We start from the raw sequence: 55,591 nt of genomic DNA on the forward strand, positions 1-55,591 counted from the left end.
TCCAGGCCGGCTTCCAGCGGGTCGTCGCTTTCGGTCAGGCGCAGCTCGGCATGGCCGCCCTCGAACAGGGTGGAGAAGAGATTGCGGAAATGCCCGTCGACAATATCGAAGGCTTCCAGCAGGCGCGCGCGGCCCTCGCGGGACAGCTCGTCCACCGCCTTGCGCAGGCGCGCGATGGCCTCGATCAGATCGTCCCGCTCCCGCGTCATCTCTTCCATGCGCGTGGCGAGTTCCTCGGCTTCCTCGTCGGCGCGCAGATTGACGGCGCCCAGCCGCTCGCGGCCCTGACGGGCCTCGTCCAGACGGCGCTCCAGCTCGGCCGGCGTCAGTTCGGAAATCTCGTCCTCATCGACCCGTTTGGACAGCGTGCCCGGTGCCTCGCCGGTCGCGTCCTGCAGGCGCTCCGTCGTCTCGTTCAGGCGTTCCTTCGCACCGCTGAGGCGGGCCTCGGCGGCGGCGCGGCCTTCGCGTGCCGCGGATGCGGCGGCCTCGGCCTGGCGGGCGGCACTGTCGGCTTCCTTCACCTGGCCTTCGGTGGTCGAGGCGGCCTCGCGGGCTTCTTCCGCGGCACGCTCGGCGGCCTGCACCTTGCCGGTCAGGGCGAGGATCTTTTCCTGCAGCACTTCGGGTTTTGCCCGCGCCTCGTCCAGCGCCTTGCCGGCGTCTGCCGACTGGCTTTCGATATCGGTGATACGGGCTTCGGCCGCCTTGCAGCGCTCAGCCCAGGCATCATGATCGCGCTTGAAGCCCATGCGGCGCTGACGGCGCAGCTCACCTTCGCGGCGCACGCCGTCCAGCCGGGCCCGGGCATCGGCTGCCGCCTGACGGGCTTCGTCAGCGGCTTCGCGGGCTGCATCCAGGGCCTCGGTATCGCCATCGCTGGCCTCGGCCTCTTCCAGAAGGGCCTGCGCGGCCTTGCGGCCGGACTGGGTCTCGGCCTGTTCGGCAGTCAGCCGCTCGATCCGTTCCTTCAGCGCCGTGGCCCGGGCTGCATCCTGCGCGCTCTTTTCGCGCAGGGACGAGACGCGGGCGAGGGCATCGCGCGCCGCCCGGTCGGCCGGACCGATTGCGGCGCGGGCCGATTGTTCGCCGGCACGGGCGGTTTCCGCGGCGGTGCGTGCGGCGGCCTCGGCCGTGCGGGCTGATTCGTGCGCTTCGGCCGTCTCCTCCAGCTCGGTGCGGACGGCATCCAGGCGATTGCGGTTTTCCAGACGGGCAACGGCGGCGGAAGGCGCGTCGGCGCGCGCGACCAGCCCGTCCCAGCGCCACAGATCGCCGTCACGCGTGACCAGGCGCTGGCCCGGTTTCAGCTTCGCGGCCGCCTCGGCGGCCTTCTCCGGCCTGATCACGCCGATCGCGTCCAGCCGCGCCTTCAGTGCCTTGGGCGCTTCGACGTGGTCGGACAGGGGCACGCAACCTCCCGGCAGCATCTCGGCCTTCACGCCGGCTTCCGACCAGTGGCGCGATGCCGACGGATCCAGCGAAGCTTCCAGATCGTCACCCAGTGCGGCCGCCAGCGCCTGCTCATAGCCCGGCCGGGCGCGCACGGCGTCCAGCGCCGGCGAGACGGTTTCCTGCATCGACGCGGCGAGCAGGCGTTCCAGAGCCTGCGCCTCCCGCTCGAGCCCGTCGCGGGCGGACGCCATCTCGCGCCAGGTTTCGGCAGCAGTCTCCAGCGCAGCATCGGCTGTCTGGCGCTCGGCTTCGGCACTCTCCAGCCGGGCACGCGCCTCGGTGAGGGCGATCTCGGCCTGTTCGGCATCGATTTGCGCGGTCTCAAGCTCGTGCAGGGCGGGCGAGGCTTCCAGCCGTTCGCGCTCGTCATTCGCACCGTGGATTTCGCGCGCGATTTGTTCCAGCCGCGTCTCGAACCGGCCCAGATCACGGCGCGCTGTCTCGATGGCGGCCCGCTTGTCGGCGGCTTCGCGGGCGCGTTCGTCCAGTTCGGCCTCGGCGGCCAGGCGCTGTTCTTCCGTCGCCTCTGCGGCCGACCGGGCCGCGTCCAGATTGGCGCTCTCGCGCTCGATTTCAGCGTCGAGGCCGGCGATGGCCTTCACGGCCTCGTTGCGGCTGGCCTGAGCGTCCTCGACAATCTGCCGCTCGCGGCCGGTGGCCGAGGCGAGTTCCTCCAGCCGCGCCTCCAGGCGTTCGATGGTGCGCTCGATCTCGGCGGCATCGCGCTCAAGCAGATCGCGTTCGCGCTCCAGACGGCGCAGGGCCGCTGCCGCTTCGGCCTCAGCTTGGCGCGCCGGCTCGCGGGCCGCTGCCAGGATTTCCGCCTGGGTACGGGCTTCAGCCGCGGCGCGCGTCGCGGTCTCGGCAGCGTCGCGCTTGTCGGCCAGTTCCGCTTCGGCGGTGTCGACGGCGGTCGCCGCCTCGCGCCAGCGATTGAGCCAGACAGCGGCTTCCAGGGCGCGGATCGACGCAGACAGCTGGCGATAACGCGAGGCCTGGCGGGCTTGGCGTTGCAGCGAGCCGTGGCGGGAAGAAATGTCGTCGATCACCTCCTGCAGCCGGTCGAGATTGGCTTCGGCGCCTTTCAGGCGCAGTTCGGCCTCGTGGCGGCGTGCGCGCAGGCCGGACACGCCGGCCGCCTCTTCCAGGATGCGGCGGCGGTTCTGCGGCTTGGCGGCAATGAGTTCGGAGATCTGGCCCTGGCGCACAAGGGCGGGCGAATTGGCGCCGGTGCCCGCATCCATGAAGAGGAGCTGGACGTCCTTGGCGCGCACTTCCTCGCCATTGATCTTGTAGGCCGAGCCGGCCCCGCGCGTGATGCGGCGGGTGATCTCGAGGCTGTCGGCATCGTTGAAGCGCGCCGGGGCAAGCTTGTCCTCATTGTCGACGGTCAGCACGACTTCGGCATGGTTGCGCGAGGGGCGGGCATCGGTGCCCGCGAAGATCACGTCTTCCATGCCGTCGCCGCGCAGCGACTTGGCCGAGGTCGCGCCCATCACCCAGCGCAGGGCTTCAAGCAGGTTGGATTTACCGCAACCGTTGGGTCCGATCACGCCTGTAAGGCCCGGATCGATCCGCAAGTCGGTGGGATCGACGAAGGATTTGAATCCGGCCAGCCTCAGCTGTGTGAACTTCACCCGACCTCCATTGCGCCGCCTGCCCACTCTTGTAGCGGAGGATTGCGGCGCTTTCCTGCTGCGATTCTAGTTTTGCGAATCGGACTCGTTCAGGAAGTGAAGGATGATTCGGCGGAAAGAGTCTTCGTTCAAGTGGCCGGGAACCCTTTCCCCATTAAGAATAAGGGGTTCGTCGCCATAGTAGAAGAGCGGGCCGGCGCCGCGATTGGTAGCGATGAGCACGTCACCGCCGATCAGGAAGGCCGGCGTGCCGGGAATCTCGTACTCGACCGATTGCTGGGCCGCCGCGTTGAGAGCCTCATTCATGGCCGGGTCCTGCAGGCAGCCCATGAGCTGTTCCGGTGTCAGGCCGACGGCACCGCCGATCCGGTTATAGACCCCCAGGACATCGCCGCCGGCGCGCGCCGTTTCGAACAGGCTCTGCTGTTCGGCGAACAGCAGGTCGACGGCATCGAAGAAACGATCTTCCGGTGCGCATTCGGCAAGAATGGTGCTGGCCGCAGCAAGCTGCACCGGATTGGTCAGCATGGGACGATAGACCCAGCGCACCCGTCCGGTGTCGACGAACTCCTCCTTCACCATCGGCCACACAGTGTTCTGGAAATGGGCGCAGTGCGGGCAGGCAAAGGAGGCGTATTCCACGATCACCAGCGGCGCATCGGGATCGCCCAGGGCATGGTCGTCCGCGGTCTCGGCCTGGCCGGGGTGCTGGCCCAGTGCCGCCGGAACGGCGAGCAGAAGCAGGGCCAGTGCGCCGGCGATGCGGTTGAGAAACCCGGTCATTCGGCGGTCTCGCCGGCTTGCGCCAGAAGGTGGTCGATCAGGCGGGTGAAGGTTTCCGCATCGGCCAGGCCCGGCAGAGGCTCGCCATCGATCATCACCTGCTCGCCGTCGAGGAAATAGGTGTATTCCGTCGCACCCGGCGCGCGGCGCGCTTCCAGCATGCGGCCGTTGAAGATGAAGCGCGGCGTACCGTCCACACCGTCAGCAATCGCACGGTCGTGCGCGGCGACGATGGACTGGTTGATCTCCTCATTGTTGAGGCAGGCGATGAAGTCCTGCTCGCTAAGCCCCATCGACCGCGCGATGGCGAGATACTGGCCGCGGGCGCTGCCCTGGGTCTGGGCGGCCTGGAAGATCGCGCGCTGTTGCTGGAACAACAGGTTGACCATGTCGAAATAACGCTCTTCCGGCACGCAATGGGCGAGCGAGAAGCCGGCGATGGCGAATTGCGGCGAGCCGGTGATCATCTCGCGCAGCACATAACGCATGCGGCCGGTTTCGATGTAGTTCTCCTCGATCGTCGGGAAGACTTCCTCGTGGAAGGCCGCGCAGTGCGGACAGGCGACCGAGGAATACTCGATCATCGTCAAGGCCGCGTCGGCATTGCCCATGCCGCGATCGCTGGCGCGCTCATAGCGGGACTGGCCCTCGCCGGGCGCGTCGCCGCCACCGCAGGCACCCAGAACAAGGCTCGCCGTCAGGGCGGCTGCGGAAAACACACGTCGTGTCAGGTTCATCGAAGGGCTCTCCCCGAGAAATTGCCAGTTGCCGGCACGGCCCCGTCCCGTGCGGTCTCGCCGCAGCTTAACCGCTCAGGCGGGGCTGTTGCCACCACCTCGCTCAGATTTGATCAGCGCTTTTTGCGATCAGCCGCCGGCGGACTGCGCCAGAAGATGGTCGATCAGGCGCGCAAACGTCTCCCCGTCCTGGCGGGCGGGCAGCGGTTCGCCATCGATCACCACCTGTTCGCCGCCGAGGAAATAGGTCGGCTGGGATGCCCCCGGCGCGGTGCGTGCCTCCAGAAGCTCGCCATTGAAGGCGAAATTCGGTGTCAGGCTGACGCCGCTGGCCATCGCGGCCTCGTGCGAGGCGACAATGGCGCTATTGATGTCCGTATCGTTGAGGCAGGCGTCGAACTGCGCTTCGCTCAGCCCCATCGAGCGGGCGATCGTCACATAGCGGGCACGGACATTGCCGCCGCTGCGGGCGGTGTCGAAGATCGCCTGCTGCTGTTCGAACAGCACGTCGATCGTGTCGAAATAGCGTTCTTCGGGAACACAATGCGCCAGCGAAAAGCCGGCGACGGCGAATTGCGGCGGACCGTTCAGCATCTCGTGCAGCACCACGCGCATCTGGCCGGCTTCGATATAGGGCTCCAGTGCCGGATACACTTCGTCGTGGAAGCGGGCGCAATGGACGCAGGCGACCGAGGAATACTCCGTCATCGTCACCGGCGCATCCGCTGCACCGAGACTGCGGCCGGTTTCGGCCACCGTGCCGCCGCCCGGATTGTCCGAAGAATTGCCGCAGGCGGCCAGCGCCGTGGCGGCCGCCAGGGCCGTGGCGGTGAAGAAGCGTCGTGTCAGTGTCATGTGTCCCCCGGGAAACGCCTGGATGCTACGGCTCGTCCCGGCGGTGAATCGCGCGGGAAAACCGGTCGAGCGCCGACAATAGCCGCGCTTCCGGCGTTGTCGCCTCTGTCTCGCCGGTGTGTGATGAAGATTGCAGCTTTTTCACGCCGGCCGCGGGCGCGTCGGCGGGCTTGCTCGCCTGTCCCTGCACGATGCGCAGGCGGGTCGGGGCCCGGTCGCCGGAATGGGTGCGGATCCGCTCGAGAATCCGGCGGCTCTCTGCCTGCAGGATGGCCCCCGCGGGGCCGCGCGCCTCGATCACCAGCGTACTGATACCGCCGCTGCGCTGGACGGTTTTCGGCGTGCTCCAGTCGGCCAGGCGCTTGCCGACGATTTCCGGCCAGTGTTCGCGCAATTGCTCAACCCCGATGCCGAACTGCCGGGTCAGCGGCTTCAGCACCCGTTCGGCGGCCCGCCCGGCGGAGGGCGCGGGCTGGATGGCCCGCCGGCCGCGGCGGCTGCCGATATAGGCGCTGGCTGCGGCTTCCAGTGTTGACGAGGGCGGTTTGCGCTTCATGCTGCGCACTCTCGCTGCGAAGCGGCCTGCCTGCAAGTCCTGCCTGCAAGTCCAGCCTGCAAACCCGGAAGGTTTCGATGAGCGCATCCCTTTCCCCGCGTCAGGATATCGCCCGCCTGCGGGCGGCATTGCTGGACTGGTATGACCGGGAAGGCCGGACGCTGCCCTGGCGGATCCGTCCGGAGGACCGCGCGGCCGGCCGCGTCGCCGATCCCTATGCGATCTGGCTGTCGGAAATCATGCTGCAGCAGACCACGGTGCCGCACGCCACGCCCTACTGGTTCCGCTTTCTCGACCTCTGGCCGCGCGTGGAAGATCTGGCGGCCGCAGCGCGCGAGGATGTGATGCGGGAATGGGCGGGCCTGGGTTATTACGCCCGGGCGCGAAACCTCCATGCCTGCGCCATCCACGTCGCCGAGGGACTGGGCGGCGTGTTCCCCGGCACGCTGGACGGGCTGAAAGCCCTGCCCGGGGTGGGCGAGTACACGGCGAATGCCATTCTGGCCGCCGCTTTCGACCATCCGGCCAGCGTGGTCGACGGCAATGTCGAACGTGTGATCACGCGGCTCCATCGGGTCCAGACACCGCTGCCCAAGGCCAAGCCGGAAATACGCCGCCTGGCCGCAGCCATCGCCTCGCCGGACCGGCCGGGCGACTATGCCCAGGCCATCATGGATCTCGGCGCCACCGTCTGTACACCCCGCACGCCGGACTGTGCCGCCTGTCCCTGGGCCTTCGCCTGTGCGGCCCGCGCGGAAGGCGACATGACGCGCTATCCGCTGAAGGAAAAGAAAAAGCCCAAACCGGTGCGCCTCGGTACGGCCTGGCTGGTCAGGGGCGAGCAGGGACTCTGGCTGCGCCGGCGGCCCGACAAGGGCCTGCTCGGCGGCATGGTCGAAGTGCCCTCGACGTCCTGGGCGGAGGGGCCGCCGGATGAAGCCCCACCCTTCAAGGCAGACTGGGTCTCGCGCGGCGAGGTGCGCCACGTCTTCACCCATTTCGAACTCCGGCTCGACGTGCGCGAAACCACCCCCGCCCCGGACTGGCAACCGGAAGACGGCTACTGGGCCGCCGAAGACCAGCTCGACAACCAGGCCCTGCCCAGCGTCATGCGCAAGGTGGTCAAGCTGAGGCGATAAGACGAGCGCCGACCGGGGGGCTGAAGTGGCGACCATCCCCCAAACATCCCGCCTTCTCCCGGCCGGACGCCCGGCGAAGGCCGGGCGGAGTGCCGGGATCTACGGGAAACGCATCGCTTGAAATGACCTTCGGTCGGTCCCGGATCTGCGGCCTGCCTGCGCAGGCCTCCGTCCGGGAAAAATAAGGCGGTTGGAAGAGAGAGTGAGAGTGCCGCACCAAGCACCGTCACCCTGACACCCGCTTTCGCGGGCGCAGGCTTCAGTCAGGGCCCAGTTCATAGGGCGCGGTGGCCGCGAGCTCGCACTTATCCCGCACATCGCCGCCGCTCGGACTGAGCCCGCCTCGCCCAAATCTCCCTTTACGATCTGGGTCCTGACTTTCGTCAGGATGACGGTTTGTGGGGCGGATATCGGAAACTTATCCCCGCCCGCTCAACTGCGCGTATGCTCGCAGACGGTTTCCGGGATGGGAGGCATGAGCTCAGTCCCTTGTGCCCGGGAGCGAGCGGAGCCTGTCCGCGCTGCGGTGTGACACCCGTGGTTCCGGCAGGGCCTCCCCGACGGGTCCGACGGCACTAAACGCCCGACCGGAGTACCTGTGGGGATTGGAAACGGGGCGGAGACGGTCCGGGAAAACTCCGCGTGCGGGATGCCGGACGGTGTCACCCACACTCACATATGCGCACCCGATGCCCGACGGCATCCCGCACCCCTCTCATCGCTCCAGGGTTCTGCCCGTGGAGGGTTTCGTGCTGACACGCCTTTCCTCCCCATTCCATGGGGAGGTGGATCGCCGCAAGGCGGCGAGACGGAGGGGCGCCGCGTAGCGGCGATGTGTTTGAGACACGCTCCACCACCCTCCGGCGCACACGCGCCGGCCCCTTCGACCCGCGGCTGACGCCGCGGCCCACTTCCCCACGAGGTGGGGAAGAAAGAGCGCTACCGCTTTCCCCGGACTTGTCCGGGGTCTGGCGGCGTTTCAGATGCAGGCTCAGCCGGGCCCCGGCACAAGGCCGGGGGAAGTGGAGCGGACCGGGAAAAGGAGCGCTGTGGCGAGAACTCAGCTGTCCAGCGTGGCGCGGACTTCGGCGCGCAGGATGTCGATCGGGGCCAGGCCCTGCTCGGTGCGGACGTGCCAGTAGGTCCAGCCATTGCAGGACGGGGCGCTTTGTAGCTGGGCGCCGACCTGGTGGATGGAACCGGCGCGGTCGCCGGCGATCAGCGTGCCGTCGGCCCGCACACGCGCCGAATGGCGGCCCTTGGGACAGTAGAGCGTGTCGCCGGGCTTCACGAGACCGCGCTCGACCAGGGCGCCGAACGGGATACGCGGCTGGGCGCGTTTGGACTGTGTGACGTTCAGCGCTTCGGTCGAGGCCGGCGTGATGGCGGCCAGGCGGGCACGGGCGACGTCCAGATAGTCCGGATCGCGCTCGATGCCGATGAAGTGGCGGCCGAGGTGTTTGGCGGCGGCGCCGGTCGTGCCGGTACCGAAGAAGGGGTCGAGCACGACATCGCCGGGATTGGTGGTCGACAGCAGGACCCGGTGCAGCAGGGCTTCGGGCTTTTGCGTCGGGTGCGCCTTCTTGCCGTCCGCGCCTTTCAGGCGTTCGCCGCCCGAACAGATCGGCAGCGTCCAGTCCGAGCGCATCTGCACGCCGTCATTCAGGGCCTTCATGGCGGCATAGTTGAAGGTCGGGCGGGCCTCCTTCGACTTGGCGGCCCAGATCAGGGTCTCGTGCGCATTGGTGAAGCGCGTGCCCTTGAAGTTCGGCATCGGGTTGGACTTGCGCCAGATGATGTCGTTGAGCACCCAGAAGCCGGCATCCTGGAGAATGCCGCCGACGCGGAAGATGTTGTGATAGCTGCCGATCACCCAGATCGCGCCGTTCGGCTTGAGCACGCGGCGCGCTTCTTCCATCCAGCCCCAGGTGAACAGGTCGTACTCGTCGAACCCGCCGATCTGGTCCCAGTCATTATCGACTGCGGAGACCTTGGAATTGTCAGGGCGGTGAAGGTCGCCGCCGAGCTGGAGATTGTAGGGCGGGTCGGCGAACACCAGGTCGACGCTCGCATCGGGAAGCGACTTCATCACTTCCACGCATTCTCCCTCGAGAATCTGGTCGATCCGGGACTCTGCCATGACACGCCACTCCACTCGTTCTTGCGAGGGGAAGTTTTCCCGCGTCTATGGCTAACGGGCCGTTAAGCATCAATCAAGTTTTCCACAGTCGGGCGCATCTGGGGATAACTCGGCGATTCGCAGGGCTTCGCGTACCGGCGCATAACTTGTTCTGTGGATCGGACAGGGGCCGAGGGCCATCAGGGCCTCGCGGTGGGCCTTGCTGGGATAGCCCTTGTGGCCTTCGAACCCGTAGCCGGCAAAGCGCCGGGCGGCTTCTTCCATCAGGGCATCACGCAGCGTTTTCGCGATGATCGACGCCGCGCCGATCGCCGGCTCACGGGCATCGCCCTTCACGATTGCCTCGGCCGGGCAGGGCAGGCCTTCGGGCACGCGATTGCCGTCGATCAGCACACGCTCGGGCCGCACGGGCAGTCGGGCGACAGCGCGGGCCATCGCCGTCATCGTGGCGTGAAGGATGTTCAGCCGGTCGATCTCGGCCGGCTCGGCAATGCCGATGCCCACCCAGGCCTTCTCGCGGATCTCGCGGGCCAGCGCCTCGCGACGCCGCGCCGTCAACGTTTTGGAATCGCCCAGTCCGGCGATCGGCCGGGTGGGGTCGAGGATGACGGCGGCGGTCACAACCGGCCCCGCAAGCGGCCCCCGGCCGGCCTCGTCAACGCCGGCGACGCGCATGTCTGCAGCGTTTTCCACAGCGTTAAGGCAATCCTTGTCTTTTGCTGAGAGGGTCATGGCCAAGCAGATCCTTCGAGGCGCCGAGTGTATCGCGTTTTCTATTGCGTGACGGTCGAACACGACCTTCGGCTCGTCGCGGTTGCCGCCCTTTTGTGCGCCTTGTCGGCCTTTGCGGCCGTCGGGATGGCGCGCCGCGGGCAGTCGGCACCGGACGACCGGCAGTCCTTGTGGCTGATCGTGACCGGATTCGTCACGGGCGTCGGCATCTGGGGCACACACTTCGTCTCCATGCTGGCCTATGAAGCGCCGGTGCCGGTCGAGTACGGCCTGTTCGGCACGGTTGGCTCGCTCCTGCTCGCCATCTTCGTGACCAGTTGCGGCTGGACCTATGCCGTGCGCATGCCGCAGGCCTATGGCGCCCCGCTGGGCGGGGCTGTCGTCGGCGCCGGGATCGCGACCATGCACTTCATGGGCATCGACGCGATGAATGTCGGTGCAAACATCGTCTGGGACGCACCGCTGGTACTGGCTTCCATCGGGGCGGGCATGCTGTTTGCGGCGTCGAGCGCAACGGTTCTGGTCCGCGTGCGCAGCCTGGCAGGGCTGGCCGGCGCGGGTGCACTGCTCGTCCTGGGCGTGGTGAGCCTGCACTTCACGGCCATGACGGCGATGCAGCTGGTGCCGTCCGTTCCCGGCGTGCTCTACGACGCCGCGGTCTCTTCCAAACTGCTGGCCATTACCGTGGCGCTGGCCGTGGTCTTCGTGATCAGTGTCGGTCTGGCTGCAGCGGCGCTGGATGTCATTCTGGGCGCGCGCCGCCAGGCCGAGGCCATGCGTCTGCAGGCACTGGCCGATGCGACCTTCGAAGGCATTGCCGTCGTCCGCGAGGGCCTGGTGCGCGAGGTCAACGAGCCGCTGTGTGAAATGCTCAGCCTGCGGCGCACCGATCTCCTCGACATGCCGGTCAGCAAGCTGGCGCTCGACGCGGCGGCGATTTCAGCCCTGGCGGATATCGATGACACGCGGCCGGTGACCTGCCGTCTGCGCGGCCGCAATGGCGGGGGGCTGACGGTGCAGGTGCGGGCCCGCAAGATCGATTTCAGCGGCGAGGCGTCGGACGTGCTGGTTTTCCGGGATGTCTCCGCAGAGGAGCGGGTGCGGGCACGGATGACCCATCTGGCCCACCACGACGCCCTGACGGGGCTGCCCAACCGGTTGCGTTTCCGCGAAGCCCTCGACGACGCCATCGAGGAGGCCTGGCAGAACGACACCATGGTCGCAGTGGTGATTTTCGATCTCGACCGGTTCAAGGAAGTCAATGACGTCCATGGCCATGCGACCGGGGACGCGCTGCTGAAAACGGTCGCCGAACGCATGCTCGATACGCTGCCGGACAAGGCGATCCCGGCGCGCCTGAGCGGCGATGAATTTGCTGTCCTGCTGCCGGACGTGTCCGGGCATGACGAGGTGCTCGGCACCGCACAGCGCGTGGTCGACCACATCGGCGTGCCGGTGGTCATCGACCAGTTGACGCTGAATGTCAGTGCGTCCGGCGGGGCGACGGTTTTCCCGCTCGATGGCGAGGATCCGGACAGGCTGATGAACCAGGCGGATCTGGCCCTCTATCATGCCAAGGGGCAGGGCCGGAACCAGGTGCGCGGCTTCGATCCCCAGCTTGGCCGGATGCTGCAGGAACGCCGCCTGCTGGAAGCCGACCTGGCCATGGCGATCGAGGACGAACTTCTGGAACTCCACTTCCAGCCCCAGGTGCGTCTCGGCGATGGCGCTATCGTCGGTTACGAGGCGCTGGTGCGCTGGAATGACGAGAAGCGGGGCTATGTCTCGCCGGCCGAATTCGTGCAGATCGCCGAGGAAACCGGCCAGATCCTGAAAATGGGCGAATGGGTGATGCGCGCGGCTTGCCGGGAGGCGGTCAACTGGCCCGAAAGCCGCCGCGTTTCCGTCAATGTCAGCCCGGCGCAGTTCCGCCAGGGCAATCTCGTGCTCAGTGTCCAGCAGGCGCTGCGGGCGTCCGGTCTCGAACCGGGGCGCCTGGTGGTCGAGATCACAGAGGGTGTTCTCATCGACGACGAGGCCCGGGCGCTGGAAGTCATGCAGGCGCTGAAGGATCTCGGCGTGCGTCTGGCGATCGACGATTTCGGGACGGGCTATTCCTCGCTGGCCTATCTGCGCACCTTCCCCTTCGACAAGATCAAGATCGACCGCTCCTTCATCACAGGGATCGAGGATGATCGCGAAGCACAGATCATCGTCCAGGCGACGATCGATCTGGCACGGGCGCTGGGTATCAGCGTCGTGGTGGAAGGCGTCGAGACGTTCGGTGAGCTCGCCGCGCTGGGCTGCCAGCCCGACCTCGTGCTGCAGGGCTTCCTGGTCTCGCGTCCGGTTTCACGCGGGCATGTGCCCGGTTTCGACAGCTTCTCGGCCGAACAGCGCCAGGCCATTGCCGACCAGGTCAATGGCGGCAGCGGCGACCTGCTGCGCGACCGCGCCTGATCTAGCGCGGCACTTTCTCAGCCTTGCGCGTCGGACCGCCGCGCATCACACGGTACCAGAACAGGATTGCGCCGATCGGTACGCCAAGCTCCAGTATGACGGGCTCGACCGGGGAGGCATCGACAAAACTGGCGCCGAAGAAGGCGATCTCCAGAAACCGGAAGTAGACGCCGGCTTCCGATGAGGAAATGCCGGGTGCTACCAGATACCAGGCCTCGCTGGTCCAGTTGAAGCCGAACACCGGGAAGCCGGCGATGATGAAGAGCGGCCACAGGATACGCCGCTTGATCCGCCGGAAGCGGAAGGTTGCAATCAGCGTGATTACAATAAAGACGAAATTTGCCAGTACGGCTGCCAGGGAAGCCAGGCGGACCGGCGTCATCGTCCCGTCCGTGAAGGAAATGCCCGGGTTGGGCTGGAACGCATAGGCGTTGACGTGATGCAACGCCCAGGGCTGTTCGCCGGTTCGGGTAAAGGTCAGATCGATCCTCACATGCTCGGCTCCGGTCCGCGTGATGTAGACGAGCGATTGGTTGTCGAGTGACTGGCCCCCGACAACCTGCGAACGCGAGCGATGGGCGCCTGCCAGTTCCGGCGTATCGAGCCATTCACCGGCCGGCATCCCGGCGAGGAACGCGTCAAGCCTGCCCCGGAATTCCTCCGTGTCTGCCCAGTCCCCGAAATGCGTGATCAGGGCTTCGGTATCCCGACCTTCCATGGCCTCGAGCACGCTCGTGCGCGTCTCGCGCAGGTCTTCGGCGACGAAGTTTTCATACAGATCCGACTTGCGGCAGCTGGCCAGACCAGCTGCCAGTACGAGCACCAGGCACACGAACAGGCGCATTCCATATCCCCCAGACTTGGACGAACAAGGAGCGTGTTTTGCGGCTTGTTTGCAAGCTTTGGTTTTCGTCAGGCTCAGAAAAGACTTGGTTGACCGGCTGAGCCGAGAGGGCGTTCGAATTTGGAAAAGTCGAGTTCGGTGCGCGGTGCGGTCAGGCGGTATCGGCGTATGGCAGCGCGCACGCGGTTGACGATCAGCTCGGCGAGCGGGCCCTGGCCGCGGCCGCGCGTGCCCCATTGCGGATCGTAGTCACGCCCGCCGCGCATCTGGCGGATCAGCGACATGACGCGTCCGGCCGCATCGGGCCGGGCCGTCTGCAGCCATTCGCGGAACAGGTCCTTGATCTCGAGCGGCAGGCGCAGCAGCACGTAGGACGCGTTCACCGCGCCGGCCTCGGCGCCGGCCTTGAAGACCGCCTCGATCTCGTTGTCGTTGAGGGCGGGAATAATCGGCGCCATCATCAGCGTGACCGGCAGGCCGGCCTCCGAGAGACCCCGGATGGCGTCGAGCCGGCGGTGCGGCGCTGCCGCACGCGGCTCCATGTCCCGGGCCAGACGCCGGTCGAGCGTGGTGACGGAAATCGCACCCTTTGCGAGGCCGTCGGCGGCCATCGGTCCGAGAATGTCCAGATCGCGCAGGACAAGCGCCGACTTGGTGATGAAGCTGACCGGGTGCCGGTAGCGGGCGAAGACTTTCAGGATTTCCCGCGTGTGCTGCAGGCGGCGCTCGACCGGCTGCCAGGCGTCGGTATTGGCACCGATCACGATCGGTTTGGGCCGATAGCCCGGCCGGTTGAAGAAGGCCTCCAGCAAGGCCGGCCCGTCGGGTTTGGCGAAGATCACGCTTTCGAAGTCGAGGCCCGGTGAATAGCCCCAATAGGCATGGCTGGGCCGGGCATAGCAGTAGATGCAACCATGCTCGCAGCCGCGATAGGGGTTGATCGACTGGTCGAAGGAGATGTCGGGTGAGCTGTTGGTCGCGACGATGGACCGCGACGCATCCTTCAGGATGGTCGTTCCAAGGCGCGGCGCCGGCGCATCCGCCTCGGTCCATCCGTCATCGAAGGCTTCGCGGGCAAAGGCCTCGTACCGGCCCGATGCGTTAGACCGAGCGCCCCGGCCCCGGACGCCGGCCCCCGGGGCGGTGGGGGATCCGGCAGAGGGGGCCGCCTGAGGGGCGTTTAGGGCGTAGCCACCTGGGCGCTCGGTCATGAGCGCACTATGACTCATAACGAGAACAAATCAAGAACAAATTTCGGGCCGAACCCGAAAAAAGTGGAAGGCGGGCCGGGTCAGCCCACCTTCCGCAGGTCAACCAGGAAGCTGGAGATATTGTCTCGCAGCGTGTTCAGGCTGCGTTCCTGGCGCAGGAGGATGTCGGTCGAGCTGATCACCGTTTCGACCGAGGCCTGGGTGGACTCGGTGGCGGAGTGAACCACACCGATACCGCTGGAAACCTCGCCGGTTCCGGTGGCGGCCTCGTTGACATTGCGGGCGATCTCGCTGGTCGCGGCGCTTTGCTCGGTGACGGCGGCGGCGATGGCATTGCACGCCGTATTGATGTCCTCGATCGCCGAGGAGATCACGGAATTGGCCGACACCGCGCCGGTCATGGTGCGCTGCAGGTCCTGGATCTGGTGGCCGATATCGTCCGTCGCCTGGGCGGTCTGGCCGGCCAGCGTCTTTACTTCCTGGGCGACGATGGCGAAGCCCTTGCCGGCCTCGCCCGCCCGGGCCGCTTCGATGGTCGCGTTCAGCGCGAGCAGGTTGGTCTGGTCGGCAATGGCCTCGATCAGGCGAACGACATCGCCGATCTTGCCGGTCACGCCGGTCAGGCCCTCGATCGTCGCATTCATCGCCCGCGACTTCTCGACAGCACCCGCGGCAAGGTCAGCCGAGCTGACCACCTGGCGATTGATCTCGGAGATCGAGGAGGTGAGCTCTTCTGCCGAAGCCGCGATGCTTTGCATGTTCGTGGATGCCTGTTCGGCGCCGGCCGCGGCGCTGGTGCAGCGCTCGGAGGCATCGCTGGAGCGGGCATAGAGCTGGTCTGCAGTCTCGCGCAGGGAGCCGATCGTGTCCGACACCTTGTCCATGACATCTGCCAGTTGCGCTTCCAGGCCACCGGCCAGTTCGATGAAACTCTCATGGCGGGATTTGATACCGAAGAGCGTCGTGTTCACGGCCTGCGCGGCATTGCGGAAGGAGCCGACCATGCCGGTTTCCGGGATCAGGCGGAAGTGCTTGTTCTTGCGGACATACTCGACGCAGGTCTGGCTTTCGCGCAGATAGGCGTCGGTGCGGTCGATCAGAAGATTGATGGCCAGTTCCAGCTCCGCGATCTCGGCATCGTCGGACACGCCGATGATACGCTTCTCGAAATCGCCTTCGGCGACGGCACGGACAATGGCGGCAGCGCGGCGGATGGCCTTGCGTTCCTTGGTGACGAACATTGAACGGGCTCCTAGCGATCACCGCGACGCTGGCCCTGGCCGAGCGTGCAGATGAATTCGTCGTATTCGAGGCCAAGGTCGGCCAGGTGGCGGGTCAGCTTGTCGGTGGAGGCGGCGAGACCCTGTTTGGCATTCTCGTGCCGGGCCTCTTCCTCGCGCAGGGCGGCGTAGAGCGGGATCACCTCTTCATTGAGGATGCGCTCTTCCGGTTTGCGGCGGTTGGAGTGGTATCCGACAATCTCGCCGGCATCGTTGAAGCTGGGCGTGACGTGGGCATAGACCCAGTAGTGATCGCCATTGGTGGCGCGATTGATCACATAGGCGAAAATCTCGTTTCCGCCCTGGATCGTCTCCCAGAACATCTTGAAGATGCAGCGCGGCATGTCCGGGTGCCGGATAAAACTGTGCGGCTGACCGAGGGACTGTTTCTCGGTGACGTTCGACAATTGCTGGAAGATGTCGTTGGCGTAGGTGATGCGGCCTTTCAGGTCCGTCTTCGTGACGATGACCTGGTCCTTGTCGAACCGGCGCTCGACGCCTGTGAGATGCGTGTCCCGGGGCATGAGGAAAGAGCCTTCCTGCTCAAGAGTACGGCCGGGCCCGGCAAGCCGGATTGGGGCCAGATTTCGCGGAAGACCGTCGCGCTTTTAGGGTTAATCAACGGTTGCGGATCGGAGGTCATAATAGTTTATTACAAGCGTGGGCTGCATCACAAATCCATCCCTTTTCTCTTGCTTTTCAAATCGTTGAAGGGGCCGCACACGGAATGCGTGCTGCATCTAGCCCGCGAGCCGGCCTTCCAGGGCCAGCATGTCCTGCCACGCTAGACGCTTCTCCGGTGGCCGCCGGAGCAGGTAGGAGGGATGGAAGACGGGCAGGACCGGAATGGTTCGGCCTGCCGGCTCGCCTGCCGCATCCCGCACGGCATACTCGCCCCACTGGCCGCGCAGCCGGGTGATCCCGGTTGATGTCCGCATCAGGGACTGGGCGGAGATACCGCCGGCGACGACGAGAATGTCTGGTGCCTTGAGAGCGATGTGCCGTTCGATGAAGGGCAGGCACATCGTGATCTCTTCCTGGGTCGGCGTGCGATTACCGGGCGGCCGCCAGTTCAGGATGTTGGAAATATACAGATCGTCCGGCCCCAGACCGATCGATGCGAACATGCGGTCCAGCAATTGCCCGGACCGGCCGACAAAGGGCAGGCCCTGTTCGTCCTCTTCCTTGCCGGGCGCTTCTCCGACCACCATGATCCGTGCTTCGCGATTGCCGCGGGCGAAAACCGTGTTGCGGGCGGTGCGCTTGAGCGGGCAGCCCTCGAATTGCGCAATGGCGGCCTGCAGGGCATCCAGAGTTGAGGCGCCGGCCGCGAGTTCGCGTGCTGAAGGGCCATCATCGGATGCCTGGCCGTAGCCGGCTGCCCGCGCGGCTGCCGCGGTGGCGGTGCGCTGGGGCGCAGCCTGTTGCGTGTCGCGGACAGTGGCGGGTGTTGTCGAGGGTGCCGTCCGGCCACGCGCCGCGCCGGCCGCCGGCGCAGGCCGGGGCCTCTGGACCGGAGCATCAAGCTCGATCCCGGCTTCCTCCCACCACGCGATCAGGGCCTTGAGAGCCTTTTCGTCGTGCGGGTCGAGTGTGGCACCAGGGTTGGACATGGCTTACGCGTACGTCAACGTAATAACTTTGATCCGGACAGCCGGACACGCTAGATGGGTATTCGATCCTAAGGTATGACCGAAGGCCTGCAAGCGGGGCAGTGCTGAAACCGATGAGAAAAGAGTGGGAGCTGGAATGACCGACGCACCGATCGAACGCGAATCCATGGAATACGATGTGGTGATCGTCGGGGGTGGCCCCGCCGGTCTGTCAGCCGCGATCCGTCTGAAACAGCTCGCCGACGAAGCGGGGCAGGAGCTGTCGATCGCCGTGCTGGAAAAGGGCGCCGAGGTCGGTGCACACATCCTGTCCGGTGCGGTCGTCGATCCCAAGGCGCTTAACGAACTGATCCCCGACTGGGCCGAAAAAGGCGCGCCGCTCAACGATCCGGTGAAGACGGATATTTTCGAAGTGCTCGGTGCGGCCGGTTCGATCAGCCTGCCGACGGTCTTCTTCCCGCCGCTGATGAGCAATCATGGCTGCCACATCGTCTCGCTGGGCAATGTGTGCCGCTGGCTGGGCGAGCAAGCCGAGGCGCTGGGCGTGGAAATCTATCCCGGCTTCCCCGCTGCCGACGTGATCGAGGAAGATGGTGCCATCAAGGGCGTGGTGACCGGTGATTTCGGTCTGGCCCGCGATGGCAGTCACAAGGATGGCTACCAGCCCGGCATGGAGCTGCGCGGCAAGTACACGCTGATTGCCGAAGGCGCCCGCGGCTCGCTCGCCAAGAAGCTGATCGGCCGCTACGGCCTGTCCGAGGGCAAGGAGCCGCAGAAATTCGGCATCGGCCTGAAAGAGCTCTGGCGCGTGAAGCCGGAGAACCACAAGCCCGGCATGGTGAAGCACACGATGGGCTGGCCGCTCGACAATTCCACCGGCGGCGGCTCCTTCATGTATCACTATGGCGACAATCTGGTCTCGATCGGTTTTGTCGTTCACCTCAACTACAAGAACCCCTGGATCTCGCCCTTCGAGGAATTCCAGCGCCTGAAGACGCATCCGGCGATCCGCGATGTGTTGGAAGGCGGCGAGCGTATCTCCTATGGCGCCCGGGCGATCACCGAAGGCGGTTTCCAGTCGGTCCCGAAACTGGCCTTCCCGGGCGGTGCGCTGATCGGCTGTTCGGCGGGATTCGTGAACGTGCCGCGCATCAAGGGCAGCCACAACGCGATGAAGACCGGCATGCTGGCGGCAGAAAGCGTGTTTGCCGCCATCGGCGCCGGCCGCGCGCATGACGAGCTGGCGGAATACCAGACGGCCTACGAGAATTCCTGGGTCGCCAGGGACCTCAAGGCCGTGCGCAATGCCAAGCCGCTCTGGTCGAAATTCGGCACCACGATCGGTATCGCCCTGGGCGGGCTGGACATGTGGTGCAACACGCTGTTCGGCGGCTGGTCGCCCTTCGGCACGATGGGCCACGGCAAGACCGACGCCGAAAGCACCCAGCCGGCGGACAAGTTCCGCAAGATCGAATACCCCAAGCCGGACGGAAAGCTGACCTTCGACCGTCTGTCCTCGGTCTTCATTTCCAACACCAATCACGAGGAGGACCAGCCGGTTCACCTCAAGGTGGCCGATATGGATCTGCAGAAGGCATCCGAATGGGAGGTCTATGCCGGCCCCTCCGCGCGCTATTGCCCGGCGGCCGTGTATGAGTGGATCGAGGATGAGACGACCGGAGAACGGCGCTTCCAGATCAACGCCCAGAACTGCGTGCACTGCAAGACCTGCGACATCAAGGACCCCAACCAGAACATCAACTGGACCACGCCGGAAGGCGGCGGCGGTCCGATGTATGCGGGAATGTAATCCGGCTCACAGCCATCAGGCCTTGCGCGCCGGGCGGTGCGGAGCGAGCATGACGCCATGACAAGCATCCTGCGCGCCTGGCCCGCACTGCTCGCGGCAACGGCCCTGACATCCTGCGTGACCGTGCCGGCCGAGGAGGAAACCTCGGCCTATGGCGCCTTTCTGGCTGCCCGCTATGCCGGTGTGAACCGTGACGCGGCGGGAGCGGCGGACTATTATCTCGAGGCGCTCGACCGGTTGCCGGGCAATTCGGTGCTCGCCGACCGGGCCTTTATAACATCGGTCATCGCCGGCGATCTTGACCGGGCCTCGGCCCTGGCCGTTTCGGCAAGCGAGGCGGGCGATCCCAGCCGGCTGGCGACCCTGTTTCGCGCTTCCGACCGGATCTCGCGCCACGACTATCGCACGGCCCTGAGCGTTCTCGACGCGGCGCCGGACTATGGCCCCTACAATACCTTCTTCCAGGACATACTGCGCCACTGGGCGCTGATGGGCGCCGGCCGGGGCGACGAAGCCCTGACCGAGGTCGGCGACATGCAGGCGCCGGGCTTTCTGGCGTCCCATCTGTGGCTGCACAAGGCGATGCTGTTCGAGGCCGCGGGCAATCCGGCGGCGGCCGAGGCGGCTTACCGTTCGGCGGTCTTCACCTCGACCTTCCGCCGCCTGTCGACGGAAATGTATGGCGGTTTCCTGATGCGCGAAGGGCGTCGCGCCGAGGCCGCCACCCTGTTCGAGACCTATCTGGAAGACGATCCGAACGAGGCCAGCATCCAGGCGCTCTACGAGACCGCCAGCCAGGGGCGTCGGGCTCCGCGCCGGCCGGACATTCCGGGACTGGCAGCCCGCGCCGTGCTGGGGCCGACGGCGGATCTGGCGGCCCAGGCCGACATGGACCTCACGATCATCTATATGCGCATGGTCCAGCGAATGGACCCGGACCTCGCGCCTTTGCACATCGTGCTGGCCGGCTCGCTCGACCGGATCGGCCTGCACGATCTCGCCCTGGCCGAATATGCCTCGGTTCCCGAGGGTCCGTTCCGCTTGGGTGCGCAGATCGACCGGATCGTGCTGATGGCGACGCTGGGCCGGATCGAGGCGGCCCATGCCGCCGCGCGCGATCTTGCCGAGCGGACGGGAGCCGCAGAGGCCATCTTGCTCTACGCCGACATGTCCCGGATCTCCGGAGAATGGGCAGCAGCGGTTGATCTCTATGGTCAGGCCATGACGCTCAACCGTGAACAGGGCTTGCCGGACGACTGGCGCTATCACTATTTCCGGGCGTCCTGCTATCTGATGCTGGACAACTGGGAAGCCGCCGAGGCCGAGTATCTTGCTGCGCTGGAGCTGGCCCCGGGCCAGTCCACCGTGCTCAACGATCTGGGCTATATGTGGATCGATCGTGGCGAGCGGGTCGACGAGGCCTTCGAGATGATCGCGCAGGCCGCCGACATGGCACCGGAGAACGGCAATGTGATCGACAGCCTGGGCTGGGCCTACTACCAGCTGGGCCATTACGATCTGGCGGTGCAGGAGCTGGAGCGGGCGGCGGAACTCAATCCGGGCAGTGCGACGGCCAATTACCATCTCGGCGATGCCTACTGGCAGGTCGGCCGCCGGCTGGAGGCGGGCTTCCAGTGGCGCCGGGCCATCGATCTCGATCCCACGGACGAGCAGCGCGAGGGGTTGGAATACCGCCTCGAGCACGGTCAGCCGCCGGAACACACGCCTGTCTATGCCGCCAATGGCGACGCACCGGCCGATCCCGCCGAGGTGCCGGAGCCGTGAGCCCGGGCGAGGTCCGGGAATTCGCACCGGCGAAGGTCAACCTCACCCTCCGGGTCGGACGCGTGCGGACGGACGGCTATCACCCCCTCGACAGTCTTGTCGTGTTCGCTGACTGGGGCGACGAGGTCCGCGTCAATGACAGTCCGGCCTTCCTGCTGACCATGTCCGGCGAACCGTCGCGGCGGCTGACCGGGGGGCACGACAATCTCGTCATGAAGGCGGCTGTGGCCCTGCAGCGCGCAGCAGGCCTCGATCGCGCGGCGCGTATCCATCTGCACAAGGCGATCCCGGTGGAAGCCGGGCTGGGCGGCGGTTCGGCCGATGCTGCTGCGGCGCTGCGGGCGCTCAACCGGTTCTGGAAGCTGGACTGGCCGCTCGACCGCTTGGCCGAGCTGGGGCTTGACCTGGGCGCGGATGTGCCGGCGTGTCTCTATTCCCGGCCGCTGCGCATGCGCGGGATCGGCGAATGGATCGAGATGGTCGAGATCGGGCCGGGCCTGCCGGCTGTCATCGTCAATCCTGGCGTGGCTGTCCCGACGGGACCGGTCTTCGTCGCCTTCGACAGCCGGGAACCCAGACCGCTTGCGGACGGGCCCTGGTATCAGGGCGATCTGGCGGGCTGGCTGGCCGGCGAGGCCAATGATCTGGAAGCTGTCGTGATCGGCCGGGAAGGTGTGATCGGCGATACGCTGGAATGGCTGCACGCCCAGCCGGGCGCCTGGCTGGCCCGGATGACCGGGTCTGGTGCCAGCTGCTTCGCCCTGTTCGATACGATCGACGAGGCGCAAAGCGCCGCTGAAGCCTATCCCGGTTTCGCGCAGGCGGTGACCCTGGGAGCGCCGGAGATGCCGGCATGATGGCGGGGCTCATTTCCGCCCTGACGGCCTTCCTCGTTGCGCTGGCGGTGGCCGGCATGATGTTGCGCGCGGGTATTCTGGATCGTCCGAATGAGCGTTCCAATCATCGCGATCCGACACCGCGCGGTGGCGGGCTGGGCGCGATGGCGGGCGTGTTTGCGGCCTGGGCCCTGCTGGATGCGGGGAGTCCGGCGGCGGGTGCGGCGCTGGCCGGGATTGCGCTGGGAGGCGGGATCGCGGCCGGGCTGGGCTTGCTGGACGATCTCGTCACTTTATCCGAGACGCTCAAATTCGCGGTTCTGGCCCTGGTCTCGATTGCCGTTGCAGGCATGGCGGGACCCGTGACCGAGTTGGGGATTGCCTTGCCCTGGCTGGCCGGACTGGCCGGCTCGGCGCTGTGGATTTTCACCACCGCGAATGCGGTGAATTTCATGGACGGGTCGGACGGTCTGATTGCCGCAGTCCTGATCCCGGCCGCTCTGGCGCTAGGTGTTCTGGCCGGGGGCAGTGTTGCCGTGGCCGCTTTCGGTGTGGCTGGCGCAATGGCCGGATTTGCCGTGTGGAATGCGCCGCTGGCCAGCGCGCGTGGACGGCTGTTCTGCGGCGATGTGGGGGCGTTGGGGATGGCGGTTATCTTTGCCGGACTGGCGCTGGTCTGGGCGCGGATGTCGGGCGAGGGGGCGGTCTGGCTGGCGCCGCTGCTGATCCTGCCGCTTCTGGCTGATGTTCTTCTGACCATGGCCGCACGGGTACGCGCCGGACGGTCAGCCTTTGTGGCGCACCGGGCGCATGCCTATCAGCTGATGATCGCGCTGGGGGCCAGTCATCGCCGGGTGGCGGGGCTGTGGGCGGTGTGGAGTGCGGGCTGCGGCGTGGGGGCGCTGACGGCCCAGGCGCTGGGCGGAGGCTGGATCAATGCGCTGGCCCTGGTGGCCGGGATTGCGGCCTTCTGGATCTTCCACCGCCAGGTCCGTAAACGGGCCGACGCAGCCGGTCTGGACGTCTATCAGTAGCGAAATTGCTGCATCACAAGCCTGACATAAGTGCACCATAAGGGACACATGACGCACCCATTGCGGTGACGATCAGGCATCACGTTCGCGCAGGATCCCGGCATCGCGTTCGCGGCGCGTCGGGAAGCGGTAGAAGATGTGCGTGCCGATCCGGCGCGTGCGCACCAGATTGTCGTTCCAGTAGGGATCGACGGCGACGGTGTGATAGTGCGTCGCGCGGCGGGTGACGTCGCGGCCGAAGCCCATGAAGGCGTGCTGGGCGACCAGCTGCGAGCGGCGCCAGGAGCGGCCGCGCGGTTCGCGGATCATCGAGCCGTCGCAGGTGAAGGTGAACTGGCAGCCGGTCATCCGTTCGGCGCCTTCGAACACCACACCGCAGATCGTGCCGGGATAGGCCGGATGGCGCACCCGGTTCATGATGACCTGGGCGACGGCCAGCTGGCCGACAAAGCTCTCCGAGCGCGCTTCGTAATAGATGGCGCGCGACAGGCAATCGACCTCGGAGGTCAGATTGGCGGCGGTGGAAAAGTGCGAGCTGTCGAAGGTCTGCAGATCGTCGAGCGAGCGGGCGCGCAGAATGGCACCGGCCTCGCTGTCGGACTCGAGCAGGATGGAGGCGACGCGCAGCGTGCGCGGGGCCTGCCAGTCGGTGCCGACATCGCCGCGGGCGAGATAGGTGCCGGCCAGGCGCTGCCATTGCAGCGTCTCGTCCTGTTCGCGGGCGCGGGCCGAGGCCAGGTTCAGGACCAGGATGGTCAGCGCGCACAGCACCAGGGCGGCCAGCATGTGGAATGCGGTCGCGAGCTGCTTCTGCTGGCTGCGTGCGTCGTCCAGATTCATCCGATCACTGTTCGTTCTGACCATTCGTCGAATCACTCTGTAGATTCCACGAATCTATCATGGCCGCTGCTTACTGAATCCTTCATGAAATAAGGAGCGCGTATCTATGGGCGTGCGCCGGTCAGGTCAATATCACCCGTCGATTACAAATAAGAAATGACTCTCCCCTGACAAGGGAAGAGCCGATTTCTCTTGTGTTTTTCTTGCCTTGCCTTGGCCATCCGCAAAGGAATGGCTGGCTTGCACCCGCTCTCCTCAGAGCCGGCGCAGCCGCGCCTGGGCCGCGGCAAGCCGGGCGATCGGCACGCGATAGGGCGAGCAGGACACGTAATCCAGGCCCACTTCCTCGCAGAAATCGATCGAGTTGGGATCGCCGCCATGCTCGCCGCAAATGCCCAGCTTGAGGCCGTCGCGCTCGGCGCGGCCCCGCTCGACGGCGATGCGGACGAGATCGCCGACACCGTCACGGTCGAGCGAGACGAAGGGATCCTTCTCGAAAATCCCGGCCTCGAGATAGTCGTTCAGGAACTTGCCGGCATCGTCGCGCGACAGGCCGAACGTGGTCTGGGTGAGGTCATTGGTGCCGAAGGAGAAGAATTCCGCATCGCGGGCGATATCTCCGGCGCGCAGGGCGGCGCGCGGCAGTTCGATCATGGTGCCGATGAGGTATTTCGGCTTGCCGCCGGTCTCCTCGGCCACGGCCTTGGCGACACCGGCGACGCGGGCCTTGAGGATGGACAGCTCGGCGGCAGTGGCCACCAGCGGGATCATCACCTCGGCGAGCGGCTGGAAGCCGGTTTCCTTTTCCACGGCAACCTGGGCCTCGAAGATGGCCCGGGCCTGCATCTCGTAGATTTCCGGATAGGTGATGCCCAGGCGGCAGCCGCGATGGCCGAGCATGGGATTGCTCTCGGCGAGGTCGCGGGCGCGCGCCAGCAGCTGGTCGGCCGGCAGGCCGGTCGCCTTGGCGACGTCGACGACATCCTCTTCCGAGTGCGGCAGGAATTCGTGCAGCGGCGGATCCAGCAGGCGGATCGTGCAGGGCCGCTCGCCCATGATGCGGAAGATTTCCTTGAAGTCCTCGCGCTGCATGGGAAGGATCTTGTCCAGCGCCGTGACGCGGCCGTCCTGGTCGTTCGACAGGATCATCTCGCGCACGGCAGCGATCCGGTCGGCCTCGAAGAACATGTGTTCGGTGCGGCACAGGCCGATGCCCTCGGCGCCGAAATCGACGGCGGTCTGGCAGTCGGCCGGCGTTTCGGCATTGGTGCGCACCTTCATGCGGCGGTGCGTATCGGCCCAGGCCATCAGCTTGGCGAAATCGCCGGTCAGCTCCGGCTTGATCATCTTGGCTTCGCCATAGAGGACCTGGCCGGTGGCACCGTCGATGGTTACGGTCTCGCCGTCCTTGACGATGCGGCGGCCGACCGCGAACTGCCTGTTGGCATAGTCGATCTTGATCTGGCCGGCACCGGAGACGCAGGGCCGTCCCATGCCGCGGGCCACCACGGCTGCGTGGCTGGTCATGCCGCCGCGCGCGGTGATGATGCCTTCCGCGGCATGCATGCCGTGAATGTCTTCCGGCGAGGTCTCGATGCGAACGAGGATGACTTTCTCGCCGGCCTTGCGGCGCTCCTCGGCCTCGTCACTGTCGAACACGACCTTGCCGCAGGCCGCGCCCGGCGACGCGGGCAGGCCGGTGGTCAGCACATCGCGCTCGCCTTCCGGATCGAGGGTCGGGTGCAGCAGCTGGTCCAGCTGGGCCGGATCGACGCGCATCACGGCCTCGTCCGTGGTGATCAGGCCTTCGGACGCCATGTCGACGGCGATCTTCAGCGCCGCCTTGGCGGTGCGCTTGCCATTGCGGGTCTGCAGCATCCAGAGCCGGCCGGCCTCGACCGTGAACTCGATGTCCTGCATGTCGCGATAATGGCGTTCCAGCTTGTCGAAGACTTTCGCCAGCTCGGCAAAGCTCTCCGGCATGGCGGTTTCCATGGACGGATTCTCGTCGCCCATCTTTTCGCGCATCGCCTCGGTGAGGCATTGCGGCGTGCGGATGCCCGCCACCACGTCCTCGCCCTGGGCATTGACCAGGAATTCGCCGTAATAGCCGGTATCGCCGGTCGAGGGGTCGCGGGTGAAGGCGACGCCGGTGGCCGAGGTCTCGCCCATATTGCCGAACACCATGGCCTGGACGTTGACCGCCGTGCCCCAGCTGGCCGGGATGTCGTGCAGGCGGCGATAGGTCTTGGCGCGCTCGGTCATCCACGAGCCGAACACGGCGCCGATGGCGCCCCACAGCTGTTCGCGCGGATCGGCGGGGAAATCGCGGCCCAGCTCGCGCGCGGCGGCTTTCTTGTACTCGGCCACCATGTGGACCCAGTCATCGGCCGACAGCTCGGTGTCGAGCGAGTAGTCGTTATCGTCCTTGAACCCGTCCAGGATGTCCTCGAACACGGCATGGTCCACGCCCAGCACGACGTCGGAATACATCTGGATGAAGCGGCGATAGCTGTCATAGGCAAAGCGGCGGTCGCCGGACAGTTTCGCCAGGCCCTCGGCGGTCTCGTCATTCAGGCCCAGATTGAGCACGGTATCCATCATGCCCGGCATGGAGGCGCGGGCGCCGGAGCGCACCGAGACCAGCAGCGGGTTGGCCGGATCGCCGAACTTTTTGCCGACCGCCGCTTCCAGCTTGGCCAGCGAGGCCTCGACCTGGGCTTCCAGATCGGCCGGATAGGCGTGGTCATTCTCGTAATAGGCGGTGCAGACCTCGGTCGTGATGGTGAAGCCCGGCGGCACCGGCAGGCCCAGCTTGGCCATCTCGGCCAGATTGGCCCCCTTGCCGCCAAGGAGCTCACGCATGCCGGCTTCGCCTTCCGAGTCCCCTCCACCGAAGGCGTAAACCCATTTGGTCTGTGCGCTCATGCTATCGAACTCCCGGAGTTAGATGTGCGACGTGGCCTGCGCCACGACCTTCTTCTCCCAGGGGAGAAGGTGCCCGAAGGGCGGATGAGGGGGAAACCCCGCTCAGGGATTGAAGGGCGAAAGACGGTGTCTTCCCCCTCTCCCTCGATCCCTCTCCCAAGGGAGAGGGAGGTGTTCGTGGTGTCGCCACGACCTTCTTCTCCCCGACCGGGGAGAAGGTGGCCCGAAGGGCCGGATGAGGGGCCTCGGACGAAACCGCAAAATCCTTGTCATCCCGGACGCATGCCCGGCCCCGGGCCGGGCGGAGATCCGGGACCCATAATCCCCATGCGTGTCCAGCTGTCGCGGATATCGACCCTGCTTCCGGCCGGCATCGGCGCGTATGGGTCCCGGCTCTACGCCCCGCCAAAAGCGGGGCATCCGGCCGGGATGACACGGTGTTTGCTGCTTCCACGACGCGGCCGCAACCTGCCTCAGGCAGGTGCGCGACGGAACGGTCGTGGTCAATCGGAAACATGATGCCTCTAGCCTGCAATCCGGTCGAAATCTGCGACGGCGCGGACGGCCGTGCGGATTTGCGACAATAAGAAAAGCCGGTTGCGGCGCAACGCGGCATCTTCACTGTTGACGGTGACATGCTCGAAAAAGGCATCGATCGGTGCACGCAGCGTTGCCAGGGCCGCCATGGCCGCCTCGAAATTCTCCGCGACCAGCGCCTGCTGCGCCTCGCCCTTCACCGTGTTGACGGCGGCGATCAGCGCGCGTTCCTGGTCTTCCGGGGCGGCAGCGAGATAGTCCGCTTCCAGCGCGCCCTCGAAGGCGCCTTCGCCATCCTTCTTCTCTTCCGCCCGCACGATGTTCGAGGCGCGGTTATACCCGGCCAGCAGCGCCGCGCCGTCCTCGGTGTCGAGGAAGGCCTGCAGCGCGCGGGCCTTGGCCGTGACGCGCACGAGGTCGTCATCGCCGAGGGCGAAGACGGCGTCGATCACGTCATAGCGGATGCCTTCGTCGCGCAGGTGGACCTTGAGACGGTCGGCGAAGAAGGCGAGGACACCTGCTTGAGTTTCGTCAGCAAAGTCAAACTGGTAGGGGGCGTGAAACAAGTCAGATCCCAGTTTCTCGCCGGAGCGCACTTGATCTCGTTCAGCTTGAAGCGTCACGCCAGCCGAGTCGAGCAGTGCATCTGCCAGTTCCATTTCTCCACGCTCGGCGGAGAAATGGATCGCATCAAAGAACGCGCGCCCGGCGGCAAGTTGAAGAGTATAGCTGCCTCGGTTGGGTCCATTGAAGCTGGTCAGACCAAGTCGGAACCCGCCCTCAAGCAAAATCCGGATCACCCCCAGCGCAGCCCGGCGCAGCGCGAACGGGTCTTTCGAGCCTGTCGGTTTTTCGTCGATCGCCCAGAAGCCGACCAGCGTGTCCAGCTTGTCAGCCAGCGCGACGGCGGCCGAGACCGGTGCGGTCGGCACCTCGTCCGAGGGGCCCTGCGGCTTGTAGTGGTCCTTGATCGCGTCGGCGACGGCGGCGTCCTCGCCCTGGTCGAGGGCGTAGTAGCGGCCCATCGCGCCCTGCAGTTCGGGGAATTCATAGACCATCTCGGAGACGAGATCGGCCTTGGCCAGGCGCGCGGCCTTTTCGGCCAGATCGGCATCTGCGCCCACCACAGGCGCCAGCTCGCGCGCCAGCGCGGCGACGCGCTCGACCTTGTCGGCGACCGTGCCCAGTTTTTCGTGGAACGTCACTTTCGACAGCTCTTTCGCCATCTCGTCGAGCGGCGTCTTGCGGTCGTTATCCCAGAAATGCCGCGCATCGGAGAGGCGGGCCGAGAGGACGCGGGCATTGCCCGCCGCGATGGCCTTGCCACCATCCGGGGCGACCTGGTTGGCGATGACGACGAATTTCGACGTCACGCCGGTCTCGCCCGGCTTTTTCACCGCGAAATACTTCTGGTGGGTCTTCATGGTGAGGGTGATGACTTCCGGCGGCAGGTCCAGGAAGTCCGGATCCATCTCGCCCAGCAGCGGCACCGGCCATTCCACCAGACCGGCGACTTCGGTCAGAAGCCCCGGATCCTCGACCAGTTCCAGACCGGCCTCGGCGCACACCCTGCGCGCACCGTCCAGAATGATCGCCTCGCGCTCTTCGCGCTGCTGGATCACATGGCCGTCCTCGCGCAGCACTTTCGTGTATTGCGCAAAATCCGTGATCTCGAAGGGGCCGCGGCCCATGCGGCGATGGCCCTCGGTGAGATTGCCTGACTTGATGCCATAGACCTCGAAATCCACCACCTGACCGTCGAACAGGCACAGAAGACGCTGGATCGGACGCACCCAGCGCTGGGCCTTGCCGTCCTCGCCGAACTTCATGGATTTGGGCCAGGGGAAGGCTTTCATCACCTCGGGGATCGCCTCTGCGATCACCTCGGCCGTGGCGCGGCCGGGTTTTTCGATGATGGCGACCCAGAATTCGCCCTTCTTGTCCTCGCGCTTTTCGCAGGCGTCCAGACTGTCGACACCGGCCCCGCGCAGGAAGCCTTCCACCGCCTTGTCCGGCGCGCCGACGCGCGGACCCTTGCGCTCCTCGCGCACATCTTCCGTCTTCACCGGCAGGCCGTCGATGGCGAGGCCGAGGCGGCGCGGTCCGGCAAATGTGGTCAGCGAGGACCAGGCGAGACCCGCCGCCGTCAGCTTCTCGCCCAGCAGACGCTCGAGATCGGCCTCGGCCTTCGGCTGCATGCGGGCGGGGATTTCCTCGCAGAAGATTTCAAACAGGAGTTCGGACATTATCGGGTTCCGTTACGAGGCGTGCTCTTGTGCCGCCCAGCGCTCCATCAGCGCGTAATAACTGTCGTCGGGCGCCTTGTCATAGGTCAGCGCGTTTTCGTCGAAATTCATCCAGCCCTGGGCCGAACGGGTCCAGATATGGCCGACGGGGCGCAGCTTGGCGCGATCGTCCAGCGTGCCGGCCTTCAGCGACAGGGCCGGGCGGCCCTCGGTGTCGTTGGCAATGCGCGTGCCGCACTTGCCGCAGAACAGGCCCAGCTTGTTCGATCTGGACTCGGTGGGAATGGTGAAGGCCGCCACCTCGCCCTTGAGGAAGCGGAAGCCGTCGCGCTCGACCAGCATCGACATGCCGAAGGCCGAGGAGGACTGCTGCTGGCAGGTCGTGCAATGGCAGGTGTACAGCGTCAGCGGCTGTTTGGTGACCTCATAGCGCACCTCGCCACACTGGCAGCCGCCGCGAAGGGGAAGTTTCATGATGCGGCCTCCGTGGGTTCGGTGCATGCGCGGGACGTGGTTCCAACAAACAAAGCGCCTCCTGAACCGGTCTCGGCGATATGGTATCGCCAAGCGGCGCCGTCTTCACACACATCGCCAAAAACAAGTGTGCGCCCGGTCGCTCGCGCTGTGCTAAGTTCACCGGCTTCGTCCGCACGCGGGGTGTGGGGAATTTCCCGAACCTGCGACAGCCATTCGTCTTGCAGAGGCGAGCCGAGTTCAAATGTCACAAGTAGATACTCACCACCACAGCAATCGCGCGTGATGCTATTGATGGTCGCGTCGGCCGGCAAAGAAGACGGGATGAGGCCCTGCTCGATATATGAGGTTCGTTCGTGCGCTGCTGGCGGCGCAACCCCGACAACCGAGCCGTCGCCAGTGAGCATGCGTGCGTAGGACAGCCCCGCGACGAGCACCAGCACAAGCGCGCCAAGTAGGGCGAAACGTACCATCACGCCTGCTCCAGCAGCGCGCGTTCGCTCTTCACCCAGGCTTCCGCGCAGCCCTTGGCGAGCTCGCGGACGCGGGCGATCCAGCTGGCGCGTTCGGCCACGGAAATGGCGCCGCGGGCGTCGACCAGGTTGAACAGGTGCGAGGCCTTCAGGCAGAAATCATAGGCGGGCAGGGGCAGGGGTTTGTCCAGCGACAGCAGCGCCTTGCACTGGTTCTCCGCACCCTTGAACCACTCGATCAGCATGTCGACATCGGCATGCTCGAAATTGAATTCGGAATACTGGCGTTCGGCTTCCTGGAAGACGTCGCCGTATTTGAGGCCGGCGCCGTTGAAGTCCAGATCGTAGACATTCTCCACGCCCTGGACATACATCGCCAGACGTTCCAGCCCGTAGGTCAGCTCGCCGGAGACGAGGTCGACATCCAGCCCGCCGACCTGCTGGAAATAGGTGAACTGGCTGACTTCCATCCCGTCGCACCAGACTTCCCAGCCCAGGCCCCAGGCGCCCACGGTGGGGTTCTCCCAGTCGTCCTCGACAAAGCGCACATCGTGCAGGTCGCGATCGATGCCGATGGCGTCGAGCGAACCGAGATAGAGGTCCTGGATGTCGGCCGGGCAGGGCTTCAACAGCACCTGAAACTGGTAATAATGCTGCAGCCGGTTGGGGTTCTCGCCATAGCGCCCGTCGCCGGGGCGGCGTGAAGGCTGGACATAGGCGGCGCGCCAGGGGCGCGGGCCGAGCGAGCGCAGCGTCGTGGCCGGATGCAGCGTGCCGGCGCCGACCTCCAAATCATAGGGCTGCAGGATGGCACAGCCCTTCCCCGCCCAATAGGTCTGAAGACGCAGGATCAGCTCCTGGAAGGAGGGCGCAGTGTCGGCGGCCATATCTCAAAGTCCCGGCGAAAGAATACGCGGCAGAAATCGGGCGGACACTAGGCAAGCCCGCCCGCCTAATCAAGCACGGGAGTCCCTGTCCCGCTGCGCTTCCTGTTGCGGCGCAGCACCGCCATCGAGCCGCGCTTGCACCGCCCGGCGCGCCGCATCGGCGGCGGCATCGCGGCTGGCCGTCTTCCGGCGCCCGAAAGCCAGCCAGAGAATGACGGCCAGAAGGAGGAGGAGCGCGGTGGCGATCATCCGCCCATCTCCACCACGGCGCGGCCGCGCATTATGGCTTCGGCCTCGGGGGTGTGGCGCTCGCCGGCGTGCAGGATGAGCGGCGGCAACAGTACCAGCGGGGCGCGTCCGCCGATGCGGGCGGAGACGATGACGCGCTTGGCCGGCTTGTCGATGCGCGGATGGACGGGCTTGATCACGACCGAGCCGAAGCTCTTTTCCAGCCCGTGACAGATATCGCCCAGACGGTCGGCGCGGTGGATCAGGGTCAGCTTTCCCTTGGCGCTGAGACTGCGCGCGGCGGCCTGGATCCAGATGCCCAGCGGCGCACTGCCCGACAGCCAGGCGTCGCGCTTGCCGTCCTTGGGCGCGCGCAGAACGCCCGGATCGTCGAAATAGGGCGGGTTGAAGAAGACCTGGTCGGCGCCGTGCCCGGCGCCCAGGCGGGCGATATCCGCCGTCTCGATCTCGACATTGCCGTCCAGCGCGTTGGCGGCGACATTCTCGCGCGCCAGCCCGGCCGTGGCGGCGTCCTTCTCGTAGCCGGTGATGCGCACGCCCGGCATCCGCCAGGCCGCACACAGCAGCGCTGCACCGGCACCGCAGCCGAACTCGACCAGCTGCTCGCCGGGACGGGCATCGATGGCTGCGGCCAGCAGGACGGCATCCATGCCGGCGCGATAACCGTCCGCGCCCTGGCGCAGCAGCACCTGTCCGTCCAGCAGCCGGTCCTCGGTGATTTTCGCCGCCGCGCTCATTCGCTCTGCGCCAGCGCTTCGTCGATCAGGCGCTGTGCGCGATCGGCCTCCTCGTCGATGACGGACAGGCGCTTCTTCACGAATTCAATGCCGTCGCCATACATCGAGGCCATGCCCTCATCGAGCACGAAACTCTCGATCCCGGCATCGCGCAGCACCGAGCGGGCGAAGGAGAGTTTCACCGGATCGGCCGTCTTGAGGACATCTTTCACGGGCTTTTCATTCCCTGTGCTGTTTCGTCACCGCCTCCGCGGCTTGCCGCGCGGGGATCGGATTTCTATTGTCTCGATCCGTTTCACCCGGTGCAAGAGGAAGCTGGCTTGGACAGCATGCTGAAAGCCGACGCGGCAGACGTTCCGGCGCGGGAAAATGCCGCCGAACGCCTGGCCGTCCTGGCCTATGACGACATGCGCCGTGTCGACGCGCTCATTCTCGAGCGCCTGGACAGCCATGTCGCGCTGATCCCGGAACTGGCCCGCTACCTGATCGAGGCCGGCGGCAAGCGCGTGCGTCCGATGATCACCGTCGCGGCGGCCAATATGCTCGGCCATACCGATATGGCGCCGATCCGCCTGGCCGCTGCCGTGGAATTCATCCACACCGCTACCCTGCTGCACGATGATGTCGTCGACGAGAGCGGCATGCGCCGCGGCAAGGTCGCGGCCAATCTGGTCTGGGGCAATGCGTCCAGCGTGCTGGTCGGCGATTTCCTGTTCGCGCGCTCCTTCTCGCTGATGGTCGAGGCCGGGTCGATGAAGGCGCTGGGCGTGCTGTCCGCCGCCGCGTCCACGATTGCCGAGGGCGAGGTGCGCCAGCTCTCCGCGGTCAAGGATATCGGCGTCTCCGTCGACACTTACATGCAGATCATCGATGCCAAGACCGCCGCGCTCTTTGCCGCCGCGGCGCAGGTCTCGGGCATTGTCGCGGCGCGCCCGTCCGACGAGGAAGCCGCGCTGGAAACCTATGGCCGCGAACTGGGCCTGGCCTTCCAGCTGGTCGACGATGCGCTGGATTATGGCGGAGCCGCCGCCAAGCTGGGCAAGTCGACCGGGGATGATTTCCGCGAGGGCAAGGTCACCCTGCCGGTCGCGCTGAGCCTGAAACAGGCCGGTCCGGACGAGGCCGCCTTCTGGCGCCGTGTGATTGCCGAGACCGATCAGAAGGACGGCGATTTCGAGCGCGCACTGGACTATATGAACGGACACGGCGCGCTGGCTGCCACCGTCGAGCAGGCCCGCGACCACGCGGCCCGCGCCCGGGCGGCCCTGTCCGGTTTCCCGGACAATGCCTGGCGCCGGGCGCTGGGCGATCTCGCCGATTTCGTGGTCGAACGCGCTTACTAGGTCGCTACCAAGCCGGGTTTTTGACGGTCGCGTGATCGAACCGGTGAACCGGGTTCCACTTCACCTGATCACGCTCCTTCCATCTCCGGCAGCGCATTGGTGAAGGCCTCGATGGCGCACATGCGCGCATACCAGTCCTTCAGCCGCCCCGTCGCCGGCCGCCAGCCGGCCAGGCCCAGCTGGGCGATATTGCTGGCAATGGCCAGGTCGGCGATGGTCGGCGTGGCGGTGCCGGCGATCCAGGCCCGGTCGGCCAGGCGTTTCTCGATCATCGGGGCCAGTTCCGCCATCCGCGACTTGCCGCGCGCGATCGCATCCTCGTCGCGCAGGCTCGGCGGCGCGAAGACCGAGTTGAAGACGATATCGATCACGGGCTGGGCCATGCGGCTCTGGCACCAGTCGGTCCACTGGTCGACTTCCGCGCGCACGGTCGGCGCCGACGGATACCAGTTTTCCAGCGCATGGCGATTGCACAGGAAGCGCAGGATGGCGGTGGATTCGTGGATTTTCAGATCGCCCTCGACGAGGGTCGGAACCTGGTGGTTGGGATTGATGGCCAGATAGGCGTCGGACAGGTGCTCGCCCTTGTCCATCGCGACATGGCGGGCGGTCCAGGGCAGGCCCTCGGCCTCCAGCAGCGTGATGACGCGCCGGGCGTGCTGGGAGAAGGGGAAGGTGTAGAGGACGTACATGGTGGGCGGATCCCGATAGTCCGGCGCTGCCCCGCGCAGCACCGTTCGCCCAATGTTCTTACGCCGTGCGCCCTGACAGCATGGCGTCAGCAGTCTCGTCGTCAGCGTGCATTTGCGCGAACATCGCGGGACAGTCATTGTTAATCATATCGCGGCATGCTCCGGCCAAACGCGAATTGCGCGAAACCCGAAGCGGAGACGACATGGCGATCGCCGACACCGGCACTCCCGACCGTATCTGGCTGTGCATGGCCGACAGCAACCGCACCCGCGTCGTGTCGCGGGCCCTGGCCAAGGGGCTGGGCATGACGGTCTATATGGGCCCGACCATGGACGAGGAAGGCCCCGTCGCGCTGGTCGTCGCCGACGATGCCCACGCCGCGCGCATCGCCGAGGCGAAGGGCAATGCCGCTCCCGGCCAGGTCTCGCTGCTGGTGACGGCCGCAGCCCGCCGGTCCGGCGCCGACGTCTTTCTCGATCACGACACCGATGCCGGCACGCTGACCAATGCCATCGAGGGCCTGCGGGCCTGGCGGGCCTATTCGCTCGCCGTCCCGCCCGCGCACGATATCGGCCATGGTGCCATGGCGGCCTTTGCGGGCGGCGAGTTTTCCGTGCAGACGCTGGAACAGGCGCGCGATGTCGCGATCTTCATCGGCCATGCCTGCCCCGACCCGCGCCGGGCCGCCGTCGGGCTCTATGTGCTGATCGCGAACGGGATCGAGCACGGCAATCTGGAATTCGATGCGACCGAGAAGGCCAAGGGCCTCGCCGATGGCAGCTGGGCGCGCAAGCTGAATGCCCGTATGTCGGAGCCGGCCTTTGCCGGCCGGCGCGTCCGGGTCGGCTTCCATCGCGGCATGCGCACGATCAGCGTGCTGGTGCAGGATGACGGGCAGGGCATCGATGCGGAGACCGCAGAAATGGCCAATCCGGCCCGGGCCGGCTATCGCGGCAAGACGGCCCGTCTGGCCCGCTCGATGGGGTTCTCGCAGGTGAACTGGCTGGGCACCGGCAATACGGTCGAGGCGTCGATCGTCCTGCCCGATACGGATAACGGTGCCACGGCGGCCCCGCGCCGCACGGCCGCAGCCTCCTGATCCTCGCCTTCCAGCGACAAAGATGAACGCCAGCTGACCGGACGGGTCATCGCAGGCTCAGCGCCGTTGCGGGATAGTGTCCTCGTATCATTCACGAGGACGACCGACATGCCGCGCACATCATCCCGATCCATCGCTGCCGCCGCCCTGGCCGCCCTGCTGGGCCTGCCCGGCCTGGTGTCGGCCCAGACCGTGCCTGTGGTCGACGGGGTTCGCGGTGTGCCGCTGGCCGCCGGCGAAACCTGCGGCATGCAATTCTACCGCGCCTACCGTTCCGGTCCGCTGCTGGCGAAAGTCGAGGGCGGCCATCAGGGCCACTATACGCTGACGCTCTGGCGCCGCGGGCCGGGCAATGCCGTTCTGGCCGAACTGGCGGGCGATTATGACAGCCGCGGCCGCCGCGAGGCGGTGCTTGCCGAGTCGCAGCTGGAACGTCACTTCATCCAGATGCGCGCACCGGGACCGCAGATGGGCACGCCCCAGGTGGACCCGTCGCGTATCGCTGCCCAGCTCGACGTCTATGACGCGCGCGGCCGCCGGATCTGCACCAGCCGCCGTGTCGATGCGATCGGCATCGGCGCCTTGCGTCCGGCTCCCTCTGCCCGCCCGGGCCTGAGCGCACCGGCGCCCGTCCGGCAGCCCCTCGCACGCCGATACTAGTTTCAGCCGCTCTCCATGCGACCCCGACTGAAGGCCCGGAACATCCTGTTCCGGGCCACTTTTTTGGTCCGGACAAGCCGGGTCAGCTGGCGTTCATCCACCTGATCGAAGTCTGAACGCCGCCCTCAGCATCCGCTCATCGGGCCTTCGCTAAACAAGGGTCAGGCTTCGATGCATTGGGCGTCGGCCAGTTGGAAGGAGTACAGATCATGAAAGCACGTCTTCTCATCGCCAGCGCCCTCGCGGCGGTTTCGGTTCTTGGAACGGTGGGCGCCGCCGAGGCGCAGTCGCGCAACCGCGTGAGCATCGCCCAGGAAGGCTACCGCAACGACATCGCCGGCCGTCAGACGGGCTATCGCCAGCACATGGTGATCAATCAGCGCGGCGAGCGCCAGTACGTCACCGTCATCCAGGACGGCGCGCGCAACGGCACCACGGTTGGCCAGCAGGGCCGCTACAACGAGGCCCATGTCGATCAGTACGGCCGCGACAATGACGCCGTGGTCGGCCAGCAGGGCCGCAACAATTACGCGACCAGCGTCCAGACCGGCCGCCGCAACATCTCCGGCATCTCGCAGATGGGTGCGAACAACACGGCCGTCACCGACCAATATGGCTCGAACAACGCCGCCGGCGTGATCCAGGTCGGCAATGGCCAGAACGCCCGCGTCACGCAGACGGGCAGCGGCAATGTGACCCTGGTCATCCAGGGGGACCACTAGCCCGGCGACCGTCCCGGGGGAGCCTGGCTGCCAGGCTTCCCGGGACCCGTCCGGGACAGGAAGACAGCAAGCAAAAAGGAGGCTGTCATGACAGGTAAACTGGCAATTCTCGCATCGGCCGCTTCGGCCGCCGGCCTCTGGTTCGTCGCCCAGGCCGATCCGCTTCCCGATCTCGTTTCGGATCATATCCGCGGCGGCGAGGCGGCCTGCGGCATCGACGTCTCGCAGACCTCTGACGGTCTTCTGCTGACGGCCTGGAGCGCCCCCTCCCGGACCCGGACCTGGCGGATGGTTGTCACCCAGCGCACCGGCGGTGGCGGTTTCGATATCGTCCAGGAAGGCGATGTGCCGCCCGGCGACGGCGCGGTCGCGGTCTCCGATCTCCTGATCGATACCGGCGCGGACTTCTCCGCCCGGCTGACCGCCTGGGACGCCAATGGCGATCCGGTCTGCCGCTTCGGCGACCGCATCTAGCCAGCCTCGACGACGCTCATGTCCCCGGCTGCCCGGCCGGGGACAGGCGTGTCCAGCAATATCGGTGTATTGCCTCCATTCTCTTGCAACACCGGACCGGCTTCCCATCTCCTGCCGGTCAACTGGTCTTGCGGGAGGAAACCATGACCATAACCCTGTCTGACATTGCCCGGATCCAGCTCGATCAGACCTTCCGGGCTCTCGATACCATCCTGGCCAAGGGGGCTGCGCACGCAAAAGAGCGCGGTGTCGATGAGACGGTCTATCTGGACTGGCGTCTGGCCGCCGACATGTACCCGCTCACCAAACAGATCCAGCTTGTCAGCGACTTCTCCGTGCGCGGTCTGTCACGGCTGGCCGGGCGCGACCCGGTTTCGATGGCCGATGACGAGACGTCCTTCGAGGCGCTGCGTCTCCGGCTCGCGAAGGCGCGCGAAGCGATCTGGGCGCTCGATCCGGCGGCCTTGAGCGCCGATCCCGAAGGCTCGATCACCTTTCCGGCCGGGGCGATCGGCGATCTGACCCTGCCGCGCGGGCGCTATCTGCAGAACTTCGTACTCGCCAACGCCCAGTTTCATGCCGCAACGGCCTACAACATCCTGCGCAATATCGGCGTGCCGCTGGGCAAGGCCGACATGATGGGGGCGACACAACTTGTGGCAGAATAATATTATACTACACATAAATCGTTGAAAATAAACGGCAATAATAGTCAAATTTAATTGGATGTTAACAGGGCGGGCCGAACCTCCGGGACATCTTGTCACGGGAGGGACAGATGTCTGCAACTGATTGCTCGGTTCGCCCTGCTTTCCGCTTGTCTTCACGCACGGGTTAGGGGGGCGGCGATGTTTCTGTGCCGTCTTGCCTTCTTCAGCCGCCGCAACTGGTATTTCGACACGCCGGACGAAAACAACGGTATCCTCCGCTCGATCCTGACGGCCGGCCTGCGCAACAACCCCAAGCGCGGCCTGAGCGGCGTGCTCGTGGTCGACGGCAATCTCTTCGTGCAGATTCTCGAAGGGCCGCGCGGCATGCTGTCGAACACCTTCTGCCGGATCCAGAATGACAGCCGCCATGGCGGTCTGGTTCTGGCCGGTTTCGAGGAGGTTTCCGAGCGCCTGTTTCCCGACTGGAGCGTGATCGTGCGGGACGCGCCGAAGATCCAGCGCCGCCTGCCCTGGATCCCGGAGCCTGAGTCCGCGACGTTCGAAACGCTTGTGCACAACGCCCACCGGCTCCTGAAATCCGGTTCCGAATTCAGACGTATAACCGTAGAGCGCGAAGTGCCCTGATAGTAAAATACTTCTGGCTTGGCGGAGCCGGATGCGCTTGGTAGCTTCGTATAAAGACATACAAAAACTGCGGTTACTGGGTAATGGATTGGTCGCGTAAAATCAAAGAGTTACGGTTTCTGGAAAATCTCAAGCAGGACGCGTTGGCACAGCAGCTGGGGGTCAGCCAGGCCAGCGTGTCGCAATGGGAGCGAAGCGTTGCCCAGCCCCCGGCCCACATCAAGGCCAAGCTGAGACGCCGTCTTCTGGTCTCGCCCGGCGAGCGGCTGAATGCGGCCGTGCGAACCAGCGTTGTCGAGAGCCCCAATCTGTGCGGCCTGCTCACCATGCGCGATGGCGAGGTGGTCGTTGAACTGCTCAGCCATGACAGCTATCGCCTGTTTCCCCTCCTGACGCCCGCCGATCTGGGTCAGTCCCTGCGCGGAAAGCTGGGCCGGGACATCGACCGCATGCTCGACCGGCTGGTGGGGGAGGGGGCGTTCAATGGCCGCGTGCAGTACGCCAAGCTGGCCGTGACCGCCCACCGGAATGGATTGTCGGCAGCGGGTATCGCGACTGTGACGCCTGTATGCAGCCAGGGTGAGGCCTGTGTGCTGCGATGCGAGGTCCGGCTTCTCGCGCCCGGCGAAGCGGTTCCGAAGCTGGAACAGATCACGCATTTTTCATGGGACGAGGAAGACGCGGACGCCTAGCGCGACTTCACCGCAAAACCGGTGCCCACTTTTGCTGAAAATGCCGGTCCTTGGCGGTCGCATTTTCGAACCGCGAAACCGGTGCCCACTTTCGCTGAAAATGCTCTAATCTGCCCGGTAAAACGGGGAGGACAGGATGATGTCTTTGCTTGCGACGCTTGCCGTCGGCCTTGCGGCCGTGCAGGAGCCGGCCGAGGTGCAGGCCTTCGAGCCGCAGGGTTTCGTGACGTCTGTCACCGTCGAGATCGCGGCGCCTGTCGCCGAAGTGTTCGACGCGGCCACGGGCGATGTGACCGGCTGGTGGGATCACAGTTTCTCGGAAAATCCGGCAGAAATGGTCATCGAGCCGCGCTTTGACGGGCGCTTCTACGAGCGTTTCGAAGCCGGTAGCGACAATGGCAGCCTGCATGCGCGGGTGATTTTCGTGAATGCGCCGAACCAGCTGCGCCTGCACGGCCCGCTGGGCCTGTCCGGCCGGGCCGTGGATCTCGTCTCGTCCTGGCAGCTGGAAGAGGCCGCAGAGGGCGAGGCGACACGCTTCACGGTGGAACTGCACATGAGCGGCGAGATCGATGCGGAGCTGGCCGGCATTGTCCGCAATGTGTGGCAGCACTTCATCGGGGCGCGGCTGAAGCCCTATGTCGAGGCCGGCTGTCATCTGGCCCCCGAGACGCCCTGCAGCGCCTTTGCCGGCTAGCCGGGGTTGGCGCGGCCGGGCCCGGGACCTATTTCCTCCGGTATGAGCAAGACACGGACACTTCCGGACGAACTGCCGCTCTTTCCCCTGGGCGGTACGATCCTGCTGCCCGGCGAACGGCTGCCGCTCAACGTGTTCGAACCGCGCTATCTCAACATGCTGGACGATGTGCGGGCCGGCGACGGGTTCATCGGTATCATCCAGGTGCGCCCCGGCGGGACGCCGGATCGCCCGGTCCTGGCCGGCGTGGGCACGGCGGGCCGCCTTGACCATTTCGAGGAAACCGATGACGGCCGCTATCTGATTGCGCTGACCGGGGTGTGCCGCTTCGTCCTGACCGGCGAGGTGAAGGCGCAGACGCCCTATCGCGTCGCGCAGGCGAATTACGGTCCCTTCTTCACGGATATCGAGCCGCGGCGCGAGGTGGAGGCGGACCGGACCCGTCTGATCCGCATGCTGCAGGCCTGGTTCCAGAGCGAGCATGTGGCGGCGGACTGGGAGAGTGTCGCCGAAGCGCCGCTGGTCACCGTGGTCGATCAGCTGTCGATGTCGGCACCCTTCGGGGCGCTGGACCGGCAGCGCCTGCTCGAGGCGGCCGACAGCGCGGCACGGCTGGGCGAGATGGAGGCGATCCTGGCGGAGCGCTTGGCCGGCGGTGCCGGCGGGCCGGTGCAATAGGCGGGTTATTCGCCCTTTAGCCAGGCGCGGGCGGCGGCCTTGGACGTGAACCAGGCGGCCGTATCGCCCAGGCGTTCATGCGCTTCGACGAATTTCTCGACGCCTTTCACCTGGTCCGGGCGGACGACATAGGCGGTCTGGTAGCCCCGCTGTACGCGCGCAATAAAGCGCATCCGCTCCTCCCATTCGAAGGAGGACAGGCTGAACACGGCACTGCGGACATCATTGAGGATCAGGCGCGAGTCGATGCGGCTTGTGAGGGTGGAGAAGGCGCGCGCCGGCGCTTCTTCCGATCCCCGGCCGCGTTCGCCGTCGGTATAGAGTTCGATGATGCCGTCATTCAGCGTCAGCGAGAACCCTTCCATGGAATAGCTGGCCGTCACGATTCCCTCTTCGTCTGCTGCGCGTGCGCAGGTGCGGTGCCGCATGATCCGGTCTCAGCGATGCCGGGCCAAAGCATTTTCAGCAAAAGTGGGCACCGGTTTTGCGGTTCGAAAATGCGCCTACCCAAAAGGCCGCAGCGGAGCGAAATCGGGAGAGAGAAGAAGGGGTTGTTGAAACAAGAATGCGGCATATCCCCCTCGATCGCGCTTTATTGTTACGAGAACGGGGCGTTTTAACGTCAATCTTGCCGAGAATGTGGCAAAATCGAAATGCTCTCGCGTCGCGCGGACATGGCGGCCATGCGTCAAAGCAGGTCCGGCATCTCCGGACGGGCCTTCAGACACGCACAATGGCGCATCTCGGTTTCGCACAGCCGGTCGAGCCAGGCATCCAGCGCGGCCGACAGGATACGTTGCTGGGACTGGCCTGTCTGCACCGAAACGGTCCGCAGCCGCCGTTTCTGCTCGGCCGTCAGACGCACTTCGGCGCGGCCGGAGCGGGCGATCCCGGCATGCGGGTCCTCCACGAGGTCGGGCAGATCGCCGCCGCCGCAGCAGGCCGGCGGCAGTGCGTCCGCCATGTCGGCAGGCTTGCGGGGCAGGAGCGGCCGGTCGCTGCGCTGTTCGACATCGCGCCGCTCGTCGGGCACCGGGACGGGCTGGGCCGGCCGGTCGACATAGCTGGCGCCGGCAAAGCCGGACGGGATGGCAGGCGCGGCCTCGCCCTTGCGGGCAAGCAGTCCGGCGTGAAGGCTGGCATATTTTCTCATCGACCGTCTCCGTCCTCAGGCCAGGTGGCGGCGTCCGAAGGGCATGTGCGGGCGGCGGCGATCGGCCTGGCCCTTCGGCGGCCCCTGATCGCTCTTGCGCCGCTCCACCCCGTCCCAGTTCGAGTTCGAGGCTTCCGGTGCGGCGGGGGCTGCGGTGCGCGGTGGCGGCTGGCCGCCCGTGCCGAAGCGCGGCGGCAGGGCATAACCCGGCCGGTCCTCCATCGCGATCTCCTCCTCGCCATCGTCCAGACCGGCCATGCCGGCGCGGGCGGGGGTGAGAATGTCCTGTTCGAAGGTCTGGCGCGGTGCCCGGTCGAGCATCGCCATGGCGTCACCGCGCAGGCGGAACAGGCGGTCCTCGAAATAGGCCCACAGATTGGCGACTTCCTCGGCCGAGCGGCCGGTCTCGTTGACCTCGCCCACCGTGCGCCCGTCAATCATCGAGGCGGCGAAATCGACCCGGTGGTGCAGGGTGACCGGGGCGACGGTGCCGTGCTGGGAGAGGGCGACAGCGGTCTCGCCGGTGATCCGTGCCCGCGCCGTGGCGGAATTGACCACGAAGACCAGCGGCTTGCCCTGCATCTGCACGATATCCACCGTCGGACCGACGGCGCGCAGATCGTGCGGGCTGGGCCGCGTCGGGATCACGACGAGATCGGCATGGGTGATCACTTCGGCAATCGTCGAGGTGACCGCCGGCGGCGTGTCGATCACGATCAGCCGGTAGCCGGCGCGCTCGAGAAAATCGATATCGCGGCCGAGATCGGGCACCGAGACCTGGGCGAAGGCCGGCGTCTCGCTGGCCCGGGCATTCCACCATTTCGCCATCGAGCCCTGCGGGTCGGTGTCGATCAGCGCGACCGGACCGGCGCCGCAGCGCTCGGCCTCGACGGCCATGTGGGCCGACACGGTGGTCTTGCCGGATCCGCCCTTCTGCGAGGCAAACACGACGACCTGGGCCATGCGCCGGCGCGGTTTTTCTTCGGACATCGCTCACCTCTCAACCCGTCCGTCCTGGACGGTCCCTCTGGTGCATCCGCCATGGATGAAAGCAGCGATGTGTTGCGGCCCGGTTCAGCGCAGCACCCGGATTTGAGGCGAATTTTCGCCGTATTGTCGCAGTTTGCTGCGATGCACGTGCTGCAGGCCGCGCGGGAACGCTTTTCTGCGTCCGCACGTTGCAAGCGCAGGATCAATCAGAAGGGACGCATGTCATGGCACAAGAACAGACCGTCACCGGCGGCGATATTCTCCGCATCATCGCCGCCATCCTCCTGCCGCCCCTGGGCGTCTTCCTGCAGGTGGGTATCGGCGCCCAGTTCTGGATCAACATCATCCTGACCATTCTGGGCTATATCCCGGGTATTGTGCATGCGGTGTGGATTATCGCGCGTCGTTGACCTGTCCAGCGGAAGTGGGCACCGGTTCCGCGGTTCGGACGGGTCGACCACTCAAGACTTGTTGACCTGTCCAGCGGAAGTGGGCACCGGTTCCGCGGTTCGGACAGGTCGACCACCAAAGACCATCTCTAGAGGAAGACATGGCGAAACTTCCCGTCTCGCGGGCGGAAGAGAAGGCGCGGATCGAGCGGCTGGCACGCTGGCTCGATGCGCGCTTTGTCATTCCCGGCACCGGCATCCGTTTCGGACTGGACAGCCTGATCGGCCTCGTGCCGGGCGTGGGCGATCTCGCCATGTTCGCCCCGGCGGTCTGGATCATCGCCCGCGCCGTGGCGCTGGGCGCACCGGCGCATCTCATTGTCCGCATGGCGATCAATACCGGGCTCGACCTGGTGATCGGCGCCATCCCGGTGCTCGGCGATCTGTTCGACCTGGGCTTCAAGGCCAATCTCAGAAATGCCCGCCTCCTGTCGCGCTGGCTGGAAAGGTCCGACGACGGCTAGCCAGGCGGCCGCCAGCTGCCTACATCCCTGTCACGGCCAACGGGGAGACAGCCATGATATCGCCGGACCATGTGCGCCTGATGGCGCAATACAATCGCTGGCAGAACCGCTCGCTCTATGCGGCCGCCAATACGCTGGACGAGGCGGCGCGGCGGGCCGATCGCGGCGCCTTCTTCAAATCCATCCACATCACGCTGGCGCATATCCTCTGGGGCGACGAGGCCTGGATGTCCCGCCTGGCCGGGCGGCCCTTCCCGGACGGGAAAGGCCTCGAGGCCGACTATCTGGAAACCCGCGACTGGGAGACGCTGAACCGCGACCGTGCGGCCTTCGACGCCTGGCTGATCGACTGGGCGGCCGGCCTCACCGCGGCGGATATCGAGCCCGACCTGCACTGGACCTCCTCGACCGGCAAGGGCCGTTTCGTCACCCCGCGCTGGGTCTGCCTCACCCACCTCTTCAACCACCAGACCCACCACCGCGGCCAGGTCCACGCCCTGCTCACCGCCGCGGGTGCCAGGCCCGAGGACACGGACATCCCCTTCATGCCGGATGCGCCGTGGAAGTGAGGGGGGGGCTCCTGTCATGCTCCACTTCCCTCTCCATTTTTCCCGGATGAAAGCCTGCGCAGGCAGGCTGCAGATCCGGGATCGACCGAAGATCATTTCAAGCGATGCGTTTCCCGTCGATCCCGGCACTCCGCCCGGCCCAAGGCCGGGCTTCCGGCCGGGAAAAGCGCCCAGGGCTTCCCCTGCGGCAGCGGGGGAAGTGGCCGAGCCCGGCCTCGGGCCGGGTGAGGTCGAAGGGGGCAAGTCCATGCGCGCTGCCGCGCTCCGCGGCGCTTCGCACCGCCCCCTCAGTCCGCTCCGCGGACAGCTCCCCGGCAAGCGGGGCGGCCGCGAAACGCAGGCCTGGCCTTGAGCTGGGTATCCATGCGGGATGACAGGAGAGGCTGTTGAAGCTCTCAACCACACCCAAACACCGTCATCCTGACGAAAGTCAGGACCCAGATCGCAAAGGGAGACCTCGGCGAGGCGGGCGCAAACGCGCGCTCACCACCGCGCGGGACAAACGCGAGCTCGCGCCCACCCGGCCCTACGAACTGGGTCCTGACTTTCGTCAGGATGACGGTGGAAGTTGGGGAATTTGGCGTCCAAAAGCCGGCAAGCGGGTGACGGTGAATGTTGCGGCATCAACACCCCCTCTCCCCCACCGGGGAGAGGGCAGGGTGAGGGGCAGCCGCGCAGCGGCCACCACAAATATTATGCCGTCGAGCGGATTTTGGACGCCTACTTGCGCGCGAGTTTTTGAAGGGCCTTCAGATCCGAGGCGCCGATCTTGTGGATGACGCGATGGCAGCTGGGGCAGAGAAGGGCGAAATCTTCTGGCACTCAGAAGGATGTGATCTGGCCTGTTGCAAGTGTTTCAAGTGGGATGAGGTGGTGAACCTCAAGCACTTTGGGGCCGATGTCGCCATAGAGGTCTGTCATGCTGCGATCACAGCCCATGCAGACGTCCGTGTTGAAGTAGGCTTTGACCTTCTTGGCGTGTGACGCATCACGCTCCACCGTCCGGTGCGCGACATATTTCTTTTTAAAGGGCAGGTCTTCGCCCTCGAACCCGTCGCCGTCGGCTTCCTCGATGATGTCTTCTGTGGAGCGGTAGCCGCCGTTCGCTACGAGGAATTTGTAGTGCGCTAAAGCTTCTTCGAGGTCAGCAACCAGTTCGGTCTCTGATGGAAGCGCATCGGTTTGATAGTGCGCTCCGACCACATGGCCCGCTTCGTATAGAGGTCCGAGACGATGGCTTGGCGGAGTGCCAAGTGTGATCGGGTTGACGCCTAGGCGCGCCAAGCGCCCTCTCAAGCGCGCTCGCATAATCGCGGCCCGCCGCTCGAGTTCATCCTTTGCGGAAGGTTTGCCGATATCCTTGCTAAGCTGCTCGCAGCCCTGGTTGAGCGTCAAGTAAAGGCGGTCGCCGTCCTGGCTCAAGAGGTAGACTATGTAGTAACCGCGCCGGTTTGTTTCAGTTACGGCGCGGTCAAGTATAGCAACCCAAGAGACTGCTGCCCAATTTGTAGAACCTGTGCTACCTTTGATGATATAGCGATCTGGTTCCGCAACTCTAAGGCCAATGGCGGCGGGTAGCGCTTTTGTCACGCTAACGTGGGATAGCGTATTCCTCTTACCTTTAGCCAAGTCGCCCCGGCTGTCGTGCGGGTATTTTGCTACCCAGTCTAAAATTTCTGCCCGCATTGCTTGCCCGTTTTGAAAAAATTTGAATTTATATTATTATTTATACAAATAAATTGATATTGCTACAGTTTCTAGAATGTTATCTTATCATCAAGATCGGGTTTGATCTCAATTATCTTTTTGTCGCGGAATTCGAGCTTTTTACCTGTGGCATCTTCGAGGTAACGTTTAAACCAATAGCCGCGGGTGTGAATCCCCGCGCAATTGTGGAGTTGGTCATTACGTTCGTAGCCATCTGCAATTGCCTGAAACTCTTTGTCACTCAACCGATCCGTTGTTTCGATCAGGCGTTTTAATCTTTCCATAGATTCAACAAAATTAGGTGAAGATACAAATGCTTCAATCATAATACTTTTTAGACGGCCTTCTTGACCAATTTCGTTCACAAGAAGTTTGTGGACTTCAGGAGCCGAATCCTCCAGTGGCGGCGTTGTAATTTTCATAGCCTGCTTTGAACTTATGAATCCTTTTGGATCGGTTTTTCCTACTTTTAGAGCGATAATAGGAATTCCTTTTCCGAGAGCAAAGCCTATCTCTTGGTTTGTCCAGTTGCTCTCATGAAAATCGTCTGTCAAGATAATAAGCATAACCTCCATGGTCATGAGGCCATTCAGTATTTCTAATTGCCACTCTTTCATTGGCTTGATGGTGTCGTGTGCTACGAAAGAGCAGACTCCAAATGGTTCGAGGGCATTGGCCAAGCCGTGAGCCGCGGCCTTGTCTTTATCTCTATGACTAATAAATAACCTCAGACAATTTTCTTTCCAAAGGCCAACGGCATTCGGATGGGCGCGAGGTTCTCGCGTGAAAGGCACCGCAGCTTGCGATTGGATGTCTAAAGCGTCGGTGAGGCTGAAGTGAACAGCTCGTACATACTCGTTCTCAACATCTGTAGTTGCTTTGTTCAAGTCTTCACGAAATCGGTTCGATATCTCTTGTTGTTCGTCAAGGTCAATTAATGCCATCGCTTCATCAGAGACAAAAAGGTGTACGTCGTGCCCGTAGGTGCCCCCGTTCCAGTTGTCGTAGTCTGTTTCCGGTTCCACATGGACTGATGACGCATCAATAAAGTCGCGTAATTCGTTCTCACCCTTTTTGTCATAGTGGGCGCGAAGCCGTCTGAGGGCTGGCATAATTTTTGGCAACAATGCGTAATCGATCAAATCACTCCCCCCTCAACCCCATAATCTCATCCCGCAGCTTCGCCGCCGTCTCGAACTCCAGATCGGCCGCGGCTTCCCGCATCCGCTTCTCCAGATCCGCGATGACCGCGGTGATATTCTCCCCGGCCAGCGCTGCCTGACCGCGATCCGAGACGCCGCTCGGTTTGCCGCTCGCCTTCTTGCCTCTCCCCTTGCTGGCGACTCCCCGTCCCTTCGCTTGGCTTTCCATCACTTCTTCCAGGATGTCGCTGATGCCGCGGGTGATGGTGCGGGGGGTGATGCCGTGTTCTTCGTTATAGGCGATCTGCTTGGTGCGGCGGCGTTCGGTTTCGTCCATGGCGCGCTGCATCGAGCCGGTGACGGTGTCGGCGTAGAGGATGACTTTTGAGTCGGCATTGCGGGCCGCGCGGCCGATGGTCTGGACGAGGCTGGTCTCGGATCTGAGGAAGCCTTCCTTGTCGGCGTCGAGAATGGCGACGAGGCCGCATTCGGGGATGTCCAGGCCCTCGCGCAACAGGTTGATGCCGACGAGGACGTCATAGACGCCCAGGCGCAGATCGCGGATCAGCTCGATCCGCTCCACCGTGTCGACATCGGAGTGCATGTAGCGGACCTTGAGGCCCTGCTCGTGCATGTATTCGGTGAGGTCCTCGGCCATGCGCTTGGTGAGCGTGGTGACGAGGGTGCGCAGGCCGCGCTCGGCGGTGGCGCGGGCCTCGTCGATCACATCATCGACCTGGGAGGCCCCGTCCTTCGCCACCGGGCGTACCTCGACCGGCGGGTCGATCAGGCCGGTCGGGCGGATCACCTGTTCGGTGAAGACGCCGCCGGTCTGGTTCAGCTCCCAGCCGCCGGGCGTGGCCGAAACCGAGACGGTCTGCGGCCGCATGGCGTCCCATTCCTCGAATTTGAGCGGGCGGTTGTCGAGGCAGGAGGGCAGGCGGAAGCCGTGATCCGCGAGGGTTTTCTTGCGGTTATAGTCGCCCTTGTACATCGCGCCGAGCTGCGGGATGGAGACATGGCTCTCATCGGCGAAGACGAGGGCGTCTTCCGGGATGTATTCGAACAGGGTGGGGGGCGGCTCGCCCGGCTTGCGGCCGGTGAGGTAGCGGGAATAATTCTCGATACCGGCGCAGGAGCCGGTCGCCTCGAGCATTTCCAGGTCGAACTCGGTGCGCTGCTGCAGGCGCTGGGCCTCGAGCAGCATGCCCTCGGCCTCCATCCAGGCGAGGCGTTCCTTCAGCTCGCGCTTGATCTGGACGATGGCCTGGTTGAGCGTCGGCCGCGGCGTGACGTAGTGGGAATTGGCGTAGAATTTGACGCTCTTCAGCTCGGCCATCGCCTTGCCGGTGAGCGGGTCGAATTCGGTGATCGCCTCCACCTCGTCGCCGAAGAAGGAGATGCGCCAGGCGCGGTCGTCATAGTGAGCCGGGAAAACCTCCAGATTGTCGCCGCGGACGCGGAATGTGCCGCGGATGAAGGCGGCGTCATTGCGCGTGTATTGCAGATCGACCAGCCGGCGCATGATCTCGCGCGGATCGACCTCGTCGCCGGGCTTCAGCTCGAAGGTCATGGCGGTATAGGTCTCCACCGAGCCGATACCGTAGATGCAGGACACCGAGGCGACGATGATCACGTCGTCGCGCTCCAGGATCGAGCGGGTCGCGGCGTGGCGCATCCGGTCGATCGCCTCGTTGATGGAGCTTTCCTTCTCGATATAGGTATCGGTGCGCGGCACATAGGCTTCGGGCATGTAGTAGTCGTAATACGACACGAAATACTCGACGGCATTGTGCGGGAAGAAGCTCTTGAACTCGCCGTAGAGCTGGGCTGCCAGCGTCTTGTTGGGCGCCAGGATGAGGGCCGGGCGCTGCACCGCTTCGATGATCTTGGCCATGGTGAAGGTCTTGCCGGTGCCCGTCGCGCCCAGGAGGACCTGGTCGCGCTCGCCGCTGTTGAGGCCTTCCACGAGCTCCGCGATCGCCGTCGGCTGGTCGCCCATAGGCTGGAATTCGGAGACACAGCGGAAGCGCTCGCCGCCTTCGGACTTTTCCGGGCGGTCGGGCCGGTGTGGCGTCCAGGCAGCCGGTGCGGAGGGCAGCTGGTCCAGCACGAAGTCTTCGGGCGCAGTGAGGGTGTCGTCGACGGTGAGCTTGGTCATGCGCCGAATATGCGCACTCCGGCGCCGCTCGGCCAGTGCTGCGGGTGCAGGCGGGGGAAGGTCCCTGCCAGCGTTATGTCATGAGGGGTCATACGGAATGATCCGCCGGTCACCGGGCGTTAAGCATGCAGCGCGCATAGTGGAGCCTCAACAAGGGAGGCCCCGATGTCCGAGCTTGCAGACAGTGCCGTCAACATTCTTCTGGTCGATGACAGCCCTTCGGTGCGCACCGTCCTGCGAACCCTGCTCTGCGGCCTCGGTGTCACCCGGATCTATGAAGCGACCGACCGCGAAGAGGCCTTCATCATGGCCCGCGTCTGCCGCCCCGATCTGGCGCTGATCGATCATGATCTGGGCCGGACGAGCGGGGTGGAACTGGTCGCCGCCTTCCGCGATACCGCGATCAGCCCGATGCCGGAACTGCCGCTCATCCTGCTGGCGCCGACGGGTATGGAATACCTGGCCGAACAGGCGCGTGAAGCCGGTGCGGACGCTGTCCTGCCCAAGCCGGTCACGGCACGCCTGCTCGGCGAGCGCATCCTGCAGCTGACCGGTCAGGCCGAAGCCGACGAAGCGCTGGCCCGCAAACAGGCCTGATCCCCCTCGCGCTCACTCACCGGCGCCGTGGAGCGGGCCGGTCATGTACGGCGGTTCCATGCTGGATGGACTGAGAATCCTGGTCGTCGAGGACATCCCCTCGATCCGCAGCCTCATTGCCCGATTGCTGGAGCGTCTCGGCTGCAGCGATGTCTATGCGGTCGGCAATATCGCCGATGCCTTCACCTATCTCGACACGCTCGGCTTTGACGCCGTGCTGCTCGACTACGAGCTGGAGCACGAGAACGGGCTGACCCTGGTGCGCCGCCTGCGGCGCGATGCAGCCGCCCGCAATCACGACGTCTCCATCATCGTTCTCACCGGTCACACCGAAACCGCCGTCATGCAGGCGGCCGTGCAGTCGGGGGCGAATTCCTACCTCGTCAAACCGGTCAAGCCGGACCGGCTGGGCGAGCGCATCCTGGACGTGCTGGCGGCGCGTCACGAGCCGCGCCCCGGCGATGATCCGGACGCGCCGGACCGCCCCGACGCCGATACCTACTGGGTGCTGGAAGGCTGATCGACGGCCGCGGCCGGCAGCCCGTCGCGCGGCATCACCTCGATATTCTCCCATTGCTGCGGCCGGATCAGGCCCTCGGTATCGAAGCCCCGCTCGCGCAGATCCGCGAGGCGGGCCTCGATGAAGGCGTCGCCGGGCTGCGGTTCGCGGGCGAGGATCCACAGATAGCGGCCCTGCGCTTCGGAAATCACCGCCCAGCTATAGTCGTCGGCCAGGTCGATCACCCAATAGTCCCCGAAAAAGGGGCCGAAAAAGCTTACTTCCAGCTTGGCCGTGTCGGCCGGGTCGGGATAGCGGGCACGGCCCTCGGCGATGTCCAGCTCGCCGTCCAGCGTGTCTTTCCAGCAGCGGTTGATGACGCCGACCGTGCCGTCCGGCTGCGGCGTGTAGAAGGCGGTCACGCCCTGGCAGTCGCGCTCGAAACTGTGATCGGCGCGGACGATCTCGAACCACAGCCCGGCATAGCGCTCCAGATCGACGGCCTCGACGGTCTGCGGCGGCGTGTCGCCGGCCAGGCGGTCGCGCGGCGGCGAACAGGCGGCCAGTGCCAGCACGGGCAGGATGAGGGGCAGGATCAGGGCAGGGCGCATGGGATCTCCGGACATCTGGCGATGCCGGTACAACTAGTGCGGTCGTGTGACGGTTCCAGCGCCGGGCGGAGACGTGCCTGTCGGGGCGCGTGTCAGGCGTCGTCGTAGACGTCGGCCTCGATCACGGCGTCCAGGCCGATCTCCAGCTGGTCGCCCAGCAGCGGCGCGCCGAGCAGGTATTCCGCGGTCGAACCGGTACGGCGGGCGCGCGCCTCGCGCACGGCGTCGGGGAAGTCCGCGCCGTCATAATCGCCACGGCCGATCCAGTAGAGCGCGACGAGTTCGGCCTGGGCCTCCTCGTCCAGCGAATCGATCCAGTCCTCCAGCTCGGAGCGGATCGGGTCGTTATCGCCGGTCTGCAGCGTTTCGACGGCATCCGTCTCGCCGCTGTCCGGGTCGCGCTCATAATCCTCGATCGTTTCCTTGCTGTCATAAGCCCGGGCCTGAAAGACCAGTTTCCGGACCATTTCTTCCGCAATATTCATGACGACGCCCTTTCGGTCGGTTGCGACAGCCTTGGCGGTACTTGAAAAACACTAGCACGGATTAGGCGGTGCGCGGAGCGGCGAGACGGGGATGCGGCACTTCGGCACATCCGCGCGGTTCTGGCCAGCGCGGTCAAGACTTGGTTAAGGACGAATTGGCACTATCGCGGTGCACACCTGATTCACCGCGGCCTCCAAGAGATTCCATGTCCGGCAGCTTCGACCGTATCCGCGTCCTGATCGTCGAGGACAATGCGCACATGTCGACCATCCTGCGCACCATCCTGCAGGGGTTCGGCGTGCGCACGATCGTGGAGGTGCGCGATGCTGCTGATGCGTTCGAGACCATGCGCGACGTCAATCCGGACTTTGCCCTGGTCGACTACATGCTGGGCGATCTGAACGGGCTGGAATTCACCCGTCTCGTCCGCACCGCGTCGGACAGCGCCAACAAATATCTGCCGATCATCATGGTGACGGGCCACACGGACCGTTCGAAAGTGATCGAGGCGATCAATGCGGGCGTCAATGAATACCTGGCCAAGCCGGTACGCCCGGTCGACCTCTTCCACCGCATCACGGCGCTGATCGAGCGCCCGCGGCGTTTCATCAAGGCCTCGACCTATTTCGGTCCGGACCGCCGCCGCCGCCAGGATCCGCGTTACACCGGCCCGTGGCGCCGGTCGACGGATGAGGAAAAGGCCACGGGCTGAGACCGCGCTCAGGCTGCCGCATCCAGATCCACTTTCCGGTAGACCGAGAAGACGATGACCACGTCCTGGGCACCCACCGCCTTGCGCTTGCGGATGATGGTGCCGAAATCGGGATTGTTGACCAGATAGTCCGGTCCGATACGCACCAGTTCCTCGCGCGCGATCAGGGCAGTGTCACAGCTCAGAGGCGCACCGCATCCGGAATGGCAGGCCATGGCGTCGGCCTGTTCCAGCACCCCCGCCATGCGCGCGCCGGCAGCCCGGTCCGAAATCACCACCCGGCCATAGGGATCGAAGCCGAGCTGGTCCAGATCGAAGACGATACCGACATTCGCAGACATGGCGACCTCCCGCGTTGCACGCACAGGATGTACACCTTTTGTTCCGCCCGTTCAAGGGGAGGGAGATCCGGAAAATCTATCCGAAAATCTACGCCCGTGCTGCATCCAGCAGCGCGGAAACCTCGCTGGCCTGGGTGCACCAGCTGGTGACGAAGCGGCAGGAGCCGTCCGGCCACTGATAGAAGCGGGCTCCGGCCGCCACGAGACGGTCGCCCAGCGCTTCGGGCAGGCGGATGAACACCTCATTGCCCTGCACCGGATGCATCACCTCGACACCGTCGAGTGCATCGAGCCCGCCAGCCAGGGTCCGGGCATGGGCATTGGCGGTGCCGGCCAGGTCGAGCCAGAGATCATCCTTCAGCCAGGCTTCGAACTGGGCCGCAAGGAAGCGCATTTTCGGAGCCATGTGGCCTGCCCGCTTCTGGCGGGCCTGAAGCTCTTCGAACCGGTCCATGACGGAGGGGAAGAGGATGATGGCCTCGGCGCCGAGCGCGCCATTCTTGGTCGCCCCGAAGCACAACGCATCCACCCCCGCTCTCCAGGTCAGCTCGGCCGGCGTGCAGCCCAGCGTCACCAGCGCGTTGGAGAAACGGGCCCCGTCCATGTGAACGAAGGCCGGGCGGGCATGGATACGATCCGCCCGTTCGGCGACTTCGGCCGGCGTATAGGCCGTACCGCTTTCAGTGAGATTGGAGAGTGACAGCACGCGGGCCGGGCTGGAATGGACGAAGCCTTCGGGAATCTCGCCGAGTGCCCGGTCGAGCGCCTCGAGCGAAATCTTCGCATGGGCGCCGGCGAGGGGGATCAGCTTGGCGCCGCCGGTGAAGAATTCCGGCGCGCCGCGTTCGTCACGATGAATATGGGCCTCGTCATGACACAGGATCGCACCATGCGCCGGACACAGGGCTGACAGGGCGAGCGCATTCGACGCCGTGCCCGAGACTGCAAAGAGCAGCTTCAGATCCGTCTCGAAAATCGTCTTCAGGCGGGCCTCGACCCGGGCCGATATCTCGTCGGCGCCGTAGGAGGCGGCAAAGCCGGCATTGGCGGCGCCGATCGCCTCGATCAGCGCCGGGTGGGCGGGGGCAGTGGTGTCGGACAGGAAATTCATGGCCGCAATGGACGTTGCCTCCGCGATGGCGTCAATCGCCGAATGCCGGGTCCGGCACCAGCGGTGGCAGGCTGTCGCGCATCTGGTCGGCCGAGGAGGTCATGCGGCCCGTCGGATCGGCGAGCGTGGACTGACCCTCCAGGTCGCGCACGGGCAGGCCGCGGCCGGCATAGAGGGCGCGGATCTGCATGTCGGTCAGATTGGCGAAAGCGGCTTCTGCCTTGGCGATATTCTCAGGGCTGGCGAACTGCAGCATGGGCAGGCCCTCGGACGCGTCGCTGGGCGGGCAGCCAAGTGCGTCGCGATTGGCGTCCGATGTCGAGAGACAGAAAACATCCCGTACGACACCTCTGGCGCCACCACCATTGATGCCATTGGGAAGAGGCACGGCGTCGCCGATGAACTCGGTCGGCCGTTGCGGCGCGCCGCCACCACCGGCGGGCGTCTCGTCCTCTTCGACCTGTTCCTCGGGCTCTGCAGGGGCAGTCACCTCTGCGCGCTCTGTCGAAGGCGCGGGCGGGATGGCCTCCACGGTCTCGTCCGGCGGCTCTTCGGCGACAGGTTCCGGCGTGTCGGGTTCGGGCTGAGCGACCGGTTCAGGCTCCGGTTCCACAGCCTCTACGGGCTGTGGCGGTCGCGGCAGGGTCACGAAAACCACATCGATTGCGTCCGGTCGCTCAGTGGAGGCGAACCGGTGTGGCAACAGGATGAGAAGAAGCAGCAAAGCCCCGTTTGCGGCGATCGACAGCGCACCGGCGAGCAAGCGGCGGCGCAGGACCTCGGTCGGGGGCGCGAACAACGCTACGCCCAATCCAGCCTCCCTTCGGCCCCCGCCGTGACCCTAGGGTTACCCGAAACCGGACACGCGGACCAGTCAGGCCGGATGAAAATACAGCAAGCCCGGCGCGGGCCCGTTATTCCCTGTCGCGCGGATAAGTGAAGAGAATCGCCCGTCCGTGCGGGCCGGACAGCTCGCGATCGCCGATCCAGTCGACCAGCAGGTCGAGATAGCCGCCGGCATATCCGCTGCCCAGCCGCGGCTGACCGTCGGCGTCCGTCTCGACGGCGATAATGCCGTGCTCGGCGTCAGGAAAGACAGCCAAGTCTACCGGTATTCCGTCCGCCTGCAGTTCAAGCAGCATCTGCCGCGTGCTCTTCGGTGGGGCCTCCGTGTCTGCATCGCCCAGTACCCAGAGCAGGGGCACGTCGATCGCTTCCAGCGCGGGGCGCGGATCGTAGGTCAGGTCGTAGGGAAAATCGAGCATCTGCCGGAGGGCGCCCATCTCCGCATCCGGCGTCGAGGTCAGCAGGCTGGTGATGTCGCCGCCCAGCGCGTCGAACCAGGCTTCGCCCCGGTATTGCGCCTTCAGGGCCGCCAATTCTTCCATCCCGTCCTCGAAGCGCGAATTGGCAACCCGCATGACGGCGTGGTGCATCTGTTCGCCCAGCGCCAGTACGTCGGGGCCGTATCCGGCCGCTTCCAGGCTCTGGGCCACTTCCATGCGGTCCTCTTCCTGCATCGACACGGTGAGGCCGTAGGAGACGACCACAAAGTCGGTCTCGGTATATCCGGCGGCGAGCGGTGCAACCCAGCCCCCCTGGCTCTCGCCCATCACGCCGACCGGGATCCCGTCCACCCTGTTCGGCAAGGCGTCGACCATCGCGGCCATGTCGTGAGCCATGGTGACGATATCGGCTGTGAACGCGCCTGTGGACCGCCCGGTGCCCCGCTTGTCGAAGACCAGGACAGCGATGCCGTGCAGGGGAAGGAAATGTTGCAGGTAATTGTGGGCGATAGCGCTGTCCGGCCCGCTGCCATACTGGAGCACGACGACTGCTGCAGGCGAGGCGTCTGCCGGCATGACGAGTTCACCATAAAGGCGCGCCTCGCCGGACATGGCGGTAACGGGATAGGCGGGAAGGGTGATTTTCTCGCCCTGCAACGCCGTGCCATCCGTGTAAGTCAAA

The 55,591-nt window shown here is 65.4% G+C and carries 55 protein-coding genes and 1 pseudogene (2 of these 56 running past the window's edge); 22 read left to right on the forward strand and 34 right to left on the reverse strand.

Features of this window, described 5'->3' with window-relative positions; genetic code table 11:
• From smc to JJ918_RS07370, 5 genes are all read right to left on the reverse strand, one after another.
• Positions 1–3,092 carry the 5' portion of a chromosome segregation protein SMC gene (smc, locus tag JJ918_RS07350; protein ID WP_291885232.1) on the reverse strand. It extends 355 nt beyond the left edge of the window, so the window shows 3,092 of its 3,447 coding nt (coding positions 1–3,092); the start codon lies at positions 3,090–3,092; the stop codon falls past the left edge of the window.
• Positions 3,093–3,158: 66 nt separating this feature from the next.
• The gene (locus JJ918_RS07355) at positions 3,159–3,875 is read right to left on the reverse strand and encodes a thioredoxin domain-containing protein (protein WP_291885235.1); all 717 of its coding nucleotides are present in this window, start codon (positions 3,873–3,875) and stop codon (positions 3,159–3,161) included.
• Positions 3,872–4,612, reverse strand: coding sequence for a thioredoxin domain-containing protein (locus tag JJ918_RS07360; RefSeq protein ID WP_291885238.1), 741 nt, complete (start codon positions 4,610–4,612; stop codon positions 3,872–3,874). The genes JJ918_RS07355 and JJ918_RS07360 overlap by 4 nt, the downstream gene beginning before the upstream one ends.
• Positions 4,613–4,741: 129 nt before the next feature.
• Positions 4,742–5,467 (reverse strand): thioredoxin domain-containing protein, encoded by a 726-nt coding sequence (locus JJ918_RS07365; protein ID WP_291885241.1) that lies wholly within the window; start codon positions 5,465–5,467, stop codon positions 4,742–4,744.
• A gap of 25 nt (positions 5,468–5,492) precedes the next feature.
• Positions 5,493–6,023 (reverse strand): DUF721 domain-containing protein, encoded by a 531-nt coding sequence (locus tag JJ918_RS07370; protein WP_291885244.1) that lies wholly within the window; start codon positions 6,021–6,023, stop codon positions 5,493–5,495.
• Between the two features lie 77 nt (positions 6,024–6,100).
• On the opposite strand from JJ918_RS07370, the gene JJ918_RS07375 reads away from it, so the two are divergent.
• Positions 6,101–7,162 carry an A/G-specific adenine glycosylase gene (locus tag JJ918_RS07375; protein WP_291885246.1) on the forward strand — a complete coding sequence of 354 codons (1,062 nt, stop codon included), beginning with the start codon at positions 6,101–6,103 and terminating at the stop codon, positions 7,160–7,162.
• Positions 7,163–8,222: 1,060 nt separating this feature from the next.
• Here the strand turns inward: JJ918_RS07375 and JJ918_RS07380 are convergent.
• Together JJ918_RS07380 and rnhB are read right to left on the reverse strand one after the other, a co-directional pair.
• Positions 8,223–9,302: a site-specific DNA-methyltransferase gene (locus tag JJ918_RS07380; protein WP_291885248.1), complete on the reverse strand. Its 1,080-nt coding sequence runs from the start codon at positions 9,300–9,302 to the stop codon at positions 8,223–8,225.
• Positions 9,303–9,371: 69 nt separating this feature from the next.
• Entirely contained in the window at positions 9,372–9,977 is a 606-nt protein-coding gene (gene rnhB / locus JJ918_RS07385) for a ribonuclease HII (protein WP_367277669.1), read from the reverse strand.
• An 84-nt stretch (positions 9,978–10,061) separates the two neighbouring features.
• On the opposite strand from rnhB, the gene JJ918_RS07390 reads away from it, so the two are divergent.
• Positions 10,062–12,494: an EAL domain-containing protein gene (locus JJ918_RS07390; protein WP_291885253.1), complete on the forward strand. Its 2,433-nt coding sequence runs from the start codon at positions 10,062–10,064 to the stop codon at positions 12,492–12,494.
• A gap of 1 nt (position 12,495) precedes the next feature.
• On the opposite strand, the gene JJ918_RS07395 is transcribed toward JJ918_RS07390, so the two are convergent.
• The 5 genes from JJ918_RS07395 to JJ918_RS07415 all read right to left on the reverse strand — a co-directional run bounded on the left by JJ918_RS07395 (position 12,496) and on the right by JJ918_RS07415 (position 17,442).
• Positions 12,496–13,338, reverse strand: a complete 843-nt coding sequence (locus tag JJ918_RS07395; RefSeq protein ID WP_291885256.1) for a hypothetical protein — start codon at positions 13,336–13,338, stop codon at positions 12,496–12,498.
• Positions 13,339–13,412: 74 nt separating this feature from the next.
• Positions 13,413–14,549: a PA0069 family radical SAM protein gene (locus JJ918_RS07400; RefSeq protein WP_291885259.1), complete on the reverse strand. Its 1,137-nt coding sequence runs from the start codon at positions 14,547–14,549 to the stop codon at positions 13,413–13,415.
• An 80-nt stretch (positions 14,550–14,629) separates the two neighbouring features.
• Positions 14,630–15,790, reverse strand: coding sequence for a methyl-accepting chemotaxis protein (locus JJ918_RS07405; RefSeq protein ID WP_291885262.1), 1,161 nt, complete (start codon positions 15,788–15,790; stop codon positions 14,630–14,632).
• 11 nt (positions 15,791–15,801) lie between these two features.
• The gene (locus JJ918_RS07410) at positions 15,802–16,353 is read right to left on the reverse strand and encodes a PAS domain-containing protein (protein WP_291885265.1); all 552 of its coding nucleotides are present in this window, start codon (positions 16,351–16,353) and stop codon (positions 15,802–15,804) included.
• Positions 16,354–16,569: 216 nt separating this feature from the next.
• Complete coding sequence (locus JJ918_RS07415) at positions 16,570–17,442, reverse strand: uracil-DNA glycosylase (protein ID WP_291885267.1); 873 nt, start codon at positions 17,440–17,442, stop codon at positions 16,570–16,572.
• A 136-nt stretch (positions 17,443–17,578) separates the two neighbouring features.
• Between JJ918_RS07415 and JJ918_RS07420 the strand changes: the two genes are divergently transcribed.
• From JJ918_RS07420 to JJ918_RS07435, 4 genes are read left to right on the forward strand one after another with little or no spacing between them, the layout of a single operon-like run.
• Positions 17,579–19,252, forward strand: coding sequence for an electron transfer flavoprotein-ubiquinone oxidoreductase (locus tag JJ918_RS07420; protein WP_291885270.1), 1,674 nt, complete (start codon positions 17,579–17,581; stop codon positions 19,250–19,252).
• Between the two features lie 57 nt (positions 19,253–19,309).
• The gene (locus tag JJ918_RS07425) at positions 19,310–21,037 is read left to right on the forward strand and encodes a tetratricopeptide repeat protein (protein WP_291885273.1); all 1,728 of its coding nucleotides are present in this window, start codon (positions 19,310–19,312) and stop codon (positions 21,035–21,037) included.
• On the forward strand, positions 21,034–21,894 hold the full coding sequence (locus JJ918_RS07430) for a 4-(cytidine 5'-diphospho)-2-C-methyl-D-erythritol kinase (protein WP_291885275.1): 861 nt from the start codon (positions 21,034–21,036) through the stop codon (positions 21,892–21,894). The genes JJ918_RS07425 and JJ918_RS07430 overlap by 4 nt, the downstream gene beginning before the upstream one ends.
• Positions 21,891–22,907 carry a hypothetical protein gene (locus JJ918_RS07435; RefSeq protein ID WP_291885279.1) on the forward strand — a complete coding sequence of 339 codons (1,017 nt, stop codon included), beginning with the start codon at positions 21,891–21,893 and terminating at the stop codon, positions 22,905–22,907. The genes JJ918_RS07430 and JJ918_RS07435 overlap by 4 nt, the downstream gene beginning before the upstream one ends.
• Before the next feature lie 72 nt (positions 22,908–22,979).
• Here JJ918_RS07435 and JJ918_RS07440 read toward each other — a convergent pair whose 3' ends face one another.
• The 9 genes from JJ918_RS07440 to JJ918_RS07480 all read right to left on the reverse strand — a co-directional run bounded on the left by JJ918_RS07440 (position 22,980) and on the right by JJ918_RS07480 (position 32,490).
• Positions 22,980–23,747: a cell wall hydrolase gene (locus JJ918_RS07440; RefSeq protein ID WP_291885282.1), complete on the reverse strand. Its 768-nt coding sequence runs from the start codon at positions 23,745–23,747 to the stop codon at positions 22,980–22,982.
• A gap of 255 nt (positions 23,748–24,002) precedes the next feature.
• On the reverse strand, positions 24,003–26,675 hold the full coding sequence (gene ppdK, locus JJ918_RS07445; RefSeq protein ID WP_291885285.1) for a pyruvate, phosphate dikinase: 2,673 nt from the start codon (positions 26,673–26,675) through the stop codon (positions 24,003–24,005).
• A 524-nt stretch (positions 26,676–27,199) separates the two neighbouring features.
• Complete coding sequence (glyS, locus tag JJ918_RS07450) at positions 27,200–29,458, reverse strand: glycine--tRNA ligase subunit beta (RefSeq protein ID WP_291885288.1); 2,259 nt, start codon at positions 29,456–29,458, stop codon at positions 27,200–27,202.
• A 12-nt stretch (positions 29,459–29,470) separates the two neighbouring features.
• Positions 29,471–29,932 carry a GFA family protein gene (locus JJ918_RS07455; RefSeq protein ID WP_291885291.1) on the reverse strand — a complete coding sequence of 154 codons (462 nt, stop codon included), beginning with the start codon at positions 29,930–29,932 and terminating at the stop codon, positions 29,471–29,473.
• Positions 29,929–30,405 carry a hypothetical protein gene (locus JJ918_RS07460; protein ID WP_291885294.1) on the reverse strand — a complete coding sequence of 159 codons (477 nt, stop codon included), beginning with the start codon at positions 30,403–30,405 and terminating at the stop codon, positions 29,929–29,931. The genes JJ918_RS07455 and JJ918_RS07460 overlap by 4 nt, the downstream gene beginning before the upstream one ends.
• Entirely contained in the window at positions 30,405–31,292 is an 888-nt protein-coding gene (locus JJ918_RS07465; protein ID WP_291885297.1) for a glycine--tRNA ligase subunit alpha, read from the reverse strand. The genes JJ918_RS07460 and JJ918_RS07465 overlap by 1 nt, the downstream gene beginning before the upstream one ends.
• Before the next feature lie 69 nt (positions 31,293–31,361).
• Positions 31,362–31,541, reverse strand: coding sequence for a hypothetical protein (locus JJ918_RS07470; RefSeq protein ID WP_291885300.1), 180 nt, complete (start codon positions 31,539–31,541; stop codon positions 31,362–31,364).
• Positions 31,538–32,278, reverse strand: coding sequence for a methyltransferase (locus tag JJ918_RS07475; RefSeq protein ID WP_291885303.1), 741 nt, complete (start codon positions 32,276–32,278; stop codon positions 31,538–31,540). The genes JJ918_RS07470 and JJ918_RS07475 overlap by 4 nt, the downstream gene beginning before the upstream one ends.
• The gene (locus JJ918_RS07480; protein WP_291885306.1) at positions 32,275–32,490 is read right to left on the reverse strand and encodes a DUF2007 domain-containing protein; all 216 of its coding nucleotides are present in this window, start codon (positions 32,488–32,490) and stop codon (positions 32,275–32,277) included. Before JJ918_RS07480 ends, JJ918_RS07475 begins: the two co-directional genes overlap by 4 nt.
• Positions 32,491–32,607: 117 nt before the next feature.
• Between JJ918_RS07480 and JJ918_RS07485 the strand changes: the two genes are divergently transcribed.
• Complete coding sequence (locus JJ918_RS07485) at positions 32,608–33,621, forward strand: polyprenyl synthetase family protein (protein WP_291885309.1); 1,014 nt, start codon at positions 32,608–32,610, stop codon at positions 33,619–33,621.
• Positions 33,622–33,689: 68 nt separating this feature from the next.
• On the opposite strand, the gene JJ918_RS07490 is transcribed toward JJ918_RS07485, so the two are convergent.
• Positions 33,690–34,313, reverse strand: coding sequence for a glutathione S-transferase family protein (locus JJ918_RS07490; protein WP_291885312.1), 624 nt, complete (start codon positions 34,311–34,313; stop codon positions 33,690–33,692).
• Positions 34,314–34,516: 203 nt separating this feature from the next.
• On the opposite strand from JJ918_RS07490, the gene JJ918_RS07495 reads away from it, so the two are divergent.
• From JJ918_RS07495 to JJ918_RS07535, 9 genes are all read left to right on the forward strand, one after another.
• The gene (locus JJ918_RS07495; RefSeq protein WP_291885314.1) at positions 34,517–35,413 is read left to right on the forward strand and encodes a hypothetical protein; all 897 of its coding nucleotides are present in this window, start codon (positions 34,517–34,519) and stop codon (positions 35,411–35,413) included.
• A 108-nt stretch (positions 35,414–35,521) separates the two neighbouring features.
• Positions 35,522–36,073: a hypothetical protein gene (locus JJ918_RS07500; protein ID WP_291885317.1), complete on the forward strand. Its 552-nt coding sequence runs from the start codon at positions 35,522–35,524 to the stop codon at positions 36,071–36,073.
• Between the two features lie 209 nt (positions 36,074–36,282).
• Positions 36,283–36,795 (forward strand): curlin-associated protein, encoded by a 513-nt coding sequence (locus tag JJ918_RS07505; protein WP_291885320.1) that lies wholly within the window; start codon positions 36,283–36,285, stop codon positions 36,793–36,795.
• Positions 36,796–36,882: 87 nt separating this feature from the next.
• Positions 36,883–37,269 carry a curli-like amyloid fiber formation chaperone CsgH gene (gene csgH / locus JJ918_RS07510; RefSeq protein ID WP_291885322.1) on the forward strand — a complete coding sequence of 129 codons (387 nt, stop codon included), beginning with the start codon at positions 36,883–36,885 and terminating at the stop codon, positions 37,267–37,269.
• Between the two features lie 143 nt (positions 37,270–37,412).
• Positions 37,413–37,937, forward strand: coding sequence for a DUF1993 family protein (locus JJ918_RS07515; RefSeq protein WP_291885324.1), 525 nt, complete (start codon positions 37,413–37,415; stop codon positions 37,935–37,937).
• Positions 37,938–38,117: 180 nt separating this feature from the next.
• Entirely contained in the window at positions 38,118–38,564 is a 447-nt protein-coding gene (locus tag JJ918_RS07520; RefSeq protein ID WP_291885326.1) for a BLUF domain-containing protein, read from the forward strand.
• Positions 38,565–38,647: 83 nt separating this feature from the next.
• Positions 38,648–39,256, forward strand: a complete 609-nt coding sequence (locus JJ918_RS07525) for a helix-turn-helix transcriptional regulator (RefSeq protein WP_291885329.1) — start codon at positions 38,648–38,650, stop codon at positions 39,254–39,256.
• 136 nt (positions 39,257–39,392) lie between these two features.
• On the forward strand, positions 39,393–39,953 hold the full coding sequence (locus JJ918_RS07530) for an SRPBCC family protein (RefSeq protein WP_291885333.1): 561 nt from the start codon (positions 39,393–39,395) through the stop codon (positions 39,951–39,953).
• A gap of 42 nt (positions 39,954–39,995) precedes the next feature.
• Positions 39,996–40,631 (forward strand): LON peptidase substrate-binding domain-containing protein, encoded by a 636-nt coding sequence (locus tag JJ918_RS07535; RefSeq protein WP_291885335.1) that lies wholly within the window; start codon positions 39,996–39,998, stop codon positions 40,629–40,631.
• Positions 40,632–40,636: 5 nt separating this feature from the next.
• Here the strand turns inward: JJ918_RS07535 and JJ918_RS07540 are convergent, their stop codons facing one another.
• The 3 genes and pseudogenes from JJ918_RS07540 to JJ918_RS17235 form a co-directional block, all read right to left on the reverse strand.
• Positions 40,637–41,059, reverse strand: a complete 423-nt coding sequence (locus JJ918_RS07540) for a hypothetical protein (RefSeq protein ID WP_291885337.1) — start codon at positions 41,057–41,059, stop codon at positions 40,637–40,639.
• Between the two features lie 260 nt (positions 41,060–41,319).
• Positions 41,320–41,784: a hypothetical protein gene (locus JJ918_RS07545; protein ID WP_291885339.1), complete on the reverse strand. Its 465-nt coding sequence runs from the start codon at positions 41,782–41,784 to the stop codon at positions 41,320–41,322.
• 348 nt (positions 41,785–42,132) lie between these two features.
• Positions 42,133–42,747 (reverse strand): annotated as a pseudogene (locus JJ918_RS17235) (AAA family ATPase); the annotation flags it as partial.
• A 251-nt stretch (positions 42,748–42,998) separates the two neighbouring features.
• On the opposite strand from JJ918_RS17235, the gene JJ918_RS07555 reads away from it, so the two are divergent.
• The 3 genes from JJ918_RS07555 (at position 42,999) to JJ918_RS07565 (ending at position 44,256) form a co-directional block, all read left to right on the forward strand.
• A complete protein-coding gene (locus tag JJ918_RS07555; RefSeq protein WP_291885344.1) occupies positions 42,999–43,184 on the forward strand; it encodes a YqaE/Pmp3 family membrane protein in 186 nt (61 codons plus the stop codon).
• 140 nt (positions 43,185–43,324) lie between these two features.
• Entirely contained in the window at positions 43,325–43,687 is a 363-nt protein-coding gene (locus JJ918_RS07560) for a DUF4112 domain-containing protein (RefSeq protein WP_291885346.1), read from the forward strand.
• Positions 43,688–43,740: 53 nt separating this feature from the next.
• Positions 43,741–44,256: a DinB family protein gene (locus tag JJ918_RS07565; RefSeq protein WP_291885348.1), complete on the forward strand. Its 516-nt coding sequence runs from the start codon at positions 43,741–43,743 to the stop codon at positions 44,254–44,256.
• An 822-nt stretch (positions 44,257–45,078) separates the two neighbouring features.
• Here JJ918_RS07565 and JJ918_RS07570 read toward each other — a convergent pair.
• From JJ918_RS07570 to uvrB, 3 genes are all read right to left on the reverse strand, one after another.
• Positions 45,079–45,942 carry a DUF3578 domain-containing protein gene (locus JJ918_RS07570; RefSeq protein WP_291885349.1) on the reverse strand — a complete coding sequence of 288 codons (864 nt, stop codon included), beginning with the start codon at positions 45,940–45,942 and terminating at the stop codon, positions 45,079–45,081.
• Between the two features lie 71 nt (positions 45,943–46,013).
• Positions 46,014–47,105 carry a toll/interleukin-1 receptor domain-containing protein gene (locus JJ918_RS07575; protein WP_291885351.1) on the reverse strand — a complete coding sequence of 364 codons (1,092 nt, stop codon included), beginning with the start codon at positions 47,103–47,105 and terminating at the stop codon, positions 46,014–46,016.
• A 1-nt stretch (position 47,106) separates the two neighbouring features.
• Positions 47,107–49,266 (reverse strand): excinuclease ABC subunit UvrB, encoded by a 2,160-nt coding sequence (gene uvrB, locus JJ918_RS07580; protein ID WP_291885353.1) that lies wholly within the window; start codon positions 49,264–49,266, stop codon positions 47,107–47,109.
• Positions 49,267–49,431: 165 nt separating this feature from the next.
• Between uvrB and JJ918_RS07585 the strand changes: the two genes are divergently transcribed.
• Positions 49,432–49,863, forward strand: a complete 432-nt coding sequence (locus JJ918_RS07585) for a response regulator (RefSeq protein ID WP_291885355.1) — start codon at positions 49,432–49,434, stop codon at positions 49,861–49,863.
• A gap of 43 nt (positions 49,864–49,906) precedes the next feature.
• Positions 49,907–50,383: a response regulator gene (locus tag JJ918_RS07590; protein ID WP_291885358.1), complete on the forward strand. Its 477-nt coding sequence runs from the start codon at positions 49,907–49,909 to the stop codon at positions 50,381–50,383.
• On the opposite strand, the gene JJ918_RS07595 is transcribed toward JJ918_RS07590, so the two are convergent.
• Positions 50,362–50,973: a lipocalin family protein gene (locus tag JJ918_RS07595; protein WP_291885361.1), complete on the reverse strand. Its 612-nt coding sequence runs from the start codon at positions 50,971–50,973 to the stop codon at positions 50,362–50,364. The genes JJ918_RS07590 and JJ918_RS07595 overlap by 22 nt on opposite strands.
• Positions 50,974–51,065: 92 nt before the next feature.
• Complete coding sequence (locus JJ918_RS07600) at positions 51,066–51,458, reverse strand: DUF3775 domain-containing protein (RefSeq protein WP_291885363.1); 393 nt, start codon at positions 51,456–51,458, stop codon at positions 51,066–51,068.
• Positions 51,459–51,664: 206 nt separating this feature from the next.
• On the opposite strand from JJ918_RS07600, the gene JJ918_RS07605 reads away from it, so the two are divergent.
• Positions 51,665–52,171 carry a response regulator gene (locus JJ918_RS07605; RefSeq protein WP_271188157.1) on the forward strand — a complete coding sequence of 169 codons (507 nt, stop codon included), beginning with the start codon at positions 51,665–51,667 and terminating at the stop codon, positions 52,169–52,171.
• An 8-nt stretch (positions 52,172–52,179) separates the two neighbouring features.
• Here JJ918_RS07605 and JJ918_RS07610 read toward each other — a convergent pair whose 3' ends face one another.
• The 4 genes from JJ918_RS07610 to JJ918_RS07625 form a co-directional block, all read right to left on the reverse strand.
• Positions 52,180–52,512 (reverse strand): hypothetical protein, encoded by a 333-nt coding sequence (locus JJ918_RS07610; RefSeq protein ID WP_271188158.1) that lies wholly within the window; start codon positions 52,510–52,512, stop codon positions 52,180–52,182.
• A gap of 88 nt (positions 52,513–52,600) precedes the next feature.
• Positions 52,601–53,623, reverse strand: coding sequence for a low specificity L-threonine aldolase (locus JJ918_RS07615; protein ID WP_291885369.1), 1,023 nt, complete (start codon positions 53,621–53,623; stop codon positions 52,601–52,603).
• 31 nt (positions 53,624–53,654) lie between these two features.
• Positions 53,655–54,434, reverse strand: coding sequence for a hypothetical protein (locus tag JJ918_RS07620; protein WP_291885373.1), 780 nt, complete (start codon positions 54,432–54,434; stop codon positions 53,655–53,657).
• A gap of 103 nt (positions 54,435–54,537) precedes the next feature.
• Positions 54,538–55,591, reverse strand: the 3' portion of a protein-coding gene (locus tag JJ918_RS07625; protein WP_291885375.1) for an alpha/beta hydrolase. Its footprint extends 299 nt past the window's final position; 1,054 of the gene's 1,353 nt are visible here — the last part of the coding sequence; its start codon lies beyond the right edge, outside the window — the gene reads right to left on this strand; it ends in the stop codon at positions 54,538–54,540.

The organism is Maricaulis sp. (assembly GCF_017642925.1).
Lineage (GTDB): Bacteria > Pseudomonadota > Alphaproteobacteria > Caulobacterales > Maricaulaceae > Maricaulis.

Bases quoted from the DNA above. Each gene is read 5' to 3' on its own strand.
- JJ918_RS07355 (WP_291885235.1), bottom strand. From the start codon at position 3,875: ATGACCGGGTTTCTCAACCGCATCGCCGGCGCACTGGCCCTGCTTCTG.
- JJ918_RS07360 (WP_291885238.1), bottom strand. From the start codon at position 4,612: ATGAACCTGACACGACGTGTGTTTTCCGCAGCCGCCCTGACGGCGAGC.
- JJ918_RS07365 (WP_291885241.1), bottom strand. From the start codon at position 5,467: ATGACACTGACACGACGCTTCTTCACCGCCACGGCCCTGGCGGCCGCC.
- JJ918_RS07370 (WP_291885244.1), bottom strand. From the start codon at position 6,023: ATGAAGCGCAAACCGCCCTCGTCAACACTGGAAGCCGCAGCCAGCGCC.
- JJ918_RS07375 (WP_291885246.1), top strand. From the start codon at position 6,101: ATGAGCGCATCCCTTTCCCCGCGTCAGGATATCGCCCGCCTGCGGGCG.
- JJ918_RS07380 (WP_291885248.1), bottom strand. From the start codon at position 9,302: ATGGCAGAGTCCCGGATCGACCAGATTCTCGAGGGAGAATGCGTGGAA.
- rnhB (WP_367277669.1), bottom strand. From the start codon at position 9,977: ATGCGCGTCGCCGGCGTTGACGAGGCCGGCCGGGGGCCGCTTGCGGGG.
- JJ918_RS07395 (WP_291885256.1), bottom strand. From the start codon at position 13,338: ATGCGCCTGTTCGTGTGCCTGGTGCTCGTACTGGCAGCTGGTCTGGCC.
- JJ918_RS07400 (WP_291885259.1), bottom strand. From the start codon at position 14,549: ATGACCGAGCGCCCAGGTGGCTACGCCCTAAACGCCCCTCAGGCGGCC.
- JJ918_RS07405 (WP_291885262.1), bottom strand. From the start codon at position 15,790: ATGTTCGTCACCAAGGAACGCAAGGCCATCCGCCGCGCTGCCGCCATT.
- JJ918_RS07410 (WP_291885265.1), bottom strand. From the start codon at position 16,353: ATGCCCCGGGACACGCATCTCACAGGCGTCGAGCGCCGGTTCGACAAG.
- JJ918_RS07415 (WP_291885267.1), bottom strand. From the start codon at position 17,442: ATGTCCAACCCTGGTGCCACACTCGACCCGCACGACGAAAAGGCTCTC.
- JJ918_RS07420 (WP_291885270.1), top strand. From the start codon at position 17,579: ATGACCGACGCACCGATCGAACGCGAATCCATGGAATACGATGTGGTG.
- JJ918_RS07425 (WP_291885273.1), top strand. From the start codon at position 19,310: ATGACAAGCATCCTGCGCGCCTGGCCCGCACTGCTCGCGGCAACGGCC.
- JJ918_RS07435 (WP_291885279.1), top strand. From the start codon at position 21,891: ATGATGGCGGGGCTCATTTCCGCCCTGACGGCCTTCCTCGTTGCGCTG.
- JJ918_RS07440 (WP_291885282.1), bottom strand. From the start codon at position 23,747: ATGAATCTGGACGACGCACGCAGCCAGCAGAAGCAGCTCGCGACCGCA.
- ppdK (WP_291885285.1), bottom strand. From the start codon at position 26,675: ATGAGCGCACAGACCAAATGGGTTTACGCCTTCGGTGGAGGGGACTCG.
- glyS (WP_291885288.1), bottom strand. From the start codon at position 29,458: ATGTCCGAACTCCTGTTTGAAATCTTCTGCGAGGAAATCCCCGCCCGC.
- JJ918_RS07455 (WP_291885291.1), bottom strand. From the start codon at position 29,932: ATGAAACTTCCCCTTCGCGGCGGCTGCCAGTGTGGCGAGGTGCGCTAT.
- JJ918_RS07460 (WP_291885294.1), bottom strand. From the start codon at position 30,405: ATGGTACGTTTCGCCCTACTTGGCGCGCTTGTGCTGGTGCTCGTCGCG.
- JJ918_RS07465 (WP_291885297.1), bottom strand. From the start codon at position 31,292: ATGGCCGCCGACACTGCGCCCTCCTTCCAGGAGCTGATCCTGCGTCTT.
- JJ918_RS07470 (WP_291885300.1), bottom strand. From the start codon at position 31,541: ATGATCGCCACCGCGCTCCTCCTCCTTCTGGCCGTCATTCTCTGGCTG.
- JJ918_RS07475 (WP_291885303.1), bottom strand. From the start codon at position 32,278: ATGAGCGCGGCGGCGAAAATCACCGAGGACCGGCTGCTGGACGGACAG.
- JJ918_RS07485 (WP_291885309.1), top strand. From the start codon at position 32,608: ATGCTGAAAGCCGACGCGGCAGACGTTCCGGCGCGGGAAAATGCCGCC.
- JJ918_RS07490 (WP_291885312.1), bottom strand. From the start codon at position 34,313: ATGTACGTCCTCTACACCTTCCCCTTCTCCCAGCACGCCCGGCGCGTC.
- JJ918_RS07495 (WP_291885314.1), top strand. From the start codon at position 34,517: ATGGCGATCGCCGACACCGGCACTCCCGACCGTATCTGGCTGTGCATG.
- JJ918_RS07500 (WP_291885317.1), top strand. From the start codon at position 35,522: ATGCCGCGCACATCATCCCGATCCATCGCTGCCGCCGCCCTGGCCGCC.
- JJ918_RS07505 (WP_291885320.1), top strand. From the start codon at position 36,283: ATGAAAGCACGTCTTCTCATCGCCAGCGCCCTCGCGGCGGTTTCGGTT.
- csgH (WP_291885322.1), top strand. From the start codon at position 36,883: ATGACAGGTAAACTGGCAATTCTCGCATCGGCCGCTTCGGCCGCCGGC.
- JJ918_RS07515 (WP_291885324.1), top strand. From the start codon at position 37,413: ATGACCATAACCCTGTCTGACATTGCCCGGATCCAGCTCGATCAGACC.
- JJ918_RS07520 (WP_291885326.1), top strand. From the start codon at position 38,118: ATGTTTCTGTGCCGTCTTGCCTTCTTCAGCCGCCGCAACTGGTATTTC.
- JJ918_RS07525 (WP_291885329.1), top strand. From the start codon at position 38,648: ATGGATTGGTCGCGTAAAATCAAAGAGTTACGGTTTCTGGAAAATCTC.
- JJ918_RS07530 (WP_291885333.1), top strand. From the start codon at position 39,393: ATGATGTCTTTGCTTGCGACGCTTGCCGTCGGCCTTGCGGCCGTGCAG.
- JJ918_RS07535 (WP_291885335.1), top strand. From the start codon at position 39,996: ATGAGCAAGACACGGACACTTCCGGACGAACTGCCGCTCTTTCCCCTG.
- JJ918_RS07540 (WP_291885337.1), bottom strand. From the start codon at position 41,059: ATGCGGCACCGCACCTGCGCACGCGCAGCAGACGAAGAGGGAATCGTG.
- JJ918_RS07545 (WP_291885339.1), bottom strand. From the start codon at position 41,784: ATGAGAAAATATGCCAGCCTTCACGCCGGACTGCTTGCCCGCAAGGGC.
- JJ918_RS07555 (WP_291885344.1), top strand. From the start codon at position 42,999: ATGGCACAAGAACAGACCGTCACCGGCGGCGATATTCTCCGCATCATC.
- JJ918_RS07560 (WP_291885346.1), top strand. From the start codon at position 43,325: ATGGCGAAACTTCCCGTCTCGCGGGCGGAAGAGAAGGCGCGGATCGAG.
- JJ918_RS07565 (WP_291885348.1), top strand. From the start codon at position 43,741: ATGATATCGCCGGACCATGTGCGCCTGATGGCGCAATACAATCGCTGG.
- JJ918_RS07570 (WP_291885349.1), bottom strand. From the start codon at position 45,942: ATGCGGGCAGAAATTTTAGACTGGGTAGCAAAATACCCGCACGACAGC.
- uvrB (WP_291885353.1), bottom strand. From the start codon at position 49,266: ATGACCAAGCTCACCGTCGACGACACCCTCACTGCGCCCGAAGACTTC.
- JJ918_RS07585 (WP_291885355.1), top strand. From the start codon at position 49,432: ATGTCCGAGCTTGCAGACAGTGCCGTCAACATTCTTCTGGTCGATGAC.
- JJ918_RS07590 (WP_291885358.1), top strand. From the start codon at position 49,907: ATGTACGGCGGTTCCATGCTGGATGGACTGAGAATCCTGGTCGTCGAG.
- JJ918_RS07595 (WP_291885361.1), bottom strand. From the start codon at position 50,973: ATGCGCCCTGCCCTGATCCTGCCCCTCATCCTGCCCGTGCTGGCACTG.
- JJ918_RS07600 (WP_291885363.1), bottom strand. From the start codon at position 51,458: ATGAATATTGCGGAAGAAATGGTCCGGAAACTGGTCTTTCAGGCCCGG.
- JJ918_RS07605 (WP_271188157.1), top strand. From the start codon at position 51,665: ATGTCCGGCAGCTTCGACCGTATCCGCGTCCTGATCGTCGAGGACAAT.
- JJ918_RS07610 (WP_271188158.1), bottom strand. From the start codon at position 52,512: ATGTCTGCGAATGTCGGTATCGTCTTCGATCTGGACCAGCTCGGCTTC.
- JJ918_RS07615 (WP_291885369.1), bottom strand. From the start codon at position 53,623: ATGAATTTCCTGTCCGACACCACTGCCCCCGCCCACCCGGCGCTGATC.